Genomic DNA, 49,733 nt, shown 5'->3' with positions numbered 1-49,733 from the left:
GGGTTCCTGCAACTGGCAATGCGCATCTTGTACGCGAGGTACTGAAAGGTGACTGGAATTTTAACGGATTTGTCGTTTCGGATTGGAACTCGGTAGGAGAAATGGTTAATCATGGTTTGGTCCCAGATCTGAAGGGGGCTGCCTATAAAGGGGGCACGGCTGGTTGCGATATGGATATGGAGTCCAGAGCCTATACTTCTCACTTGGAGGAGTTGGTAAAAGAAGGAACAGTGGATGAAGCTTATATTGATGATGCTGTACGTCGTATTTTACTGAAAAAGTTTGAACTTGGCTTGTTTGATGATCCTTTCCGTTACTGTAATGAACAGCGACAACAGAAAACTGTACTTTCTCCGGAGTTAAGGCAAGTGGCACGCGAAGCAGGTGCTGAGTCTATCGTATTGTTGAAAAATGATAATGGAGTACTTCCTTTGAAGGAGCCGGAGCACATTGCTGTTGTCGGTGCATTGGCTGATTCGAAGGAAGATATGATGGGGAGTTGGGCTATAGAAGGAGTCAGAGAGGAAGCTATTACTGTGTTACAAGGAATTAAGAACAGATATCCGAATAGTGTAATCGCCTATGCCGATGGATACGATCTGGAAACAACTATTCTTTCTGAATACAACCCATTATCTTTTAATTAGTTACGATGCATTGTTTGGGCGATAGGTAATGGATTTGTAACGTGCTAACTTCTGTATTCTTCATCGCTTTGAAGTGGGATGATTAGCTGATGCAAATATAGGAATTTTTCTTTGAAAACTCAAACATCATGCACAAATTTGACAACCCTTTCGTATCGTCTTCTATCAATAATCACTCAATATATGTTTAGTAAAATATAAGATATGAAATTCTTATTTTAAATAACATATTTGTAATTTTGCTACGATATTCCGTATTATATTTTGTGGTATGATATTTTATTTGTATCTTTGCTCACAAATAAGATAAATACAACAAGTATGATAGCAAACTTCTCGGTTGAAAACTTTTTCTCCATTAAATCGGCTCAAAGAATCAGCTTTGAACCTACATCAGATACTTTTATGTCTGATGAATATTCGTATGAAGTTAAAGATGGTGTTAGATTGCTGAAAATAGGAATCATCTACGGAGCCAATGCTTCCGGTAAGACAAATATATTAAATGCCATCGAGTTTTTCAGAATGCTGGTATTAAGAATGCCTAAAGACCGAAATGAAAAAACTGGAGTTGTTCCTTTCATGTTGGACGACACTTCAAGGAATGAAACGACGAAGATGTCGATGGTATTCTATATCAATCAATCAAAGTATGTCCTTAGTTTTGAATTGGATACGAAGTATATTTATTCCGAGACATTAGTCGTTTATGATTCCATTCGTCCTACCAAACTATATAATCGCAGTTATGATGCCGCGACAGATTCCACATCCATTGAGTTTGGTTCAAACCTGAAAATGTTACGGAAAAGCCAAGAAGTAATTTCCGGGAATACAATCAATAATTGCAGTGTGCTTGCCGCGTTTGGCAAAAGCAATGTGGAACGGACAAAGTTGAATGATGTGTACGATTACTTTGCCAACCATGTAAAGGATGTATTAGCTCCTGGCATGTTGCTTTCTGGGTATGTCAAATCACGATTGGATAAAGACGAAACTGGGGATTTGAAGAAGTTCATTTTAAATTTCTTGAAAGCATCCGATTTCAACATAGAAGATGTGGTGTTGAACGAAGAAGAAGAGTTGATTACCCCTGAACTGGAACAGCTGATTCAGAATGCGCCTATTGATAAAGAGGCAAAAGCTGAAATGTTAAGAAGGGGTAAAATTACAAATGCGGAACTGACCTTCAAACATAAGGCTGGCGAAAAAGTATATGACTTGTCTGAAGAATATGAATCCAATGGTACAATGAGATTTTTGGGCATGGCCGTGATTCTGAATTTCTTGTTAAAGACTAACCGGTTCGTGCTTATTGATGAAGTAGAGACAAGCATCCATTACGAACTGTTGGCTTATTTCTTAAAAGTGTTTTTAGCGAATAGCAATAGACCATCTCAGATGCTCTTGACAACGCATGACATCAATCTTCTCAACGAGGATTTCATTCGCCGTGATACGATATGGTTCACCGACAAAGACGAACTTGGCGAAACTAAAATAGTACGCCTGTCTTCTTTGGGACTGCATAAGAATCTTTCCCCATACAATGCTTACAAGCAGGGGAAATTAGTAAAGTTGCCGTTTTTGGGTAGCCAGTATCTCAACCTGAATGACTAATGATATGGGACGGACAGTAACAAAAAGTATCGCCATCATAGGCGAAGGAGAAACGGAATGGTTTTATTTCGACTCTCTGAGGATTGCGTGTCGCTATCCATTCAAGGTTGCGCCTGACTTTCCTCAGCATAGCGACATCAATCACATTCTGAAACTTGTAGAGTCCTATTTGAATAAGCAATATGATTATATTGTATGCTTGTTTGATATGGACAGACTGTTGCAGTATCCCTCTGAAATGCAGTTATATCAGAAAGCAAAGAAGGAGTATAGTAAGAAAAAATATGCAGGGAAGGTGATGTTTGTAGAAACGAATCCATGCACGGAATTTTGGTTCCTGCTCCACTTCTTGCCGAATGTGGTTTGTCGGCAATATGAGAGTTACGAACAGCTGCTTCCCGAATTGCAAAAATATATGCCGGGATATGAAAAGACAAAGCGATATTTCATACGCACCAATCTCTATAAATATCTGACAGAGAATGGTGATTTGGAACGGGCGATGTCAAATTCTGAAAAGTTGTGCCAACTTTGCCAGAAATCACCAGAAGATTTGAAAGCATATTCAGAGATACATAAGGTAATAGAGTTGTTTGAAAATATGTAAACAAATACATTTAATATAAAAATTATGAGTAACGAACGAATTGATTTAATTGCAGAAGAACAAAATGAAGAATTTTCCAATGATGACTTGTTTAACATCACATCATGGGGAGCAGATCCATCTGTCAGGGAATTAATTTTACAATATAAAGAAGGTGATATAGAGAAACCAGAATTACAACGAAAATATGTTTGGAAGAAAAAAGAGGCAAGTAGATTTATAGAATCGTTATTACTTGGACTTCCAGTTCCAAGTATATTTCTTGCGAATATCGAACAGTCAGGCAAACGTTTAATTATTGATGGATACCAAAGGATACGCACTTTATATGATTTTATTGAAGAAGGAATATGGCATGGTGACAATTCAGAGTTTAAGTTGGTAAATACTGAACTTATCAATGAGCGTTGGAGAGGAAAATGCTTCAGAGAATTATCGGAAACTGATAAAAGAAGACTTAAGAATTACACTATTCATGCAATTGTTTTTGAGCAAAAGCATCCATCTGATGATTCTGGACTGTTTCAGGTGTTTGAAAGAATTAACACAAGTGGAACTACCCTGAATAATCAAGAGATTCGTAATTGCGTGTATCAAGGTGAACTGAATACTCTTTTATTTAAAGTAAACAAGAATCAGCAATGGCGTGTCTTGTATGGTGAGCAAGGAGAAGATTCCAGAATGCTGGATTTAGAATTAATTCTTAGGTATTACGCATTAAATTCACCTGAAATATATAATTCCGACAAAAAGAAGATAAGTCTAAAACAAGAGCTAAATAAATATATGCAATCAAAAATGAATGCATCGCCTGATTTTATCACAGAAAAGGAACTTGAGTTCAATTCTGTAATTGATTTTATTTTTACACATATGGGAGAAGAAGCTTTCTTCAATTTACAGAATGATTTGTCAAAAATTAGGCGTAGACTATATCCAACAGTTTTTGATTCAATTATGATAGCAACCTCAATAGCACAAAGAAGAGGATATATTAATCGAGGAGAAAATCTGTCAGACAAACGCCTTGAACTACTAAAGAACGCAACATATAGAGAAAGTATTTCACAAGGCACCATGAAAACAGAGAGCATTCGCACCCGTATTTCTTACGCTTTGCATTATTTATATGGCATGGAATTATGATTAATAATATTAATGCAAAAAATGCCATTGACGATTGTAATGCAGATTTAGTTCGTATTACTGGAATAATAAATGGCGTAGGAAGTACTAGTCCTCTATCGGGGTATTTAACAAAATACTCTTTAATTCGCATATGCGGAACTTTAGAAATTTGTTATAAAACAATAATTGCTGATTATTATGAAAATATTTCTCCACAATTGGGGCAATTTATAGGATTTCATTTAAGAGATGCATCCATGAATCCCACTTATGACAATATCTGTCAAGCAATAAAGCGCTTTGATGATAATAGACAACAAAATTTTAAGTCTGCGGTTGCTGCATTGCCTAATACTGAAAGTTTAAAAGAATCTTTTTCTGTATTAAATAGAGAAAGGAATAATGTTGCACATGGCATTAATTCCACATTATCATTTAATGATATGAAAAATCGTTTTTCTGAAGCAATTCGAGTTATAGAAATTTTAGATTCTGTTATGGTCTAATTAAAATTAGTACTATCCTACCAAGGGAAACAATTGTCCGAAACAAAAGCAGATTGTTGTCTGAAAACTAGTCATCTAAAAAAGAATGTGAGACGTTTTATAAGTGTCAAACAAGATGGCACGCCATTCAAAGGCGTAAGAAAGGAGAAATGATTAAAGATTAAGATTTGTTGTGAAGGTTGAGGTGAGTTGTCTCAACCTTCACTTTCCATTTCTACATTGGTTTTATCATCTGCTCAATACAAGCTATATCTACATCAGTCAAGTTATATTTATTATAAAGTAATCGGTCTATATCAGCTACACTCTTGGTCCAATCAATGTCACTGTGTGCTGTAAAATTCTGTACAGGAACGAATTGAAATTTGTCAACACTTAAATCTTGTGAAGTCATACTTAATACAATTAAGAAACGCACAAATCTTGTACTCAAATATTTCTTATAATTATGCGCTTCTACCTCAGTATCAAAAGTTCCACCAATAAGAAAGGTTTGGGTGCATATTTGTTTAGGTCGTAGAACTTGTAATGAAGTTAAAATTAGGTACATACCTTTAGAATCAGGTCTTCCACCTCCTGGAGTTGCTTTTGTAAAAATGACCTTGTATTTGTTTATTTTATCTCTATTCCTATTGACTTCGTCATCTTTTACATAAGTTATAGATTGATTACTCCCCAATAATTCTAATGCTCCTTGAAAAGGTTTAGATGCCCCTTTAAATGTAGAAATAAACCCAAATGGAGTTTGTGTACTGATATAATCCTCATTTATAATCTGTGATGTTTGCATTTTTATTTTCCGCAAAATACCTAATAGATTATTATAGCGAATAAAAATTGGATATTCGTTAAGTTTTCGATGTGTTTGAGTTGAATTTCCCTTATACGTACATGAAAATAGACATTCTCCAATATGTTTTTGGTCCCATAAAAAATATTGAATTCCACCTGCTATATCAACCCCTGGAAAACAATCGTTAGAATTAACAAAATCATGAATATATGCTATTCTTTCATCATTCAGCATCGTTTTGCGAAATTCATCAAGACCTCTTCCTCCTGTAAACCAGCGTGATGGCATTATCATTGATATAAATAAAGGAGAGATTTGTTTCGCAATTTCAACAAAATCGTTGAAAACCACTATTCCGTAATTATCCTTAGTCTTACCAACATTCACTTGATACGGTGGATTCCCCACTACTGCATTGATTTTCATATCTTTTCCTACTAAATCATGTACTTTCTTTATGAAAAGTTCCGGTTGATTCTTGATTTTATTGATAAGGTCATCCGGTGCCCACATATTCGTCTTAGCTTTTCGGAAGCCCACCAACGTCCGTTTGGTAATGCTTTTCGCCATCGAGGTCTTGCACACCACAAAGATGTTCTCTGCCACGACCTTGTCCCATACCGCCTGCTGCTCTTCAAGCGTATCGGCAGAAATGGTGCTGTCTTTCAACCGGGAGCGGTAAATGCTGTATGCCATATAAAGCGGATACAAGCCCGACTTGGAATTGATTTCAAGGATACGGCTGTCAGAGGTGAACACTTTTTTCGTGACCTGTCCGTGGTCAATGAAATGCGGCTCGTCAATGGTATGCTCATAATCCTTGTCAAAGAAGCAGTAGCCACCCAAACAGTCGCCCAAGTGCATGTTCACCACACGCCACGGGGTAAGCACCGTTTCCTTGTCGGGATTGCGGAACGTGCTGAAGATGTCCGTGATGCGCCCGATGCGCTCCTCCACACTCAGTTTGTCAGCCGCTTTCGCCATCGCACGGATGCGCTTGCCTGCGGCACGGAAGATATCCGGGTCGTAGTATTTCTTGAATGCGTTGAACTTCTGCTTGCTCACCCCTTTGGGCATGAACTCCTCCCAGGAACGCGGGTCTATCTTCTCGGCGAAGTTGTCTATGGTGATTTCCTCGTCCTCGTTATCCAGCTCCGCACCGTAGATGAGCAGGGGCATACGGATGGAGATGCCACGGAGGATGGAGATAGCCGCCTCGCGGTTCTTCGTCTTCTTTTTCAGTTCCTCTAATCTGCGCTTCTCCTCCTCGGTCAGTTCCTTCTTGGGCTTCTTCTCCAGCTTCTCCTTTTCCTCGTATTCCTCTCCCGTTAATCCTTGGTTGTTGATGTCCACCTGATTGGTCTTGGGCATAGCCTTGGTCTGACCGATGATTTTCTTCAGGTCATCGAACTCCTTCAATTCCAAGTCATCCAGTTTCAATAACTCATCATTGTAGAGGCTGTTGTCCTCGAATCCGTTGCGCACCACACGCTCCACATAGACCTTCTTCAACTGCTCCAACATACGCGGCACGTCGAACTTGTCCATGCGCGAGCCTTCGATGGAAATGACCGGGCAGAAGTTGAGGAAGTCGCCCATCGTCTTGCGGTCGTCCTGCGAGGTCTTGCCTGCCTTGGCAGAAATCTTGGCGGTCTCGGCAAGCACTTTCAGCGTGCGGTCGGGCGCGAAGTCAAACACGTAGCACTGCTCTTTCACCCGTCCGTTGATAGTGGCAGGTGTCTGCACGCGGAAGATGGTCTGCATATAGCTGGAAGCAGCCGTGTTATATGAACCTGAGAGCATGAACACGGCAGTCCACGCCGGAACGCTCACGCCCGTGGTCAGGCGTCCGCAGGACAGGGTGATGGTGCGCGTCTGGTCCGGGTCTTTCCCGATAGCCTCATTTACCATCTCAAGCGCACCACGGTTTTCCTCGTCCTCATCGCCGTTGCCTGCTACATTGACAACATGGAAATGCTGGAACACGGGATGCCGCTGCAACAAGGCACTCAACGCCTTTGCCTCCTTCACGCCCGGCACCATCCACAGCGTATGGCGGAACACATTGCGGTATTCCTTGCTGGCGAAAGGATAACAACTTTCCTTGTCCTCTTTGGTAAGCAGGTTGAGAAAAGCGGAAACGTCACGCTCATGGATAAAGCTACCGTCTTTGTCCACACGGAAGAACTCGCGGAAATTGAAAGCCACATCCTCATCGACAAACTCTTTCAGTAAACGTCCGAGGTCGTAAGTGTAGATGTTCATGGCAGGCAATGCCGCATACGGGTTCGGGTCACCGAAGTGGTTCTTATCCCAGTCGTGTTTGGCACGCTGCTCCATCACATAGTCCCATGTATAGATTTCGTTCTCCTTGAAATCGTCCAGCAGGTTGAACGGCGTTCCAGACAATCGTAGGACTTTCGTATCGTCCTTGACCAATTCAGCCATTACCGCCTTGCCGAGTTCGGTCTGCGTGCCCTCGTGCGCCTCGTCAACAATGATTAAGTCCCAAGGTGTAGCGAATACCTCATTGTTCTTGTCGAAGTTGCCGCCAACGAGTTCCGACCCGCGCAAATCCTGCATGGAGACGAAATAGATATAATGCAGTCCGTCTGACTTTGCCCTGCGTTCAAGGCTTTCATGGCTCTCCCCGTTGTTCTTGGAGCCGTAAGCGAAGTTGTTGCGGTCATAGAATATCTTGCCGAAATCCTCGAACCATCCGCTGTCCACCACGGGGCGGTGGGTAAGGATGAGTGTGCGTTTGAAATCCATGTCCTTGACCACCTGTAGGGCGGAAAGGGTCTTGCCGAAACGCATCTTGGCGTTCCATAGCATCTGGTTGCCTTTCCTGAACTGCTTTTCCGTTTTCTCAATAGCCTCGCACTGTTCGGGACGGAACACGATGGGGCTGCGCCCGTGAGCCACTTCTCCCGGCGACAGGGAATCCTTGCCCTCCTTGACGGCTGCAATGGCACGCTTTACGACATCAAGCGTGGTGATGAACCACTCGTTAGCCTTGTTCTCCTTGTCAAACACCTTCCTCTTCACGCCGGAACGCTCCAGCACGGCATGCACCTCCTTATCATTGAACGAGCGCAAGCCGCCACGGTTGTACAGTGTCAGTTCAGTATGCAACAGGTCGTAGCGTATGCCTGCGGTCTGTGTATATTGGTTAATGCGCTTCCTTGCCGCCTCGTTCAGCGGCTTGCTGTTCGGTGCCAGCCCGATGACATTCTCATCGTCACAGGTAGCCTCGCCTATCTTCAGGCAACCTTCGTGTGCAGCATCGTTGATGCGGAACACGTATATCAGCTTCAGTTTAAGGGAAGAAAAGTATTTCATGGGCATTCACTTTAGGAGGTCGATGTATCGGATTCGCTTGCCTTTACGCCCGGTCTGCGGGTCTTTGCCGCGCCAGTCCTTTATAAGGCAGTAAGTGCCGTTATGCCTGAAAATGTTGTCCGTGCGGCATCCCTCGCAAGCGGTCACAGTCCGCGTGGTTTCTCCGAAAAGGTCGGTAGACATTTCCACCCTGTCGTGGCAACTATTTGGCACGACACCTTTCAGCCCGTCCATCTGCCACACGTTCCACGAAATGATGTAGGCAATGTAGTTGACGGATTTTGCCAACGGATCTTTCCCGAACTTGGCACGGTAGTATTCCACAAAAGAGGCGAGCATGGATTCACGGGCGATAAGCAGGCTGTCGCCCTGCCATTCGTAGGCATAGAGGCTTTTGTAGGCTTCCTGTGCGGCTTCCAGCCATTCGCCGGAAGTTTCGGTATTCTCGCTGATGACACGCAGCTTACGGTCGAGTAGTCCGATACGGTCGGCAAGCGGAACAACTGAGCCTGTGGTGGCGTCATAGCGGCTGACGATATAGGGTGCTTCGCCGCAGGTGATTTCAAGACGTGTGTCACGGACATAATCCTTCCATGTCTTTCCTTCGGGGAAAGAGATTCTTTCAGGATTCGTTTTCCAGCCGTGCGTGCCGTCCTCTGACGTGTATTCCGTATTGAACACGTCTTTCCTGCCGAACCACGCCTCGTCAATGAGGTTGTTCTGCGCGTTGCATACCCATGCAGGGGTGAATACCTCCGCCATGTCACGGACACGCGCAGACTGGGTGTCCTTGTGTTTCAGGACACGGGGCATGATGACCTGACCGTTGTCACCCGTAATGAGTTCGGGCAATATCGGGTCATGGTAGCCATACCCTTTGCCAAGGTGTTCATAGTCGGAAGTCGCCCAGAATATGTTGCACACGGCATCGCCCCTGCTCGTCGTATGGTCTTTGAGCAGGGTGGACAGCAATCCGGGGGAATCCTGCAAGATGCTGTTCTCCAATATGTCGGCTGTTTCAGGCATGTTGATACACTCATGTTAAAGTGTATCTCCTGACGGGAGATACACTATCGGATGCAAAATTACACATTTTTGTGAAAAACGGGCAATTTGCACTCCATAAAAATGCGTCAAACAAGCATTAAAGCAGCATTGAAACGGCTGTTGTTTTACAAATGAGAAATAAACGGTTTGATTATCAGGCATTATGCTCTCCCGTCAGAAGCACCCCTATTATTCCCAAACAACTTCCGATTACAAGTCTTTCAGGATAAGGGCGTTCGCCTTGTCTATCACCGAACCGTCCAATGATGCAAGGTAGATACGTGTGGTTTCCTCCGAATCGTGCCCCATGCCCTCGCTGATGATTGAAATGGGAATGTTCTTGCTCTTGGCGATGCTTGCCCAAGAGTGCCTGCTCACGTACATGGTAAGCGGCGCGGCAATACCGCACAGGCGGGCAATCTCTTTCAGGTACTTGTTGATGCGGAACAGCGTGCTTTTGTATTGGCTGCGCAGTTTTTTGGAAGGCAGTTTCAGGATAGGGAGCAGGTAATTACCGGAACATCCTGCGGCATATTTCGCCACGGTTTCCTCCATGCAGCTTTCCCACCTGATATGGAGTTGTTGTCCGGTCTTGTGCCTCCGGTAACTCAATATGCCGTTCTTCAAGTCCGACTTCTTCAAATAAGCCATGTCAATGAACGACATTCCACGGGTGTAAAACGAAAAGAGGAACATATCCCTTGCCAGTTCCCAATGCGGCTTTCCCGTCAGGTCAAGTTCCTTGATGCGCCGGATGTCCTTCAGGGATATGGCGCGTTTCACGGTCTTGTCCATTCCCGTATAGACATGCCTGAAGGGATGTTTCTGTACGGTCAACCCCTTTTCCACGGCACGGTTGTAGGTGGCACGCAGGATACGCATATAGAAAGATATGGTATTCAAGGATGTGTCATTTGTTTTCAGCCATGCCTCGTATTCCATTATCAAGTCCTCATCCACATCGTCCAACTGTATATCCTTGTTCCGCCTGAAACGCATGAAACTGGACAAAGCAGACGCATAGGTTTCCGATGTGCGTTCCCTGCTCAGGCGTTTCAGTTGTCCGATGACGGAATCCATGAAATTGAAGAACGATTGCAGGCTTGTCTGTTTTCGATAACCGTCCACAATGGCATCTGCCGAACAAACACCTTTGAGCGTCAGGTCGCGGATAATGTTTTCCAACCGCAATACGTCACGGCTGATGTGTTTTTGGATAATATGAAGATGGTGCTTCCTGTCCGCATCAGCCCAAGAGGGAATCGTTACGGACGATGTTCCGGCGTTCCACTCGCTTTCATGTACATGCAAGTCTGCCGTAATCTGGCGGACCGCGCGGTTGTGTATCACCTGATAATATATGCTGCCCTCCCTGCCGTCTGTGGCGGAAGGACGGAATTTCACTTTTACTGATGCCATTCACCTTACTTTTTGTTGCTGTTTACATGTTTAACTTTCAATCTCTCCTGCATCAGACTGTCGGACAAAGTCTTTAACCCTCTGTCATAGTCGGCAGCCTCCTGTCGTATCCATTCAATGGCTTCCTCGTTGCGGTGGATGTCGAACACGTCATTCAACCAAAGGATATGATTGGCGTTGCAACCTCCCCATGAACGGATGACGCGGAACTTCAACGCATCGTCCGCATACTGACGCTTGGATTTCCATAGTTCAATGTTGCCCCAGATGGAAAGGGTACAAACGATACCCATGCCGACCAAAAGAGAAAACACCTTGTTGGACTTGATGTCGAATTGGTGACGGTGGATATGCTCCTGCGGCTCGTTCTTCCGTTCATTTGAACTTTGGGCAAACGATTCCTTCAAATTCCGTAACAAACTCAGAATCCTGTTCGATGCGTAAACCTCCGCCTCTCCGAACTTAGTCAGTATGGCTTTGGTCTGCTGTTGATGTTCCTTTGCGGAATTGTCAAACACCTCCTTTATGGATGTCAAGTCCATCGCTGGAGGCTGTCCGCTTGCTTGGTCATTTGCTACTTTTGAAGCGTTCTCCAACTTCCCGTTGATACCCTTGAGGTCATTCTTGATGCCCTCGAAGAGTGCATATACTTCGTTATTATCCATTTTTAGAATCTTATTTTACGTTGTCTCTTTTTTTTGCTCCTACGTTTTAATTCTTCCTCGAAACGGTTTTCCTCAGCCTGTCCGTCCGTGTTGTCTGGTATGAAAAGACCAATCGAGCTGTTGTACAAATCATCGTTGCCCCTTGATTTAGGTTGAAACGTGGGCAGTTCTTCATGGTGTGAAGACCATTGCATTTCCATTCGCTCAGTACGTCTGTTCCGTTCCAATGCAGCATCTATTTTGGAATAGCTGAACCGCCTGTCAATCTTGGAACCGCTGAACGAATAGCCGTTCATTATGAAAACTAAGCCCTGTGCCTCGTCCGAATTGCCCTTGTTCTTGAACCGCATATCCACGCCCTGTTTCTTCAGATTAGTGGCAAGCATGTTCCAGTTACCACACCTTGAAACTTCCGATTTAAGGATAGTATAAAGCCCGTACTTGGTCTTGTCCGGCTCTTTCAGACGGTGTTGCTTCACCCGTTCCTTGCCGCTGGCGAAATAAAGGTTGTACTTCCGTGTCAGTTCCTTGCAGATGCGTGCGCTGCGTATCCGCTCGTTGCGGTCACTGATAGTCCTGCCATTATTGGCGATTCGGTTGAACGCTATATGCACATGCGGATGCTCCTTGTCGAAGTGGCGCACGATGAGAACCTGCGTGTCGGTTATCCCCATTTCCTTCAGGTATTCCAACGCTATCCCTGCCATTGCGCGGTCGGTCAGACGGTGTTCATCTTCCTTATGGAAAGCCAAAGAGATGTGTCCGACGGGCTTCGTAACCTTCGGATTCATCTTTGATTGTGCCTCGAAGCTCATGGCTATCGTGTCCTTGTTCTCGGCAAACAGACCGTCACAGACAAGGATTTTAGCGTCCTTTCCTTTGTCAAGAATGTAGTTTACCACGCCCCTGAAACTGCTTCCTTTTACGATTTTAGCTATCATATCCGGCTGTCATAAGAGGATTAAATTCAGCAATTCTTCAATCCGTGCCACGAGTATGCGGCATTCCATTTTTACCGTGACGAAGCCAGCAGCGTTCGCCTTGTGCGCAAGCTGGTTCAGGTTGTTTGCCATGCCGCAGAGCTTGCGGACGTAATCCGTATGCTCCGGTGTAAGCCGTTCCTTCACCTGCCCGTCCCTCATGCAACGGCGCAGGAACTCTCCGGCGGATATGCCCGCGCTCCGTGCCTTGCCTTTCAGCGTGTAGTAGTCCGATGTCGCCATCTTCACCGTGAAGCGGTATTTCAGCTTATCTGCCGCTCCCTTCTTGGGGCGACCTCCCTTGTTTCTTCTTACTGTTTTTTGCTTATGCTCCATACGTTTGTTACTGTTTATAATACAGATACCCATTAGACCAACGGGATGCAGCTCTCCACGGAGTTCATGAGTGGGAGCAAGCGGTTTCGGTATGCCCGAAACACAAACTTGCTCCCCTCAAAACTCCGTTGGACAGGTTCAGGGTAACTCTGAATTGCACCCCGTCAATCCACTTCTTAACTCTCAGAGTTTACGCCATGCTTCGATGTCCTCCCCGTAGGTGTCAAGGTGCTGCCGGGCGATGTTCTCCACCAGTCCCGACACGCTCATCCGTCGCTCGCCGAACATGCGGACAATGCGGTCGAGTGCATCGCGCGTGCGGCGGCTGAGGAATACGGGCTTGCGGTCTTCAATGGACGGAACAGGGAGGAAGGCTTCCTTGTACTCCTCCAACGATGCCCGTCGCTGCTTGCCGCTGATGCGGCGTACCACCTGTGGAGTTCCATCCGCTTGTTCCGGCACGGCTTCACTTAACTTTTCCTGTACAACCTCGCTTGCCTTTTCCGGCTGTTCCTTTGTGTCGGCAGGCTGTGTGTCGGGCTTAGGGATTTCCATATTCGGCTTGCTACCTAAAAAATCCTGCAATGCTGCATCCATACTTTGGCTGCTTAAATTTTTCTTCATACTTGTTTGAATTTAGTGTTTAACAATGTTAGTCGTTGTGCGCACATTTGACCGATTATCAGTTGCAAAGGAAATGGCTGTATTGCAGGCTGTCAAACGAATGGGCGGACTGTGGCAACAATGTTTGGTTTTGCACTTTACGCATTGTCGGAACGGTGCGTGCTGCATCGTTTTGCCATTGTGCGAGAAATGGCATTAGGATTTTTAAGGGCTTAATTGGAATGGTTGGAACAGATTTAAGGGCATGGCTTGGCGTGAAACAGATGAAGCTCCTTTCAAGAAGTATAGGAATCCGAAGAACGCCACAGGCTACCACACCGACGCCAAATGCTGCCACGCAGGTGCAAAGCGGTTGGATTATGCCGGACTTCGCTTTTCTTTGCACCACGGACGCTTGAAACAGTCGTCACGGGTTCGACGGATAACGCCACTCCCGACCACTTGCTGCCACAAGCTGCCACCTCATTGCAAATCCATTGTTTCAAGCGGACAACGGCTTTACTTTGCAGGCAAAAAGAAGAACAATTAGTAAATATAATGAGTATGGAAGTAGTAATCATTTCAAAAAGCAAGTATGAAGAAATGGTCGGCAAGCTCAACCACCTGTCCGACCGGGTAAATGAAATCCTCCGCAAGAGGGAAGGGAAACGGCTCAGCCGTTGGATGGACAACCAAGAAGTTTGCCAACAGTTGCGCATCAGTCCACGCACCTTGCAGACGCTCCGCGACAACGGAACACTGGCTTACTCGCAAATCGGGCATAAGATTTTCTACAAGCCGGAGGATGTGCAGCGCATCGTCCGGCTTGTGGAGGACAGACGTAAGGATGCAGCCTATCGTGGCTGTAGCATCTAATCAGACAACACAATGTACAACCACTAAATCCACTGTAAATTATGAACGACTTGATTCTTGCCGACCGTGAACTGGAGGTCGGCTTCATCGGAAAACTGGATGCCCTGCTTGAAGGCATCGAAAGAATGGACGCGGGGCACAAGGCTTCGCCAAGTAACGAACAGTTCCTGACGGACAAGGAGGTGTCGGCATGGCTCAAGGTGAGCCGACGCACCTTGCAGGACTACCGCAGCAACGGGATGATTGCCTATTACCAGTTGGGCGGAAAAATTCTGTACAAGGAGTCCGACATCGAAAAGATGGTGATGAGCGGGTATCGGAATGCATACCGCTTGGAAACGTAAATCTGAATGTGCAAAAACAAAGAAAGCCGATGGCGGACAATTCACTTGTCGCCATCGGCTTTCTTTGTGTAATGTTATATCCTTTACAGCTAACACGAACACCGTGGGCTGGCTACGGACAGCGAAAAGAACAAATTTACAGACTTTTCACGGCTTGCTGTGTACAGCCTTTCCACGATAAACTTTCGGAAAGCCATTGCCTCGCGGCTTCGCAACCTGAACGCCACGGCTATCACCATTTCAAGGCTGTAAACATCGTAGCGAATCCTGCCGTCCTGCCTGACGTGCCGCACCGTTTCCTCTTCCGACAATTCATTGTTTTTGTAAATGGCAGCAATAGCCTTACGAATATAGCAGCCGAACACGTTGAAGGTATCGCACATTTCTTGCTGCGTCATCCAAACGGGAGCGGTCGGCATCGTGAACGCCCCGTTTTCAGTAATTGTGATTATTCCCCTGTCCATAATGTATGTTTTTGATATTTTCTTTATCCTTGTTCCATTCCGGCATACGGAACTTGTTGCCTATGCGCTGTGTCAGTTTCTTCATGTCCTCGTCCACTTTCTGATGGGTCAGTCGGGCGTAGATTTGCGTGGTGCTCATGCTCTTGTGTCCCATCATTTGGCATACGGTTTCCAGCGGAACTCCCTGAGAGAGAGTAATCAGGGTGCCGAAATTATGCCTTGCCATATGGTAGGTAAGCCGATGTTCTATACCGCATACTTTGGCAAGTTTAGGCATGTTGTTTGTCAGGGCTGAACGGCAGGGCATATTGAAAAGTTTGTCACTTTTCCGTTCGCACTCGTATTTTTCCATGATATTCCGTGGAACATCAAGGAGAAGTATGCTGCACTCGCTTTTTGTCTTTTGGCGTTTGAATTTTATCCAAAGATTTCCTTGGTCATCCCTACTTAGGTTGGAAACATCCAGATTGCACATATCCGCATATGCGATGCCAGTGAACGTGCTAAAGACAAACAGGTCGCGGACAAAACACAGGAACTTTTCCCGGATAGGCGTATTCATCAGCCTCTGCAACTCGTCCATTGTCAGATGGCGGTGCTTCCTCAACGCCTTTTCAGGCGAGAATGATGCGAACGGATTGTATTGGATTGTACCTTGTGCCATTGCCGTCCTTGTCATTGTTTTCAACATGATGATGTGGTTTTCTATGGTCATGCCTGAAAATCCTTTTTCCACACGCAAGTAATTGTCATACTTTTCGATGAACGCATAATCCAATTGTTTGAAAGGGATGTCCTCAATGCCATAATATTCACGGATAAAATTCTGAAGATTGCAATATGATGTCTTATGACTTCTTAGAGTGCTTGGCGCACGGTTGATACCCACACGTTTGGCAAAGTCTTCCATATACTCACGATACAGCTCCAACAACTTCCGCTTGTGTTGCCCGATGCCGTTCACGGCGTTCTTGACAAGTCCTGCTGTGATATACCCCTGTTCGTCAAGAATTTCTTTGTAATAACGGCGTATGTCCTCTTCAATCTTGTCTATCTTGGCATTGGTTTCTTTGGCGGTGCGGCTTTTACCTGTCAGACGGTATGCCTTGGCATCCCACAAATCAGGTCGTACATCCATTTTCGTGGAGAACTGTGCGACCTCGGTGTTGATGGAAATCCTGCCCATGAGCGGACACAAGCCGTTTTTCTTCACCTTTTGTCGGTTGATATAAAACAATACGGCGAAAGTATTGTAAGTGGTCTTTCTCTCCTGTCTCATGGTTTCATCCTTTTGGTACGTTTGATTTGGGGTGTTGGAATAACAACTTCCGCCCTTTTATTGTCTGTCAATTCGAACTTGTTACCGATACGTTCTTGCAACCTGCCCATATCCTCGCTTACCTTGTCATTGGTAAGATGCGCATAAATTTGTGTAGCCCTCCAGTCGCGATGCCCCATCAATTCGCGTACCGTGTCAAGCGGAACTCCCTGAGAAAGAGTGATTACCGAGGCATAGGTATGTCTTGCCTGATGAAAGGTCACCCGGCGTTCGATTCCGCATATTGACGCTATTTTTTTCAGATTGATGTTCGTCTTGCTGCAACTGAGCATCGGGAAAAGTCTGCCATTAGGAGCTATGCCACGGTACTTGTCAATAAGTTCCAATGGCAAATCCAGCAATGGAATATGGAAAGGCGTTCCTGTCTTTCTACGCGCACTATGAATCCACCATATCCCGTCCTCCGCTTTCAAAAGGTTCTTTTGGGTGAGATTGCGTATGTCGCTGAAGGCGATGCCTGTGAACGCGGAAAAGAGAAACACGTCACGCACAAGATTGAGGTTCGGTTTCGGCAATGGAGTGTTCATCATCTGTTCCAGTTCCTTTTCTGAAAGGAACTTCGGAACAATCTGCGGATAATCAAACGTATAACCGTTAAAAGGGTCTTTACGCAAAAGTCCGTCATTGAGTGCCGACTTGATGACGCTGCGCAAACGTCCGATAATGTTGTTCACTGTTCCCAATGCCATTTTCAGGTCTGCACGGAGATAGAGGTCAAAAGAGGAAACGAAGGACGGAGTGAGAGCTTGAAATGGCATATCCTTAACATGATATTTCTGCCTAAGAAAATTTTTCAAGTGGTTCAATGCCACACAATACCGCTTATAAGTTTCCACTTTACGGTTTGTGCCGACTTTCTCGTAAAACCGTTCATTACATTTGCCATAAAACGATACAAGGGTTTCCTGCTCGGATGAGATGCCCTGAAAGGCATTTTTCACTTCCAACGCTGATACGGTTTCCTTTTTCGCCAGCAAGTCCTTGTAAGCGGAATGGATGTCCAGTGAAATCCTGTCAAGCTCCTTATTGGTGGCTGCGGCTTGTTTGCTTTTGCCCACTGCTCTTCCTGGCTTAACATTCCACAGGGCGGGAATGACATATACTTTGGTGCTGAACTGCACCATTGACTTGCCGATACGGATTCGTCCCAAGACAGGTACCGTCCCATCGGCTCTTTCCTCGTTCTTTTTGAGGTAAAACGTTACTTTTAATTCTTCCATAAACAGCTCTATTTTTTGTTCGCAAAATTACAGCCAATAGAGCTAATCATCTGTTTGCAGAATGGTGCGGACGAGTGCAAGAAAATCCATTGAGAAACTATTTTAACCCATTATGGAAAGGAAAGCCTCACAAGCAGGCTAAACCGTTGTCCTACAGCTCTGCTAAAAGGATTTTGGAAAGGCTTCTTTCACCATAAACAGGTAATGCATTCGTAACGGAAAGCTTGCATATATCCGCTGCATCTTGCTTTTTTGCCACTTGGCAGCGATAAGAAGAAAATGGAAGTTTACACGTGTGATTCAGTGAGTTACGTTATTTGTCGCAATCTTGCTTTTTTGATGCTCGATTTGGAAACCAATCAATTGGATTTGGCTGGGGCTAAGAGGGTGGCTGCGATGTCTGATATAGTAATTGTAGGAGTAGGAGAAAGGGCATATCAGAGTGGTGAAGCACGTTCTATGGCTCATATTGATGTTCCGGATTCACAACAGCAATTGGTTAAACACTTGAAGGAGATGGGAAAAAAGGTGATTGTATTGGTAATGGGCGGGCGTCCGCTGATATTTAATGAATTGGAACCTTATGCTGATGCAATTCTTATGACATGGTGGTTGGGAACGGAAGCCGGGAATTCGATAGCCGATGTGCTGTCTGGTGATTATAATCCGTCCGGAAAATTGCCGATGACTTTTCCGGCTGCCATAGGCCAGGTTCCAATATATTATAATTATAAGAATACGGGAAGACCTAGTCAGCCAGGCTTTATGACGTATACTTGCGGATATCTTGATCAGGATTTTCGTCCGGCATATCCTTTCGGTTATGGATTGAGTTATACACAGTTTGAAATATCAGATCCGATTCCTTCCAAAAAAGAATATAAAAAGGGAGAGACGGTAGAGTGTAGAGTGACAGTAAAGAATACTGGTAAATGTGAAGGTAAGGAGACTGTGCAATTGTATATTCGTGATTTGGTATCGTCTGTGACTCGCCCCGTAAAGGAATTGAGAGGTTTTGAGCAGGTGACATTGAAACCTGGTGAGGAAAAGGAAGTTGTTTTTCAGCTTCATGAAAAAGAACTGGGCTTTTATAATGGAAACTTGGAATATGTAGTGGAACCGGGTGAGTTTGAATTGATGGTGGGTAACAGTTCTGACCATTTGAAGAAAACCGTCATATTATATAATTAAAATTGGATGAATACTGCAACTTGAATTATTCAAGAAGATAGAAATATAAAAATTAGTAACTAAAAAATATATGAAGACAATGATTACTACCTTGGCTTTAATACTCCTCGCAGCTGCTTGTTCGAATGATAACGGAGTAGATGAACCTATAGAACTGGATGATAATATTAATGAAAGTAAAGAATATGAATTGGTTTGGTCTGATGAATTTGATAAAGATGGAATGGTAAATGAATATTATTGGGGATATGATGAAGGGTATTGTCGTAATAATGAATTGCAGGATTACAAGAAAGCTGATCCTAAATATGCCCGTGTAGAAAATGGGAAATTGATAATAGAAGCACATAAGGATCCGCATGAAGGAGTCAATCAATGGACAGGTGAACCATACCAATTTGAATATTCTTCGGCTGAACTCCGGTCGTTAAAAACTATTCCGATAAAATACGGAAGGTTGGATGTATCTGCCAAAATTCCTGTAGGACGTGGAATATGGCCCGCCATTTGGATGATGCCATTGGATAATAAATATGGAGGATGGCCTCGTAGTGGAGAGATTGATATAATGGAATATGTATGGGGAGATAATGTACATAATCAGATATTTGCGACTGTACATACCACGGATACTGATGTAAATAATAATCGTATTGCTTCGGGAACAATTATATCGGAGACACTGAATACAGAGTTTCATTTATATTCTCTGATTTGGAATGAAGAATCTCTGGAAGTTCTGTTTGATAACAAAGTGATTTTTACCTATAATCGTGGAAAGAATTCCTCGTTTGTGAAATGGCCGTTTGATCAGCCTTTTTATTTGATTCTGAATATCGCAGTTGGAGGAGGCTGGGGAGGAATGTGGGGAATTGACGAAACGATTTTTCCGGCAAGAATGGAAATAGATTATGTGAGGTATTATCAGGAAAAATAACAATAATGTAATAAAAAACAGAGGTGTATCAGGCAACGAATGCTCTCCTGATACACCTCTTTCTTTTTTGTACTATCTATCTTTTAGAATTTGAAGAAATTTTTAGCGTTGTAGTAGCTGATATCTTCAACCATCTGTCTGACGCGTACCATTTCGGAAACAGGTATTTCGCCGTTTTCCACGTCGCGACCTATCAGGTTGCAGAGAGTACGGCGGAAGTATTCGTGGCGAGGATAAGACAGGAAGGAACGTGAATCGGTAAGCATTCCTACAAATCGGCTCAGCAGACCGAGTACCGACAGGGCATTCATCTGTTTTTCCATTCCATCCTTCTGATCGAGGAACCACCATCCTGAACCGAATTGTATTTTGCCGGGGACGCTTCCGTCCTGGAAATTGCCGAGCATGGTGGCTATCATTTCATTGGCACAAGGATTCAAGTTGTACAGAATGGTCTTGGTGAGTTTGCCTTCCGAGTTCAACCGATCGAGGAACTTAGCCAGTGCCTTTGCGGTAGAAAATTCGCCGATAGAGTCGAAACCGGTATCAGGACCCAGCAGCTTGAACATTTTGCTGTTGTTGTTGCGGATGGCTCCGTAGTGGAACTGTTGTGTCCATCCTGTTTCACTGTCCATTTCGCCAAATATAACAAGCATGGCCGACTTGAATTTGAGGATCTCTTCGTGTGTCAGTTCTTGTCCTCCGTATACTTTGTTGAATATGGCTTTGATTTCAGCGTCGGTGTAGTCTTCGGCGTAGAATTCTTCGATACCGTGGTCGGACAGTTTACAGCCCTGTTCGGCAAAGAACTCATGGCGTTTGCGCAAGGCGTCTATCATATCGTCGAACCCGGAAATGGTGACACCGCTGACCTGTGAAAGTTTCTCAACGTAATTGCGGAAGTCAGCAGGTACTTCTACAGCCATGGCTTTGTCCGGACGCCAGGTAGGAAGCATTTTTATTTCGAAACCGCTTTCGCGTGTCTGGATGTGATATTCCAAAGAATCTACGGGATCATCAGTAGTACATACTGTTTCTACATGATAACGGCGCATCATGCCTCTTGCCGAATATTCTGGGAGTTTAAGTTTCTCGTTGCATTCGTCGAAGATTTCACGTGCAGTCTGGGGATTCAGAATCTTTTCGATGCCAAAGGCTGTCTTTAGTTCCAGATGTGTCCAGTGGTATAGCGGATTGCGCAAGGTGTAGGGTACAGTCTCGGCCCATTTCTCGAATTTCTCCCAGTCGCTCGTATCGCTGCCTGTACAGAAACGCTCGTCGATGCCATTGGTGCGCATAGCACGCCATTTGTAGTGGTCTCCGCCCAACCAGATTTCTGTGATGGATTTGAACTGGTAATCGTCTGCTACCATTTTCGGAATGAGGTGGCAATGATAGTCGATGATGGGCAGCTTGGCTGCGTGTTCATGATACAGTTCCTGTGCGGTTTCGGTCTGCAGCAGGAAATCTTTTCCCATAAATTCTTTCATTTTTCAATCGATTTAAGTGTATATAATTATTATTTCTTCTATACTAATATCTATTGTATTGATTATTAGTAAAATATTTCATTTTTAGCTTTTGCTTTTATTAACTGTTATCGAACACAAAAGTAGAAATTTTACTTGTAGAAACAAAATAATTCGTATCTTTGGGGCAATTATTTATAATATTTAAGATTGCATAGCTGGCAGTAGGTTGTGGATATGAAAGACGAAAATTATACGATTAAGGACATTGCGCGTATGGCAGGTGTTTCCGCCGGTACGGTGGATCGTGTGTTGCACAATCGGGGAAATGTATCTGCGTCGAGCCGGGAGAAGGTACAAAGTGTGCTTGATAAGATAAACTATTTGCCCAATATGTTTGCTATCGGTCTGGCTGCCAAAAAACGTTATCGTATTGTTTGCCTTATACCTTATTATATAATGTTTGACTATTGGTATTCGGTAGCGCAAGGTATTGAAAAAGCAGCGCACGAATTGCAGCCTTTCAATGTAGAGACAGTCTTTTTATATTATAAGCATGCAGACAGGGCATCTTATCGGGAGGTATGCGAGCAGTTGCTGGCGGATAAGCCGGATGCGGTTCTGATAGCTCCGAACTTTGAAGAAGAAACGTTGGAGCTGACTACCGGTTTGGATGCCGATGCTGTTCCTTATGCTTTTATTGACTTCAATATGGAGCAGATGCATGCTTCGTGCTATATCGGGCAAGACTCCAGAATGAGCGGATATGTTGCTGCCAAAATCCTGATGCAACGTTATGAACCGGGGCAGGAGCTGGTGGTTTTTTTAAGTGACCAGAAGAACAGCCCGGCTGAAATACAGATGCGTCGGCGTATGGAAGGCTTTATGGAATACGTAAATGAGCGATTTGGTCATCTGACAGTCTACGATGTAGTATTCCGGAAAGAAGATACCGACGGGAACAAATTGATATTGGATGATTTTTTTTCTGCGCATCCTCATGCAATGTTAGGAGCGGTGTTTAACTCGCGGGTATATCAGGTAGCAGGGTATTTGCACGAAGCAGGTCGCAGGCTGAAAGGCTTACTGGGATATGACCTGTTGCAGAAGAATGTGGATTATTTAAGATCGGGTGAGGTTAGTTGTCTTATCGGGCAACGCCCTGGCCTGCAGGGGTATCTGGGTGTGAAGGCCTTGTGTGATATGGTTGTCTTTAAAAAGCAGGTAGAGCCTGTGAAGTACATGCCTATTGATATTCTGATTAGGGAAACGATTGACTATTATTTTGAGTTCGAATAAGTATAACCAATAAAATTTTAAAAAATGAAAGCACTGAACAAACTTACAGCCCCCAAAGCGGTGGCACCGGAAAGAATTATCCAGTTTGGCGAAGGAAACTTCCTCCGTGCCTTTGTGGATTGGATTGTTTATAATATGAATCAGAAGACTGACTTTAACAGTAGTGTAGTTGTAGTTCAGCCGATAGAGAAAGGTATGGTAGAATGGCTGAACGGGCAAGACTGTCTGTATCATGTTAATCTGCAAGGACGTCTGAACGGTAATGCTGTGAATACGCTGACCCGTATCGATTGTATCAGTCGTGCTTTGAATCCCTATACACAGAATGCTGCATTCATGGCATTGGCCGACCAGCCGGATATTCGTTTCGTTATTTCCAATACTACAGAGGCTGGTATTGCTTTCGATCCGAGCTGTAAGTTGAGTGACGCGCCCGCATCTTCCTATCCGGGAAAGCTGACCCAGTTGCTGTACCGTCGTTTCAAGACATTTAAAGGAGATAAGGATAAAGGCTTGATTATCATGCCGTGCGAGCTGATATTCCTGAACGGGCATCATCTGAAAGAGTGTATCTACCAGTATATTGATTTGTGGAAAGAAGATTTGGGTGCCGATTATGAGAAGTTTAAGACTTGGTTTACTAAATACTGCTATGTATGTGCTACTTTGGTAGACCGTATTGTGCCGGGATTCCCTCGCAAAGAGATTGCACAGATTCAGAAGAAGATCTGCTATGAGGATAATCTGGTGGTGCAGGCCGAAATTTTCCATTTGTGGGTAATTGAAGCTGCCGAGAACTTGTCTTTGCGTCAGTTGGCTAATGAATTCCCGGTAGACAAAGCTGGTCTGAACGTATTGTTTGTGAAGTCGGAAGCTCCGTATCATGAAAGAAAGGTGACTTTGCTGAACGGACCTCATACAGTGCTTTCGCCGGTGGCTTATCTTAGTGGAGTAGACATTGTCCGTGATGCATGCAATCATCCGGTTATCGGTAAGTATATTCATAAGGTACAATTTGATGAATTGATGCAAACGCTGAACCTGCCGATGAATGAGTTGAAACAGTTTGCAGCTGATGTGTTGGAACGCTTCAACAATCCTTATGTTGACCACCAGGTAACCAGCATTATGCTGAATTCTTTCCCGAAATATCAGACACGCGACCTGCCGGGATTGAAAGTCTACCTGGAACGTAAGGGCGAATTGCCTAAGGGACTGGTATTGGGATTGGCTGCCATCACTACTTATTATAAAGGTGGTGTTCGTGCAGACGGTAAGGAGATTGTTCCTAACGATGCTCCTGAAATCATGCAACTGCTGAAAGATCTGTGGGCTACCGGTGATACAAGAAAAGTGGCTGAAGGAGTCTTGGCTGCCAAGGATTTGATCTGGAAAGAACATGGCGACCTGAATACTATTCCGGGACTGACAGACATGCTGACCGACTTCTTGAATTCAATTCAGGAAAAAGGCATGTTGGAAACTGTAAAGGGAATCCTTTAAGATTGGAATTTGTATCTGGGAAGGATGAAGTCCTGACAGAGAAAACGATAAAAAAGAAACGGCCGAATGTTTATTCGGCCGTTTCTTTTGCTGTATGAAGAATGAAGGTCGTTGCTCCAATGGTGACTATGGCGCCGTCTTCGATGCGGATGCGGTCTTTGTCGCCCAATATCTCATTGTTCAGAAAAGTCCCTGTCAGACTGGGGGCATCGCGTAGGGTATAGATGAGTTGTCCCTGCTTGTTGCGTTTTACATTAATGATGCAGTGGATACGGTCCATGCTCATGTCCGAAGTTTCGATGGGAGTATTGATATTGGTGCCTACACAGCGGCGTCCTATTGTGTTGTCGCCTTCTTGCAAAGGAAGTACCTGCTTGAATCCGAATACGTTTTCAATGACGGTAATGTTGCCAAAGGATTCAACAAAATCGTTTTCGCTCATTTTCTCTTCTTTACGGGGGAGCTTGGTAGGTGTTTTACCTAAGCGGATGCTGAATTGCTTTTTGCATTGGTCGCAGATAAAAACAAGCGACTGGCCTTCGCTGTATTTGGTTTCATCGAAGGTCAGATAGTTTTCGCATTTCGGGCAACGAACTCGTTTCATTTCTTTATTTCTGTATGTATATAAAAAGACTTTCTCTAAAAGAATTATTTCTTTAATACCCATGCGCTTTGATAAGCTTCGTTTTTACGGATATTATTCAATTCCTTATAAGCTTCCTCTTCGCTGGGATGTGAGGAGATGCTGACTCTCATCTTTCCATCACCGATGATAGCTTGGGCGTCGCTGAATCCTTTTTGTTTCAGCTCTTGTGCCATGGCATGAGCATCGCTTTCTGTACCCACACTGGCTATAATGATATGATATCTCCGAGTGTTTGTCGAAGAAACAGCTTTGGGAGCCTCCTTGGTCTTGGGCTGAATAGCGGCCGGTTGGGTAGCGGGTTGCTCTTTCTTTATCTCCTTTACCTTTACTTCTTTTACAGCCACAGGTTTTACTGTCTTGTGGACATTACTGGAGACTTGTGCATCTCTGTTACTCTTTTTGTTGTTTTGTCCGATGATGACAGGAGTGCTGACTACAGACTGCTTTTCTATTCTTTCGAACAGCTCCTCGGGCAGAAAACGGGCATAGCTTTCTTCTACGATTTCGGTATTTTCTACAGGTGCCGAGAGTGAGAATAATATAATAGCCATAACGATGGCGATAACGTTAGAGATGTGCGACCGTTTCAGTCTGATCTTCCACCGGGGCATGTTTCTGCGCGTAACGGCTGTATGCGGAAGTGGAATCGTCTTTTTCTCAGTTTCGCTGTTCTTTAACTTGGAGAGCTCCTGCATTTCGAAGCTTCCTAATCCATACAGATGAGGTGTCGTAATCTTGCTGTCGTAAGGAATGAAATCGTAAGTTCCGTGAATGGAGCAACGCAATTCTCCGATATTGGAGAGTTCGGCCTTTCCTTCTTCATGTAATGTTTCCTTCAGCATTTTTACATCGCGCTCTACCATTTTGGTTGCATCCGGAAAAGTTGTATCGTAGACAGAGGCATAAGATTGTGCCAATAATCCGTCGTTCATTGTCAGAGACGGATTGAAGCCAATGATACGGGTGGGAGGAAGGAAAAGATTCTCCTCGGCTATCCTTGTAGCAGGTATATAATGAGTCACAAAACCACCAAAACCGGGGACTATGACACAGTCATTATCTAGTAATAATACTTCTATGTGTTTTGCTAATTCAATCATGTTACAAAAATAGTGGATTTATCGGATATAAGCCACTTCCGAGGATTTTTTCTTATCAACAAATTATAAACAAGATGGCTTTTATTGACTACTGTTGGAAAAAAATGTCTACTTTTGCATTATGTTATAAAATTATTCGGAACAAGATGAATTATATTCAGACAGAAATCGACGGTGTATGGGTAATTGAGCCTAAAGTGTTCAACGATGCCCGTGGCTATTTTATGGAAGCTTTCAAGGAAGAAGAATTTAAAGCCAATGTTGGTGATGTGCATTTCATCCAGGATAACGAATCGAAATCTTCGTTCGGCGTATTGCGTGGACTTCATTATCAGAAGGGCGAGTATAGCCAGGCGAAGCTGGTGCGTGTTATCAAGGGAAGAGTGCTGGATGTTGCAGTAGATTTGCGTCAGTCATCTCCCACGTTTGGCAAGTATGTCAGCATAGAATTGAGCGAAGATAACAAACGTCAGTTCTTCATTCCTCGTGGTTTTGCCCATGGTTTTCTGGTATTGAGCGAAGAGGCTATTTTTACTTATAAGGTGGACAATGTTTATGCACCTCAGGCTGAAGCTTCTATCCGTTATGACGATGAGACTATCGGCATTGACTGGCCAATAGCAGCAGAGCAATTGCTTCTGTCGGAAAAAGACGGTCGTGCGGTTGCTTTTAAAGATGCCGAATATTACCTGTAATAGAGAAGAGCAGACGAGTATATTGTTTTGTAAATAGCTTGCGAAAAAAGAGAGAGCGAGTCATGGATAGAAAGGTGATCATAGGAATGTGTGTTTCTGCCGTTCTGTTTGCTTGTTGCACCGGTAAGCCGAAAAAAGCCGCTGTGGAAGAACAGGAAGATTTAAAGGCGAAAGAAATGTTCCAGGGAATATGGCTGAGTGATGATACGGAAATTCCGTTGATGAGAGTCGATGGAGATACTGTTTATTATGCAGATCCGCAAAATGTTCCGGTGGCTTTTAAGATCGTTCATGACACGCTCTATTTATGTGGAAACAAGGTGACTGCATATAAAATCAATATGCAGACAGAAAACAGTTTCTCGTTTTATTCCCTGTCCGACGTACTTGTTAAATTGCATAAGTCGGAAAATCCGGATGATGTTCTTGTCTTTGCTGAGCACAAGGTAGAAGTTATTCCGACAATCAGTGAGGTGATAAAAAAAGATAGCGTAGTGATGCACAAAGGCAATCGCTATCATGGCTATGTCTATATCAATCCTTCCAAGATGAAAGTTATCCGGACTTCATACTCGGAAGATGGCATCGGAGTGGATAATGTATACTATGATAATGTGATTCACATTTGTGTATACAAAGGGAAAGAGATGCTTTATGGCGAAGATATAACTAAAAAGATGTTTGCCAGTGTACTTGCGCCTGAGATTCTGGATCAGTCCATCCTCTCGGATATGGATTTTCTCGGGGTAAGCGAGGCTGGATACTTGTATAGAGCTGCATTGCGCATTCCCGAAAGTTCGGTATACAATGTAGTAAACCTGACAATCGGGTTTGACAACGTAGTAAAACTCTCTTTATAGGCTTTTCTTTTATTGAAAAGCCCTAAATAGGATTAAAAGGGCTTTTTAGCTTCTTTTTTGCCGTTTCGTCTGTTGCTCTTTTTTCCTCCGCCTTTTTTGCCGTTGCCATTACGCTTGTGGTTCTCGTTGGTACGCGGCTTGTATTCGGGGGCTTCTCCTAATGTTGCGGGGACGGGGATTTTGTAAATGTCTCTTTCTAAGAAGTTCTCAATGACTTTGAAGTTTGATTGTTCCTTCTCGCTGACGAACGTGATAGCGACTCCATCGTTGTTGGCACGTGCGGTACGGCCGATCCGGTGTACATAGTCTTCGCAGTCGTGGGGAACATCGTAGTTGATGACCAGACGGATGTCATCAATGTCGATTCCGCGTGCTACAATGTCCGTAGCGACCAGAATGTTTATTTTTCCGGCCTTGAAGGCATACATTACTTCTTCACGCTGTGCCTGTTCCAAGTCAGAGTGCATTTCGCCAACATTCAGTTTCATGTGTTTTAATGCTTTTGTTACCTCTTTGACTTTCAGCTTGGATGAGGCGAAGATGATGACACGTTCCGGAGTCTGTTCGGCAAACAGATCGCGTATGATGCCTAATTTCTGGTTCTCATAGCAGATGTAGGCTGCCTGAATGATTTTATCTGCGGGCTTCGAAACTGATAATTTGACTTCTACCGGATTGTTGAGGATTGACTGGGCCAATTGCTGTATCTTGGCAGGCATTGTTGCCGAAAACATGATGGTTTGCCGTTCTTTAGGCAGATATTTTGCTATTTGCATAATATCATCGTAAAATCCCATGTCGAGCATGCGGTCGGCTTCGTCCAAAATGAAATAGGAAACCCGAGAAAGATCTACATATCCCAGACTCAGGTGGGCTATCAATCGCCCGGGAGTGGCAATAACAACATCTGCGCCTAATGTGAGGCCTTTTTTCTGCTGTTCAAAAAGAATTCCGTCATTACCTCCGTAAACGGCTACACTTGATATCGGCATAAAATACGAAAAACCTTCCATCTGCTGGTCTATTTGCTGGGCCAGTTCGCGTGTAGGAGCCATAATGATACAGTTGATGGCGTCTTCGGGATGTTCTTCCTCGGAGAGTTTGTTCAGGATGGGCAATAAATATGCAGCCGTTTTTCCTGTGCCGGTTTGAGCTACGGCTATCAGGTCCTTACCGTCGAGTATGACGGGTATTGATTTCTCTTGTATCGGAGTACATTCTTCGAAGCGCATGGCTTCCAGTGCATCGAGTACTTGGTCGTTAAGTGGTAGTTCGGAAAACTTCATGTTTTTGTTTTATATGGCGCAAAGATAGCAATTTCTATATTTAAGGCAAAAATAAACGGTTCGCTTATTGGGGTGTGTTATTTGGGCAGATCGATATAAGAATCTTTAAAACCGAGAAAATAGAGTACGCCATCCAGGCCAATCGTGTTGATGGACTGCTTGGCGTTGGCCACTACTTTGGGTTTGGCATGAAAGGCAATACCAAGACCGGCAATGCCCAGCATGGGAAGGTCGTTGGCTCCGTCGCCCACGGCAATTGTCTGTGCGATGTCTACTTTTTCCACCTGTGCGATGAGGCGTAAAAGCTCGGCTTTACGTTTGCCGTCTACTACATCGCCCAGATACCGTCCGGTCAGCTTTCCGTCTACGATTTCCAACTCGTTGGCATATACGTAATCTATTCCATATTTCTTTTGCAGATACTGGCCGAAATAAGTAAAACCTCCCGAGAGGATGGCTATCTTGTATCCGTATTTCTTCAGCACAAACATCAGGCGGTCTACCCCCTCTGTGATAGGCAGGTTTTCTGCTATTTCTTGCATAACAGATTCGTCAAGTCCTTTTAGCAGAGCTACCCGTTCACGGAAACTCTCGATGAAGTCTATTTCTCCGCGCATGGCCCGTTCGGTGATGGCTTTCACTTTGTCGCCGACACCGGCGCGTATAGCCAGTTCGTCTATAACTTCTGTTTCTATCAGTGTGGAGTCCATATCAAAGCAAATGAGCCGGCGCATGCGGCGGTACATGTTGTCTAGCTGGAATGAAAAATCCATTTCCAATTCACTGGCCAGTCGCATCAGCTGTTCTTGCATGATGGTTCTGTCTTTAGGGGTACCTCGTACAGAAAACTCTATGCAGGCCCTTGTACGTGCTTCGCATTCGTTCAGGGGGATTCGTCCTGTCAGACGCTTGATGGCATCAATGTTCATTCCTTGCTCTGCCAGAATGCGGGTGACGGCTGAAATCTGTCGGGCTGATAATTTACGGCCCAGCAAAGTCAGAATATATCTGTTTTTGCCTTGCATGCTTACCCAGTCTTCGTATTCCTTTGTGGTGATGGGGTAGAACCGGATGGTGACGCCTAATGAAGATGCTTTGAACAGCAGTTCTTTCATAATAAAGCCGGAATGTTGCTCTTCGGTCATACACAAGATGCCCAGCGATAGTGTATTGTGTATGTCGGCCTGGCCGATATCCAGAATGGTTGCATCGTATTTGGCAAGAACTTCAGTGACAGAAGCCGTCAATCCGGGGCGGTCTTCACCGGTAATCCGTATCAGAATGAGTTCGGTATTCGAGGACTGTTGCATAAGATATCTCTGTTTTTCGGTTATTATTCGGCAAAAGTAAAGAAAAAACTTCCTATTTATGCTAAATAACATAAAAATATGACGTTAAAAAGTGAGTTTTTTTCTTGTTTATTTGGATTTTATTTCAATAAATACCTACCTTTGCCGCCGATTTCATAATAAAAGGTTTTGAGTATCAACTATTTTTAGTGTTTTCAGGGCCTTATAAGACAATGTTCCGAGAAGAAATCACTGCCTCGGGGGCAGGCTCGGATAGTATTAACTAAAATCATATTACATGAAGTATGTAAAATGGGTTTTTGTTGTATTACTAATAAGTTCCTTGACTTCTTTTGTAGAAAAAGACAAACCTACGGGAGGTTTGAACGTGGGTGACATAGCCCCGGATTTTGAAATCCAAACTATGTCGGCTAATCAATCCGTACATGAGCTTTCTGACTTGAAAGGCCGTTATGTGTTGCTTAGCTTCTGGGCCAGTTATGATGCGCAGTCCCGTATGCAGAACGCAAGTTTGAATAATGCGCTTCGTGCTTCGGCCAACAACAATGTAGAATTGGTTTCTGTTTCGTTTGACGAGTATAAGTCAGTTTTCGAGGAAACCGTTCGTAAGGATCAAATAGTTACGCCGACCTGTTTCGTGGAAACTGAGGGCGAGTCTTCCGGCTTGTTTAAGAAATATCGTTTGAGCCGTGGATTTTCTAACTATTTACTGGATGATAATGGTGTAATAATTGCCAAAAACATCTCTGCTGCTGAGCTTTCGTCTTACTTGAATTAAACCTTATCCCATTGGGACGGAAGCGTTTAAAGAACCTGTATGAAGAAAGTAGGGGAGTCCTCATTCTGACACGGCTTTGGTGATTGGAAATAAGGACTGGACAAAAGAGGAAATGTATACAACAAAAAAGCCCCTCTTGCTACTGTGCAATGCAGAAGCAAGAGGGGCTTATTTTTATCCCAGTTAGGAAAATCTTTTTTCCTAACTGGGAAAAAATTTTTCTCTAACTGTCTTTTATTTGGGCGCTTTTGTATACAGGTAGAAGGCTATGAAGGTATACAGCACGTTCGGAATCCATACGGCAATCATTGGCGGAACATTGCCGTTGACTGCAAATGTTGAAGCAATGGTCTGGAACAGGATGTATGAGAAACTGAGAGCCAGTCCGATACCCAAGTGTAATCCCATTCCGCCTTTAGTCTTTTTAGACGATAGTGATACGCCGATCAAGGTCAAAATGAACGAAGCAAACGACATGGCGATTCGTTTATGGTATTCTATCTCGAATTCCTTGATATTGGCAAAGCCCCGTTGTTTCTGGCGGTCAATGTATTCACTTAACTGAGGGCTTGTCAGCATTTCCTGCTGGTTCTTCATGATAAGAAAGTCGGCAGGTTCCATAAACAGGGTAGTGTCTATGCGACTCCCTTTGATGATGCTTTCTTTCATTCCGTCCATTTCGCGGATCATATAGTCTTTGATGGTCCACTTATGCAGGGCTGTAGTGTCGTAGGTAATGGCTCTGGCGGTAAGGTGCGATACCAATTGCTTTCCTTTGAACTTGTCCAAAGAGAAGCGGTAGCCAGTTTTGCTATAGTCTTCGTAGCGGTCGATGTAGGCAATGACACCGGTATCTACTTCCAATTGGATGTTACGTGCCGTATTGCTTTTACGCGGCTTGTAGTATTTGTCCTCGAAGTTGATACGGGTAACGCTGCCTTTGGGAATGACGTATGACCCAAGGTAAAAAGTGACTACTGCAATGATGGCTGCTGAAACCATGTAAGGCCGGAGCATTCGCTTGAAACTCATGCCGGTAGAGAACATGGCTATGATTTCAGAATTCTCGGCCAGCTTCGACGTGAAGAAAATAACGGCGATGAAGACAAACAACGGACTGAACAGATTCGCAAAGTACGGAATAAAGTTCATGTAGTAATCGAAAATAATAGCTCGCCACGGAGCTTCGTGCGACATGAACCGGTCCATCTTCTCGTTAAAGTCGAATACCACCGCGATGGAGATGATCAGTGCTATGGCAAACACATACGTCCCCAGGAACTTTTTGATGATATAATAATCCAACCGCTTCAGGTATTTTCCTTTAGGCAGCTCGATGTTTTTTAAAATCTTCCAGTCTATTTTTCTCATAATCTCGTCGATAAGCGTTTTACCATCATCGGCTTCCATGTAGAAAAGTCTCCGGCAATGATATGTTTACGGGCTTCGCCTGCCAACCATAAGTAGAAAGCCAGATTATGTACGGATGCTATTTGCATGGCCAATAGTTCCTGTGCGTGGAATAAGTGGCGCAGGTAGGCCTTTGTATATAATGTATCTACGTAGGATGCTCCGTTGGCTTCGATAGGCGAGAAGTCTGTTTCCCACTTTTTGTTGCGCATATTTATGATGCCGTCTTTGGTGAAGAGCATACCGTTGCGTCCGTTACGGGTAGGCATTACGCAGTCGAACATGTCTACACCACGTTCGATGCCTTCCAGTATATTTATCGGCGTGCCTACTCCCATCAGGTATCTGGGCTTGTCCTTGGGCAGAATCTCGTTGACCAGCTCTATCATTTCGTACATTTTCTCCGTGGGCTCGCCTACAGCCAGTCCGCCGATGGCATTGCCTTCAGCCTCTTTTGAGGCGATGAATTCGGCCGATTGCTTCCGCAGGTCGGGATAGACACAGCCTTGCACGATGGGGAAAAGCGCCTGATGATAACCATACTTCGGCTCGGTCTCGTTGAAACGCTTGATACAACGGTCCAGCCAGCGATGAGTCAGCTCCATCGATTTTTTTGCATAAGCGTATTCGGCATCTCCCGGAGTACATTCGTCGAAGGCCATCATGATGTCGGCACCTATGGTACGCTCAATGTCCATCACCTTTTCGGGGGTGAATATGTGCTTACTTCCGTCGATGTGCGAGCGGAATTCAGCTCCCTCCTCGCGCAACTTGCGGATACTCGAGAGAGAAAATACCTGGAAACCGCCGCTGTCTGTCAGCATCGGGCGGTCGAACCCGTTGAACTTATGCAGTCCGCCGGCTTTTTCGATGACATCCAGTCCCGGACGCAGATACAGGTGATAGGTGTTACCTAAGATGATCTGCGCCTTGATGTCTTCTTTCAGTTCGGTCAGGTGTACTCCTTTTACGGTTCCCAATGTGCCTACCGGCATGAAAATGGGAGTCTCTATCTGGCCGTGGTCGGTCGTTATCAGACCGGCACGTGCATTGCTTTTACTGTCTGTATATTGTAACTCGAATGTCATTCCTTCTCTTTTTCTGTTTTATCATTTTTTACGGAAAGGTCGATGGCATCGGCTACCTTTTCATTGGTCAGCGCAATGGCAAATACCTCTTTAATATCTTTTACATAGTGGAAAGTGAGTCCCTTCAGGTATATTTCCTGTATCTCCTCTATATTCTTCCGGTTTTCTTCGCTTAAAATGATTTCTTTGATTCCGGCACGTTTGGCAGCCAGAATCTTTTCCTTGATTCCGCCTACAGGTAATACTTTCCCGCGCAGGGTGATTTCGCCCGTCATGGCCAGATTGGCTTTGACTTTTCGTTGTGTCAAGGCCGACGCCAGCGAGGTGGCCATCGTAATGCCAGCCGAAGGTCCGTCTTTGGGGATGGCGCCTTCGGGAACATGGATGTGTATGTTCCAGTTATCGAAAATGGCATCATCTATATTCAATAGCGAATTGTGGGCTTTGATGTATTCCAGTGCCAGCATGGCCGACTCTTTCATTACATCTCCCAGGTTGCCGGTCAGGGTCAGTCTGCCGCCTTTGCCTCGGCTCAAACTTGTTTCAACAAAAAGAATTTCTCCTCCGACGGCTGTCCAGGCCAATCCTGTTACTACACCGGCATATTCGTTGCCCTGATATTTGTCGCGCGTATACTCCGGTGCGCCCAGAAAGTCGTGCAGGTCGCCCGGCTTGATTTCTGTCTTGGCAAAGTAGCCGTCTGTAGCATATTGGCGTGCCGATTTACGGAGTATTTTGCTGATTTTCTTTTCCAGTTCGCGTACGCCACTTTCTCTTGTATACGACTCAATGATAATCTCCAGTGTACTCTTGGGGATTTTGATATCGTTTTTCTTCATACCGTTGGCTTCCAGCTCCTTGGGTACCAGATGCCGGCGGGCAATTTCTATTTTTTCTTCAGTGATGTATCCGCTGACCTCGATCAGTTCCATACGGTCGAGCAGAGGCCCCGGAATTGTATTGAGGTTATTGGCCGTAGCTATGAACATGACTTTCGACAAGTCGTAATCTACATCCAGATAGTTGTCATGGAAAGCCATATTCTGTTCCGGGTCAAGAACTTCGAGCAAGGCTGACGAAGGGTCGCCCTGACGGTCTGAATTTATTTTATCAATTTCATCGAGGATGAAGACGGGGTTTGACGAGCCTGCTTTTATCAGGTTCTTGATGATACGTCCCGGCATAGCACCGATATAAGTCTTCCGGTGTCCGCGTATTTCTGCCTCATCGTGTACTCCTCCCAACGACATACGTACATATTTTCGTTTCAGGGCAGCTGCGATGGAACGTCCTAACGACGTTTTACCTACACCCGGAGGACCATAGAGGCAGATGATAGGTGACTTCATGTCACCTTTCAACTTCAGTACGGCCAGATGCTCCAGAATACGCTCTTTGACTTTCTCCAGTCCGTAGTGGTCCTTGTTCAGGGTCTTCTCTGCGTTGGTCAGACTGAGATTATCGGTCGTATAAATGCCCCATGGCAGGCTGAGCATGGTCTGCAAGTAGTTCAGCTGAACGCTGTAGTCGGGCGATTGCGCATGCATCCGCTCCAGCTTGTCGACTTCTTTCAGGAAGGTGGCTTTTACTTCGGCACTCCATTTCATGGTTCCGGCCTTTTTGCGCATTTCCTCTATTTCCTGCTCTTGTCCGTTTCCTCCCAGTTCGTCCTGAATGGTTTTGATCTGTTGCTGCAGGAAGTACTCGCGTTGTTGCTGATCAATGTCTTCGCGTGCACGCATCTGGATGGATTCCTTGATTTCAGCCAGTTGCACTTCACGGTTCAGGATGGCCAGTAACCGGTAGGTACGGGTGCGCAATTCGTTGATTTGCAATAACTCGATTTTCTCATCTTTCTTCAGAGGCAGATTGGTGCAGATGAAGTCGATGAGAAACATGTGGTTACTGATATTCTTGATGGCAAAAGCAGAGTCTTGCGGGAACATATCAAGCGTACGGATGTAGCGGATAGTCAAATCTTTGACAGCCTCTACCAATGCCTGAAATTCCTTGTCGCCTTTTTCGGGCAGTTCTTCGTTCATGGGGACAATGCGTCCTTTCAGATACGGAGTTGTCTCGACAATTTCTTTTAGCTCCATGCGTTTCGAGCCCTGCAGGATAACCGTTGTTGTCTGGTCGGGCATTTCGAGCACACGGATTATCTTGGCAATAGTGCCTATGTTATGCAAGTCTTCAAACAGGGGAGACTCCGTTTCTGCAATTTTCTGGCATACTACTCCTATATAGCTTCCTTTCTTTTCGGCTTCACGTATCAGTCTCAGGGAAGTGCTTCTTCCTACGGATACAGGCATGAATACGCCGGGAAATAAAACCATGTTCCGAAGTGGCAATATCGGCAGGGTATCATCTACTTCAATATTCATCAGTTGTTCTTCATTTCCTTCAAAATCAGCAATTACGGAGAAACCGTTTCCGTGCCTGTCTTCGATATCGCTTAGGTAATGTCTTTTCTTCATTTTTTTGCTTTTTAATTTAAGTCATATTGGCTGGCCAATAAAGCGCCGCAAATTTAGCTATTTCTTCAATTATAACAGCTTACTTTCTCTTTAAAAACACAAAAACGATGCCAAAATGCATCAATCTTTTTATTCTTTGCTTATTTTTGGGCGTCAATAACAAAGATTTCTATGTCGAACAACTTTTTTCAGTTTAAACATTTTACCGTATGGCATGACAAATGTGCCATGAAGGTTGGTACGGATGGCGTATTGTTGGGAGCGTGGGCGCCGGTTGAGGGATGCACGAATGTGTTGGATGTCGGAACCGGTACAGGTTTGATAGCCTTGCAGTTGGCTCAGCGTGCGCCTCAGGCAAGGATTGTTGGAGTTGAGATAGACAAAGCTGCAGCAGAACAGGCAGAAGAAAATATAGGGCGTTCGGCGTGGAAGGACAGGATGACGGTTTTGTGTTGTGATTTCCGGAATTACAGTTCCGAGGTAGGTTTCGATCTTATCGTATCCAATCCTCCGTATTTTCTTGATGCATTGAAGTCGCCTGACAAGCAACGTTCTGTAGCGCGCCATACTGACAGTCTGAACTATGATTTGCTGTTCCGCCATTCGTCTCATCTGCTACAACCTCATGGAGTGATAGCCATTATAATACCTTTCGAAGTGGAGCAGACCGTTGAAGATGTAGCTTGGATGCATCAGTTGTATCCGGTACGTCGTATGCGTGTTTTTACCAAACCCGGAAAACCATGTCGTCGGGTAATGTTAGCTTTCTCTTTCGAGAAAAGAGAGTGTATCAATGAAGAATTGTGCATTGAGCAAGCGGCAGGAGGGTATAGCAAAGAGTATGTAGATTTAACTCGTGAATTTTATCTGAAGATGTAGTCTGAGTGTGAGGCAGTATATTGTATGAGCAGAATGTTTATTTTGTCTTGAATATTTTATCATTTCCTTTGTGTTTTGAAAAGTGGGAATACGCTTCCTTTTATAACACAGGGTATGGGATATGATTTTATTTTGCCTGTATATAGTGTGATGATGCGCTTGTGGCTTTTTATGTTGTGAGATAACATGATTATATATGTGATTTTTGATTTGGTATGTAGTGAGGAAAGTGGGACATCGCCTTTGTTGGGAATGTAAATTTTGTTTTGAATGAGATTGAAGTTGTCAAGAGGATAGGCAGAGAAGCTGAGAATGATATTGAGATGTAAAAAAGCTTTCAACCTTAAAAGGGGTAGGTGTTGGCAGAAACATTACGGAATTTATATTAAATCGAACGATTTAAAATCTTAGATATGGAATATCTGAATAGCGGTATCTTTATGGTATTGCTATTTTTTGTATAAAAGACTTTGTCTTTAGTACCATATTTAGTACTTTTGCGTAAAACGAAAATGCAATGGGGGCAAAGGAAAAATTGATAGAACGATTTAAGAAACTGCCAAAGGACTTTACCTTTGAAGAAAGCCTGTCTTTATTTGGTTACTTCGGTTACATCAGGCACAACAAAGGGGCTACTCCCGGTTCTCGTATTCGTTTCAAGAACGAAGAAACGGGGCAGTACATAGATATACATCGTCCACACCTAGGAAGCATTATGAAAGCGTGGATGATGAAAGTAATTTATCAACATTTGAAGAATAACGGTTTAATATAAAGAGTTATGGATTATTTGGAATATAAAGGTTATAAGGGTTCTGTAGAATACAGCAAAGAAGATAATTGCCTTTGTGGTAAAGTGCAAGGAATGGGCAATAAAATTTTGATTCTTTATGAAGGGACTACCATCGACGAACTCCAAAAGGATTTTGAAGAAGGAATCGATAGTTATCTCGAAGGGTGCAAAGCGGATGGCGTTGAGCCGCTAAAACCGTTCAGCGGGAAACTTAATCTGCGTATGACTTCTGAACTTCATGCTCGTGTGGCTGCATTTGCTGCAAGTACAGGTATGACTATCAATGATTTTATCAATAAGGCCATAGCCAATGAGCTGGAGCATGAGTGTGCGATGTAAAACGATTCAAGATTAATATTCTTTCAGCGTGATTATCTCAGTAGTCACGCTTTCTTTTTGCCTAAAAACGAACTTCTTTTAATTGTTTTGTCCGACTAGCCTTGTAATTTTCTCTATAAGTAGATTTCTCATATGAAATTATTAATCAAAGTTATACGATATGACAATATTTGAATTAATTTTGGCAGGATTGTAACAGAAGTTTCTTAGAGTGGGACACTGCTACATACGCTTACCCGTACTGTCATTAAGAAGGCTGAGGGTGTGACGTGACGGACGAAACGAAGTCGGAAAATTTAAGGATACGCAAAAGGATACGCATATAATCTCAAAAGTGAGATGTTTTTCCTTTTTTTTAATCTACAAGATGAAAATAGCCTACCATCTTAATTGCTAATTATCAAGATGATAGGCTTTTATTTCTTTGTCGGGGTAGCGGGAACTTAATTCCATCTCTATATATCCTGATAATAAAAGTTAGCAGTCTCTTATTATTTGTCGATTTGTTTGTTTCTGTCTGTTAGTGTCTGAACTAAGCTAATATCTGATAATCAGTCCTATATATTACTTCTTGCTGATATTTGAATATTAACAGTTAATTTCACAGCGATACAGTATTTCAAATAATTCATATATGTCTTCGGGCATCCTTCCTCTGTATAACGTTTTACCCACATTATTCTCTATAACCATCCCTGTAGGATGGCCTTCATCATCAAAATTTTCTCCATCATATACAGCACAGTATATAGAATAGTTCTTATTAGTAAATAGGCATTCTTGAGATTTGTTTTGACTTTCAAATCCTAATGTATTAAGTTCATTTTCTAAATTAAACTTTGAAATTAATTTATATTCTCTACCTAAGACAGATTCCTCATATTGGTTTATAAATCCCTTTGATGGAAACAAATGAGAAAATAGTATCTGAAAAACAAACTTTGATTCAGGCTTTAAGCCATAATATATAACCTGCCCTGATTTCTTATTTCCTTTATATATAGAGATGTATTTAGAATAGATGCCATTAAACGAAACCTCTTCCTGTTCTACATAAACTGAAACGACGCTATCTGATTCATAATCATACAAAAATCCTCCATAGAAAACAGGATCGTCTTTAAATGGGTCGTCCAAACGCTTAAATCTCATCTTTTCCAATTCAGTGTAGAATGAAAAATCTGTTTCCACAGGAAATGTATGCAATATATTAAAACTATAATCCATAACTATTTATTGGCTATTTCTACATCATGATCACCGAATATGAAACGGAATACCTGATCTTTTTTTTCTTTCCCCATTTCAATAGTCAATGTAGCCTTTACCTCTGTTTTATTATTTGAACCTATTGTATCTAATTCGACATACTTCTTTGGATAGGTTATTAAATCAATTAGTGTCATACCAAAAGCGTCAGCGACAGCACGAACTGTTTTTAAGTCAGTTTTTATAGCTCCTCGTTCGAATCTCGCATAAGCAGGTTGAGTCAGTTTTAGCATTTCTGCGAACGACTCTTGAGAATATCCTTTTGATTCTCTGATACTTCTAATGTTTTCTAATATCTTATCCATAATATTTAAAGATAATTATTTGACAGACAGTACATAAGTCATTAATTAGCATTTTATAAATTAAAAAACGACTTAATTATTTTGTGTTAGTCAAATAATGACTTATATTTGCACCGTGATAATATAATTTGCGTTACTAAATTGATATTATCTTTCTGAGAAAACAAATAATTAATCAATAAATGATTCAATATGGTATTTAGAGACTACATTAAGAGCCTGCCAAACCAGCAGTTTGACACAATTAAGAAGATTGCTGAATTGACATCATCGTCTGTGCAATCTGTTTATCGCTGGATGAATGGAGATATAATACCACATCCGTTAAAACAGAAGGCAATTGCCGAATACCTCGGCATGAGTGTAGAAGAACTGTTCCCGACAAAGCAATGAAAGACCTGACAAACATCGAATTCTACAACACTCCCGAAGGCGAAGTTATGGTTAAGCCAGTTGGCCAACCGGCCTACTTACTGACGGAGAACTGTCGCGACGTGATATGCGAGATGCTGGCCGCCATCCGTGAGCGCTACCCCAAGGCACACACAGCTCTGATGAAACTATACTCATCCAGCTCAATGAATCGTACCTGGTATGAATACAAGGTGGTTCACCGATTCATTAGGTGCAACTTCGGCGACTATAACCAAGGTGCCATTGATATCAACCATCACGGGGTGTTCCAGTTTGAAGAAGTTGGTTGTCCGCTTCGAGGCGAGTGTCCGTTGGAGGGAGTGGTATGCAAGCCTGAACTGAATACTCATCTAACAGACAGAGAACTGGATGTATTCCGTCTATATGCCAATAATCTACAGACGGAACAGATAGCCGATGAACTGCACATCTCGCCATGTACCGTGAACCGTCATCGAGAGAATATCAAAGCCAAGATCCGAGTCGGTAGCGTAGCTGAAATGGTTGCTTACTGGTATGCAAACCATCTGAAATAAACTCATGATAATTTGTTTTGGCAAAAGCCCGAGCCATCTGTGAAGGCCGCAAGGGCAACACCCCGCAACTACGTCCGAATGGCGGACGGATGGTAAACTACATCTTCACCGGCGGTTCGAATCCGCCTTGTGGGACATGACGATTTATGAACCAATAAAACAGTATTGAAATGGAAAACAATAATCAAAAAGGTTTTGCCTCCGTATCGACTCCGGACGGTAGGTACAGAATCTGGATGCCGCGGCCTACCTCCAGCGGTCGTCTGGTATGCTCATGCAGCTTTGCGCTGAAGAAAAGGCTACCGCTGGTTGATGCCATCGATGCCTTGCCCTACATTCAGGTGGAGGAAATCAGAGATATAGATGAAGATTACAGTACGTTCATCATTACGTGCAAGGAGACGCCATATCATGCCTGTATGGAAAGGCTGATAGAAGACCTGCCGAAGCTGATGGAGGAACATTTGACCGAGCTGAAATGAAAACATGTGCTTTTGAAATAAACTCTGTACTGGCCGATGCGCTGATGGAGCGCATACGAACGGAAAAGTGGCCGGTGCAGATACAGCGAGATTTGCCTTTCGATACTGATAGCGAAGACAATCTGGTTAGAATTACTGTAGAGCATGAAGATGATTTCCCATTCGGAGAAAAACTGTCCGAAACCATCAATCGAGTGTTCAATTTAATCCCTGAAGAACCATGACCGTGCAAGAACTGATAGAAAGACTCGAAGAGTGCGACCCTGAAGCTGACGTAGTAATGGACGCAGGATTTATTAACCTTGTATTTGTCAACAAGGTAGAAGAGAATTACGAATATAATGCTGTCGTTATAAGTTGAATGTCTATGAAACGCAAACCTTTTACAGTGGATGAGATTGAGCAAATCCGCCTTCTCTATCCAGATCATAGCACACGTGAAATTGCGCAGCTGTTGGGACGATCAGAATGTAGTGTATATGGCAAAGCATTTTTAATAGGATTGCGAAAGTCCCCACAATATATTGAGCGCATAACCCGTGAGAGCGCCGACAAATTATCCAAGCTGGGTAGTGCCAACCGTTTCAAAAAAGGACATACGCCCGCCAATAAAGGACGTAAAATGTCTCCGGAAATGTATGAACGATGCAGCAGTACCATGTTTCGTAAAGGCCATAAACCTCATAACACACGTCACGACGGTGCTGAAAGTGTCAGAACAGACCTGAACGGACACAAATACCTCTACGTCCGCATTGCCGAGGGTCAATGGATTCAAAAGCATATTCTAATTTGGACACAGGCAAACGGACCAGTGCCCAATGGCCACAATATCGTCTTCCGAGACGGCGACACGCAAAACTGCGTGCTTGAGAACCTGGAGTGCATCAGCGATGCCGAACTGATGCGTCGCAATACGATGCACAACCTGCCGGAAGACGTGCAGGAACTGATATACCTGAAAGCCAGGCTGACACGAGCCATCAACGAAACCAACAAAAATAAGAACCATGAACGCACTTGACAGACTGAAGGACATGGTGAACAAGCCATTCCTCTATAAGAACGAAGAAGTTGTCATTCTGAACTACTGTGATGGTACAGGCGATGATGGCGATGAAGTGGAAATCTACCTGAACAACGGGCAGACGCTCGTGTTCAATTACATCAACCTTCCGGCCAAGCTGGAGAAGTTCAAGCCCGTATCGGCACAGGTCATCGTGCTGGCCAACAAACGGCTCGACAGTGTGTCGACCGTTAATCCTACCATCATTCAGCAACTTCGAGACACCGTGATGCAGCAGATTGAGGCTGTGAAGAAAGACCCGTCTGCAGTGTCACAAGCCAAGCAAGTATTTCAGGGTGTGAACACACTCGTAAACCTTGCTAAAACCGAACTTGAATATCGGAAGTATATGAATGAATTTGATAAACAACAAATTAACCAATGATATTATGGCAGCATACTTTATAGATTATATCACCAACTACTCTGCTTTTAATAAAAAGGGGAAAGAACTGCAGGACTACATCAGACAATTCAATCAACGCTTCGTACCAGACGATTTATCGATGGACGCATTCAAGGCTGATGTCGAGAATGAGATAGCCAGTCTAAATGAAAAATATCCTCACACGATACCGATGGAACTCGACCACTACAATAATGGTGTGTATGGAGCTTGGATGGTGAGAGTGAAAGGCTACAACGACAAGGTTGTTTTCATCCTATCCTGGAAAAAAGTGCTTGGAACATGCCAATTTAATGAAAAATCTTTATCGAATGAAAAAGAATCTGAGAATAGCTGCCCAGCTACCCATCTAAGCCGTACTTAGGTATCATCTAAGTCCGGCTTAGGCAGCGGCAAGTTAACACATACTGATAATCAAACAATTACAAAACCTCAGCAAGTTATGAACAAACTTTACAACAATAGTATAAAGAAAGGCGCGCGCATCCGCGTACTGGCAACCGGTGAAATCGGAACCGTGGCCGAAAAACAACTTATTCGAAAGGGTGGGGAAACAAAAATCTATTGCAGGGTGAAACTTGATAAGAAACCCGAGCAAGACACCTGGTATTTCTCCGACCAGCTGGGCGATACGAAAGAAAGTGCTTTCATCACTTTCTGTGATAATACAGACTAAAAAATCATAGTAGGCGTGGAAATAGACCACGAAAAGGATTGTGTCAGCAATTTGAAGGTAGCCGGCATGCCGGACAAACCTGAGAAACACCAAGGACTGTACCGCTATCTGGCGACTACGTTCATTCAAGTGTTCAAGGATTCCCGTCCTTGCACTTCACGCCAGCAATAATCACCTTTGCTACATCCCTCAAAAACAATGAACCATGATCAAAGTCACTGACATCTATGCTGCCACTCGCCACGGACTGGATATCATTTTATATTACTATCCGCAAGCGGAAGGATGCATAGATAACAAAAAGAAATTCAAGCGCCGCCCCGACGAGGACGATGCTTCCGCCTGCCTCAAGAAGTACGACGACTGCTACAAGGTCACCGATTTTGGCGACAGCGGTACGGCCATGAGCCCTATTGACATCTGTATGCAGGAAGAAAACGTGCGATTTCCGGAAGCCATATCCATACTGGCCTCACGCTACAACGTGACAGACGAATTGAAGCGATCCGTGAACAAGCCAGACATTCGCAAACGACCGGCAACCGCTGATGAGAAAGAAGGAAGCCGGTTCTTCGAGCTGGAAGAGAAGTTCACCGCCGAGCAACTGGCTATCCTCGGCCCGCGGGTGAAGCAGGAGCATGTGGATGCCCTGCACTGGTTTGTGGCCAAATCTATCTCCTACGTCCGGAACCGGGAAGTGACTACCAAGTACACGACAGCTACTTACCCAATCTTTATGCGCGAATGTACAGTGCGTAAGAAGGATGGTTCGACGGATAAGTTTTATAAGATCTACGAGCCCTTGAATCCAGACAAGCAATGGCGATTCAGTTACACACCGGACGGAGTTAAGCCCAAGCTCTACATCAACGGCCTGGCTGAACTGCAAAAGGCTTACCGTGACTTCAATGCCCAGGAGGAAAAGTTGTTCTATAATGATCCCAAGAACCAGGACCAGCCTTACAAAGAGAAGAAACTGGACGAATGTTTCATTTGCAGTGGTGAGCGTGACTCACTATGCTTGCGCGCCCTGGGCTACCATCCGTTATGGTTCAACTCGGAAACCTACAGAGTGTCTCCGGAAGAAATCAAAGAGATTTATAAATACGTAGAACGTATCTATAACATCCCAGATATCGACGGAACTGGTGTTCGCAAGGGACGTGAATTGGCTTTACGCTTTCTGGACATACATACTATCTGGTTGCCGTCGTGGCTCGCCCAGCATCGCGACCGCAGGGGCAAACCACGGAAAGATTTTCGTGACTTTGTGGAATTGCGCCCGACAAATGAAGATTTTCGCAATCTGATGACGCTGGCCATGCCTGCCCGCTTTTGGGAAGAAAGCTGGAGTGAACGCAGCAAGAAGAAGACATACAGTATCAACACAGCCTACCTGCACTACTTCCTTACATTGAATGGATTCTACGCCCTGCACGATGACAACATCGACAACGTGCGCTACATCCACATTGATGGCTGCACCGTCAGCCAGATTAAAGCCAAAGACATATCAGCCTTCCTGAAAAAGTTCACAAGGGAGAGATTCCTACCCGTTGAGATACGTAACCTGATACTTGACTCACCACGAACCAGTGAGGCCTCACTGTCGCAACTGGATGAGATTGACCTGGACTTCACCAACTACACAGCTACCAGTCAATACTTGTTCTTCAAAGATTGTAGTTGGGAGGTCACCAAAGACGGTATCACACCCCATGAAGGAATGTTGCCAGACAACCGTAGCGTGTGGGATAACAATGTGATACCGCATAAAGTAAAGGTGTTGCCACCTATGTTTACCATTATACAATCGAATGATGTAGAAGGTAACCATGTCTTTGATATCACAGTCAACCAACATAATAGCTTTTTTTTCAATTACTTGATTAATACCAGTCGCCTGTATTGGCGCAAGGAACTGGAATATGCTTGGGCAGACAAGGGTGTAGAAGAAGCTGAGCACTACCGTAACGAGCACAAGTTTGATATTGCCGGACCTCTGCTCTCTACCGAAGAGATAGCAGAACAGAAATTGAACCTCATCAATAAGATTTATGCTATCGGATATAATCTGCACCGATACAAATCACCCTCACGTGCATGGGCTTTATATGCCATGGATAACAAAATTGGCGACGAAGACGAATGCAATGGACGTAGCGGAAAATCATTCCTATTCAAAGCATTCCGATTCTTCATGCGAACCGTCAGCCTATCCGGCCGTAATCCTAAATTATTGGACAACCCACACGTATTTGACCAAGTTGACCAACATACAGACTTTGTTTTGGTAGACGATTGCGACCGTTATCTGCCGATTTCACAGTTTTACGATTGTATTACCAGTGGTATGACTGTTAATCCCAAGAATAACAAGTCTTTTTTTATCGAGTTCGAGGACAGTCCTAAATTTGGTTTTACAACGAACTATGTACCCCGTGATTTTGATCCGTCAACCAATGCTCGGCTACTCTATTTGGTATTTTCGGATTACTATCATGAGAAAACACAAGAGAATGACTATCTGGAAAGCCGTAGTATTCGTGATGATTTTGGTCGTAATCTGATGACAACAACTGACTATACGGAAGATAATTGGAACCAGGATTGCAATTTCTTTGCACAGTGTCTTCAGTTCTACTTGTCTATGGCATGCCGTGGCATTAAGATTCAGCCTCCTATGGACAACATTGTTAAACGAAAATACAAAGCAGACATGGGTGCTAGCTTCGAAGATTGGGTATATGGGTATTTCGCAGAGGAGGGTGAGAATGTAAATACATTCGTTCAACGTACTAAAGCATATGATGATTTCATAGCATTCGCTAAGGTTAGCAAAGGGTTCTGGAGTATGCAACGATTTACAAAAGCTTTGCGTGGCTTTGTGGAACTATGTCCATATATCGATGAAATGAACCCCAAAGAATTTCTTAATAAAGACGGACGCTTACTTAAGAAAGTGGATGGTGAGACGAAGGAAATGATTTATTTGCGAACTAAGGCAAAAGATGGAGTATTCAACCCTAAAGTAGAAGAAGATGGAAATCTCCCGTTCTGAATATATACGCAACTATGACAAATATTTGTCTGATATGTTGCGGAATAATACTGCAGCTGAATATATACACCAGGTTTATGATTATCTGGAACTAATGAAACCTAACACTCGTATTAACCTGCAGGCAACTTCGGATAAACTACCATGGTTGCTTGTTGCAGTGGGGGCATTTCTGACAGCATCTGATCATTGGGTGGATTTCGAATTGAACGATGATTACACCAAACTTAAACGAAAACACGTGCCGCCAGATATTTGGGCAGCAACAATCCGTGGTACATAGATAACATAAGCAGAAGCCGCTGGCACAAATGTCAGCGGCTTTTACTTTTCTTATTAGCGTAGTCGGGGAATGCCCTTAGTTGGTTTTCCGCACCTTTTCCTTTTTTACTACTAAATTTTTGTAACTCTGTAACCTTTGTTTGCAAAAGAGAGTTATCATTTGAAAAAGAAAAGATTAAGGGAGTTACAAAAGAGGTTACAAACTTAGGTTACAAAAAATCAAAGTTTGTAACTTTAGTCGATACACAACGATTAAAGATGTAAGGTTACAAAGTGTATCTGGAGTTACAAAGTCTAATTTGTTTTTTGTGTAAAATTTAACGATTTGTTATTCAGTTGTTTATGGGTTCGTTGGATACAGGTTACAAAGTATCGAAAAAATCCTGCAAAATTATTATCTATCAGGATAATTAAAACTATTATCCTGCAAAATCAAGATCAATTCAGTTGAAAATGTAAATATTTATAATTTTCAATATTAATATTGTAGAAATTCAATATTATTCGTATTTTTGTATATAAACCAATTAATTATGAGTAAGAAAAGAGACCGATTTGTGTGCTGGCTCCCTTGCAAGCCATATGTCAAACAATTCCTACTTGCTAACTTCAATGATCCTGATGAAGTCTGGGACGAGATTGTAGATCTGTCTTCTGACAGAGAACTTCAGGCTGATTTTTTGGGTAGGTTAGGCAAACAGGGGCGCTGGGAAAATAAATACCGGAATAACATCCGTTATACAGCCAGTGTACCCATCGAAATCAGGAAAGATGATTTCTACCGATACGGTTGGAGCATCAGCAATTCGGATGTTGTGGGATTTGGTCTCAAAGTTGAAAGACGTATCAAGCAGATGTTATTCTTATATTTGGATACCAATGTTTGTATGGGTCTTCCATTATCGGCCGCCATTCGTAACTTCCAAAGTAAGTTTGGCTTCGACGAAGACAGTTGGTCGTACGATACTATTCGGCGGGAATACAATCGCCATAACGGGAAGAAAACAGCCAATAACCAGACCATTTTTGAATATATTGATAAAATAATCATGGGGAAGTTGTCCGATTATGGGACAATTTCCCAGCAAGGCAGAATCGTTTATGAAAACCATTAACCTTAACACCGACAATTTGGGTGGATTGTTGCATTTGTATGCCATTCCTCCTACCTCTTTCCATCGGATTCGGAAGGATTATGTGAACAACTTAAATTTCCTCGAACTGGTGCGGCGTGATGACGTGATTGACATCCCAGTCTTATCCAATGATACATATATTTATAATGAAGAGAAAAATACTGGAGATGTAGGTGATTATTGGAATATCACGATAGAAGGTGTTATACCACGACTTTCATTGGATAACCATTCGGTCATTGAAGAATTGGAGCGTGGCTTATGGTATGTAGTTGCACAGGATTCGAATGGAGAAGTACATTTTTGTGGGCAAGAAGACGCATTGTTGATTTTTACTAACAGCAAGACATCCGGCCAGTCAGCTTCCTCTAGAAACGGTACATCTTTCTCGTTTGCTTGTATACAGGATGAACCCTCCATTTTTCTCTCGGATTTTGAAGAAAAAACATTGTAAATAACGTATTATATAGCTTTTCACAGTGCCCAATGTCCTTGAGCACTGTTTTTTTTGCGTTTTTCTTTGCGTAAAAAATAAGGTATGAATGAAGTTTTAATCACTCTTTTCGGTTCCATCAGCCAATACTGGTATGATAAGAACTACATGAAGTATTTTCTGGATAAGGCAAAGGGTAAACCTGTCCGCCTGAAGGTGACAAGTTACGGCGGAGATGTCGCCGAAGCTGTGGCCATCAGTAATCTCCTGGCTGAGCATGGAGACGTGACCGTTGAATTCATCGGATTCAATGCATCGGCTGCCACTTGGATGGCATTCGGTGCCAAGCGTATCGAAATGCACGCCGACGGCATGTGGCTGGCACACAAATGTAGCGTGGGAGTTGATATCTACGGTTCACTCAATGCCGACCAGCTGGATGACAAAATCAAAGAATTGCAGAGCAGTAAGCAGAGTGCTGAAGCCATTGACTTGATGATTGCAAAAAAATATGCCGACAGATCCGGCAAGACGGTAAAAGATGTGCTGTCACTGATGAAAGAATCCAAGTGGATTGCCGCTGACGAAGTGAAGGAATGGGGCTTTGTTGACGAAATCATTCCAGGCATCAACAAGCGGGCCAAGGTGACCGACGAACTGACGAACTGTTTCAACGCGATGGGCCTTCCGCTTCCTGTCATCGAAGAGGCGAAGCCGGACAGCACACCATCCATGGTTGACCAGATAGTTGCCGGCATCAAGGACTTTTTCAAGCCCAAAGAGAATCCTATTACTAACAAAATTGTAACGACCATGCGAAAAGAATTTATTTCTGTTAACCAGGTTCTCAATGTTGAGGGCTTGGAAGAGAACGAGGGCAAGATAACCCTTACTGTCGACCAGTTGAAGGCCATCAACGACGCCATCCGGTCGGCCAAAGACGGACAGACTACTGCCGAGAACTCACTGAAAGCGGTTGTGGACGACCTCGATAGCCTGAGTGACCAGGTGAAAGCTGCCGCCGACAACAAGGCGAAAGTTCAGGTGATCCGGAACGTTATCAACAAGGTACCTGGTACCCAGACATCCACCAAACAGGAGTCCACTGAGGTCAACAAGTACGCTGATATCGCTACCGACCCTATCAACCATTATGAAAATGAATAACTAACTTAAACCTTAACTTTATGGACTTTAAAACACCTATTGACATTACCGCGGTACTGACTGCGGTAAAGAAGCACAAAGACATCCTGAAAGCCGTCGATAAGCTTGACGCCAGCGAGGTTTTGAAGCACTTCACACCGATTCCGGGCATTACGGACTCTATCGAATTGGGTAAGGTAGAGGGAGGTACGGTTTCCAGCAAGTACACCGGTACCTTTGAGGCCGGCAAGAGCCAAGGAAAGATTGTTCCCCGCCGTCTGATTGTCCGTCCGGTAGTAATGGAGATGGCTGACGAACCGGAACGTTATCGTCGTACCTACATTGCAGAAGTTCCAGGTTCAATCCGCAAGGATCATCCTTTCGAACTCTGGCTTATCAATCATGGCCACGAACTGGCCTCCAACGATCTGTTGTTCGCTATTTTCACTGCCCGATACAGTGCAAAAGAAGAAGATAAGGACATCAACGATGCCTTCGACGGTATGGGAACCGTCATCGAAGATG

General features: G+C 43.8%; 55 protein-coding genes (1 of these 55 cut by a window edge). 35 read left to right on the top strand and 20 right to left on the bottom strand.

Features of this window, described 5'->3' with window-relative positions; all coding sequences use genetic code 11:
• The 5 genes from Q3C19_RS06230 to Q3C19_RS06210 form a co-directional block, all read left to right on the top strand.
• Positions 1 to 647, top strand: a 647-nt coding sequence (locus Q3C19_RS06230) for a glycoside hydrolase family 3 N-terminal domain-containing protein (protein ID WP_302727978.1), incomplete at its 5' end; no start/stop codon positions are given.
• A 321-nt stretch (positions 648 to 968) separates the two neighbouring features.
• Positions 969 to 2,267: an ATP/GTP-binding protein gene (locus Q3C19_RS06225; protein ID WP_302727976.1), complete on the top strand. Its 1,299-nt coding sequence runs from the start codon at positions 969 to 971 to the stop codon at positions 2,265 to 2,267.
• A 4-nt stretch (positions 2,268 to 2,271) separates the two neighbouring features.
• Positions 2,272 to 2,874, top strand: coding sequence for an RloB family protein (locus Q3C19_RS06220; protein ID WP_302727974.1), 603 nt, complete (start codon positions 2,272 to 2,274; stop codon positions 2,872 to 2,874).
• A gap of 24 nt (positions 2,875 to 2,898) precedes the next feature.
• Positions 2,899 to 4,020 (top strand): DUF262 domain-containing protein, encoded by a 1,122-nt coding sequence (locus Q3C19_RS06215; RefSeq protein ID WP_302727972.1) that lies wholly within the window; start codon positions 2,899 to 2,901, stop codon positions 4,018 to 4,020.
• A complete protein-coding gene (locus tag Q3C19_RS06210) occupies positions 4,017 to 4,508 on the top strand; it encodes a HEPN domain-containing protein (RefSeq protein WP_302727970.1) in 492 nt (163 codons plus the stop codon). The genes Q3C19_RS06215 and Q3C19_RS06210 overlap by 4 nt, the downstream gene beginning before the upstream one ends.
• Positions 4,509 to 4,722: 214 nt before the next feature.
• Here Q3C19_RS06210 and Q3C19_RS06205 read toward each other — a convergent pair whose 3' ends face one another.
• The 7 genes from Q3C19_RS06205 to Q3C19_RS06175 all read right to left on the bottom strand — a co-directional run bounded on the left by Q3C19_RS06205 (position 4,723) and on the right by Q3C19_RS06175 (position 13,714).
• Positions 4,723 to 8,643 carry an Eco57I restriction-modification methylase domain-containing protein gene (locus Q3C19_RS06205; protein ID WP_302727968.1) on the bottom strand — a complete coding sequence of 1,307 codons (3,921 nt, stop codon included), beginning with the start codon at positions 8,641 to 8,643 and terminating at the stop codon, positions 4,723 to 4,725.
• A 6-nt stretch (positions 8,644 to 8,649) separates the two neighbouring features.
• Positions 8,650 to 9,669 (bottom strand): restriction endonuclease subunit M, encoded by a 1,020-nt coding sequence (locus Q3C19_RS06200; protein WP_302727966.1) that lies wholly within the window; start codon positions 9,667 to 9,669, stop codon positions 8,650 to 8,652.
• A gap of 231 nt (positions 9,670 to 9,900) precedes the next feature.
• Complete coding sequence (locus Q3C19_RS06195) at positions 9,901 to 11,109, bottom strand: site-specific integrase (protein ID WP_302727964.1); 1,209 nt, start codon at positions 11,107 to 11,109, stop codon at positions 9,901 to 9,903.
• Positions 11,110 to 11,114: 5 nt separating this feature from the next.
• Positions 11,115 to 11,774, bottom strand: coding sequence for a hypothetical protein (locus Q3C19_RS06190; protein ID WP_302727962.1), 660 nt, complete (start codon positions 11,772 to 11,774; stop codon positions 11,115 to 11,117).
• 2 nt (positions 11,775 to 11,776) lie between these two features.
• Entirely contained in the window at positions 11,777 to 12,715 is a 939-nt protein-coding gene (locus Q3C19_RS06185) for a relaxase/mobilization nuclease domain-containing protein (protein ID WP_302727960.1), read from the bottom strand.
• Positions 12,716 to 12,724: 9 nt separating this feature from the next.
• Positions 12,725 to 13,090, bottom strand: coding sequence for a plasmid mobilization relaxosome protein MobC (gene mobC / locus Q3C19_RS06180; protein ID WP_302727958.1), 366 nt, complete (start codon positions 13,088 to 13,090; stop codon positions 12,725 to 12,727).
• 183 nt (positions 13,091 to 13,273) lie between these two features.
• Entirely contained in the window at positions 13,274 to 13,714 is a 441-nt protein-coding gene (locus tag Q3C19_RS06175; RefSeq protein WP_302727956.1) for a DUF3408 domain-containing protein, read from the bottom strand.
• 244 nt (positions 13,715 to 13,958) lie between these two features.
• On the opposite strand from Q3C19_RS06175, the gene Q3C19_RS06170 reads away from it, so the two are divergent.
• Genes Q3C19_RS06170 through Q3C19_RS06160 form a run of 3 tightly spaced genes read left to right on the top strand, consistent with a single transcriptional unit; the run spans position 13,959 to position 14,913 of the window.
• Entirely contained in the window at positions 13,959 to 14,243 is a 285-nt protein-coding gene (locus Q3C19_RS06170) for a hypothetical protein (protein WP_302727954.1), read from the top strand.
• Between the two features lie 14 nt (positions 14,244 to 14,257).
• On the top strand, positions 14,258 to 14,569 hold the full coding sequence (locus Q3C19_RS06165; protein ID WP_302727952.1) for a helix-turn-helix domain-containing protein: 312 nt from the start codon (positions 14,258 to 14,260) through the stop codon (positions 14,567 to 14,569).
• Between the two features lie 41 nt (positions 14,570 to 14,610).
• The gene (locus Q3C19_RS06160) at positions 14,611 to 14,913 is read left to right on the top strand and encodes a helix-turn-helix domain-containing protein (protein WP_118154412.1); all 303 of its coding nucleotides are present in this window, start codon (positions 14,611 to 14,613) and stop codon (positions 14,911 to 14,913) included.
• A gap of 89 nt (positions 14,914 to 15,002) precedes the next feature.
• On the opposite strand, the gene Q3C19_RS06155 is transcribed toward Q3C19_RS06160, so the two are convergent.
• The 3 genes from Q3C19_RS06155 to Q3C19_RS06145 are packed head-to-tail and all read right to left on the bottom strand — an operon-like array spanning position 15,003 to position 17,936.
• Entirely contained in the window at positions 15,003 to 15,377 is a 375-nt protein-coding gene (locus tag Q3C19_RS06155; RefSeq protein ID WP_302727948.1) for a transporter, read from the bottom strand.
• Positions 15,349 to 16,656 (bottom strand): site-specific integrase, encoded by a 1,308-nt coding sequence (locus Q3C19_RS06150; RefSeq protein ID WP_302727946.1) that lies wholly within the window; start codon positions 16,654 to 16,656, stop codon positions 15,349 to 15,351. Before Q3C19_RS06150 ends, Q3C19_RS06155 begins: the two co-directional genes overlap by 29 nt.
• Positions 16,653 to 17,936, bottom strand: coding sequence for a site-specific integrase (locus Q3C19_RS06145; RefSeq protein WP_302727944.1), 1,284 nt, complete (start codon positions 17,934 to 17,936; stop codon positions 16,653 to 16,655). The genes Q3C19_RS06150 and Q3C19_RS06145 overlap by 4 nt, the downstream gene beginning before the upstream one ends.
• Before the next feature lie 279 nt (positions 17,937 to 18,215).
• On the opposite strand from Q3C19_RS06145, the gene Q3C19_RS06140 reads away from it, so the two are divergent.
• Together Q3C19_RS06140 and Q3C19_RS06135 are read left to right on the top strand one after the other, a co-directional pair.
• Complete coding sequence (locus tag Q3C19_RS06140; protein WP_302727942.1) at positions 18,216 to 19,127, top strand: glycoside hydrolase family 3 C-terminal domain-containing protein; 912 nt, start codon at positions 18,216 to 18,218, stop codon at positions 19,125 to 19,127.
• A 70-nt stretch (positions 19,128 to 19,197) separates the two neighbouring features.
• Complete coding sequence (locus Q3C19_RS06135; protein WP_302727940.1) at positions 19,198 to 20,064, top strand: glycoside hydrolase family 16 protein; 867 nt, start codon at positions 19,198 to 19,200, stop codon at positions 20,062 to 20,064.
• Positions 20,065 to 20,147: 83 nt separating this feature from the next.
• On the opposite strand, the gene uxaC is transcribed toward Q3C19_RS06135, so the two are convergent.
• Complete coding sequence (gene uxaC, locus Q3C19_RS06130) at positions 20,148 to 21,554, bottom strand: glucuronate isomerase (RefSeq protein WP_277121806.1); 1,407 nt, start codon at positions 21,552 to 21,554, stop codon at positions 20,148 to 20,150.
• Positions 21,555 to 21,770: 216 nt separating this feature from the next.
• Here uxaC and Q3C19_RS06125 point away from each other — a divergent pair, with 216 nt between their 5' ends.
• Together Q3C19_RS06125 and Q3C19_RS06120 are read left to right on the top strand one after the other, a co-directional pair.
• Positions 21,771 to 22,832, top strand: coding sequence for a substrate-binding domain-containing protein (locus tag Q3C19_RS06125; protein ID WP_302727938.1), 1,062 nt, complete (start codon positions 21,771 to 21,773; stop codon positions 22,830 to 22,832).
• Positions 22,833 to 22,856: 24 nt separating this feature from the next.
• Positions 22,857 to 24,335 (top strand): tagaturonate reductase, encoded by a 1,479-nt coding sequence (locus Q3C19_RS06120; RefSeq protein ID WP_302727936.1) that lies wholly within the window; start codon positions 22,857 to 22,859, stop codon positions 24,333 to 24,335.
• Positions 24,336 to 24,405: 70 nt separating this feature from the next.
• On the opposite strand, the gene Q3C19_RS06115 is transcribed toward Q3C19_RS06120, so the two are convergent.
• Positions 24,406 to 24,939 carry an FHA domain-containing protein gene (locus Q3C19_RS06115; protein WP_022161641.1) on the bottom strand — a complete coding sequence of 178 codons (534 nt, stop codon included), beginning with the start codon at positions 24,937 to 24,939 and terminating at the stop codon, positions 24,406 to 24,408.
• A 44-nt stretch (positions 24,940 to 24,983) separates the two neighbouring features.
• Positions 24,984 to 26,081, bottom strand: a complete 1,098-nt coding sequence (locus Q3C19_RS06110) for an SPOR domain-containing protein (RefSeq protein ID WP_071149589.1) — start codon at positions 26,079 to 26,081, stop codon at positions 24,984 to 24,986.
• A 146-nt stretch (positions 26,082 to 26,227) separates the two neighbouring features.
• Between Q3C19_RS06110 and rfbC the strand changes: the two genes are divergently transcribed.
• Entirely contained in the window at positions 26,228 to 26,776 is a 549-nt protein-coding gene (rfbC, locus tag Q3C19_RS06105) for a dTDP-4-dehydrorhamnose 3,5-epimerase (protein WP_022161643.1), read from the top strand.
• A 62-nt stretch (positions 26,777 to 26,838) separates the two neighbouring features.
• On the top strand, positions 26,839 to 27,636 hold the full coding sequence (locus Q3C19_RS06100; protein WP_071149590.1) for a DUF4738 domain-containing protein: 798 nt from the start codon (positions 26,839 to 26,841) through the stop codon (positions 27,634 to 27,636).
• 32 nt (positions 27,637 to 27,668) lie between these two features.
• On the opposite strand, the gene Q3C19_RS06095 is transcribed toward Q3C19_RS06100, so the two are convergent.
• Both Q3C19_RS06095 and serB read right to left on the bottom strand, forming a co-directional pair.
• The gene (locus Q3C19_RS06095) at positions 27,669 to 28,922 is read right to left on the bottom strand and encodes a DEAD/DEAH box helicase (protein WP_302727931.1); all 1,254 of its coding nucleotides are present in this window, start codon (positions 28,920 to 28,922) and stop codon (positions 27,669 to 27,671) included.
• A gap of 77 nt (positions 28,923 to 28,999) precedes the next feature.
• Positions 29,000 to 30,232, bottom strand: a complete 1,233-nt coding sequence (serB, locus tag Q3C19_RS06090) for a phosphoserine phosphatase SerB (protein ID WP_022162473.1) — start codon at positions 30,230 to 30,232, stop codon at positions 29,000 to 29,002.
• 277 nt (positions 30,233 to 30,509) lie between these two features.
• Between serB and Q3C19_RS06085 the strand changes: the two genes are divergently transcribed.
• Entirely contained in the window at positions 30,510 to 31,010 is a 501-nt protein-coding gene (locus tag Q3C19_RS06085; RefSeq protein WP_022162474.1) for a thioredoxin family protein, read from the top strand.
• Between the two features lie 234 nt (positions 31,011 to 31,244).
• Here the strand turns inward: Q3C19_RS06085 and Q3C19_RS06080 are convergent, their stop codons facing one another.
• Genes Q3C19_RS06080 through lon form a run of 3 tightly spaced genes read right to left on the bottom strand, consistent with a single transcriptional unit; the run spans position 31,245 to position 35,985 of the window.
• Complete coding sequence (locus Q3C19_RS06080) at positions 31,245 to 32,381, bottom strand: LptF/LptG family permease (protein ID WP_302727928.1); 1,137 nt, start codon at positions 32,379 to 32,381, stop codon at positions 31,245 to 31,247.
• Positions 32,378 to 33,508, bottom strand: coding sequence for a tRNA guanosine(34) transglycosylase Tgt (gene tgt, locus Q3C19_RS06075; RefSeq protein WP_071149593.1), 1,131 nt, complete (start codon positions 33,506 to 33,508; stop codon positions 32,378 to 32,380). Before tgt ends, Q3C19_RS06080 begins: the two co-directional genes overlap by 4 nt.
• Positions 33,505 to 35,985: an endopeptidase La gene (lon, locus tag Q3C19_RS06070; RefSeq protein ID WP_071149594.1), complete on the bottom strand. Its 2,481-nt coding sequence runs from the start codon at positions 35,983 to 35,985 to the stop codon at positions 33,505 to 33,507. Before lon ends, tgt begins: the two co-directional genes overlap by 4 nt.
• Positions 35,986 to 36,156: 171 nt before the next feature.
• Between lon and Q3C19_RS06065 the strand changes: the two genes are divergently transcribed.
• The 3 genes from Q3C19_RS06065 to Q3C19_RS06055 all read left to right on the top strand — a co-directional run bounded on the left by Q3C19_RS06065 (position 36,157) and on the right by Q3C19_RS06055 (position 37,996).
• Positions 36,157 to 36,864, top strand: a complete 708-nt coding sequence (locus tag Q3C19_RS06065) for a tRNA1(Val) (adenine(37)-N6)-methyltransferase (RefSeq protein WP_302727925.1) — start codon at positions 36,157 to 36,159, stop codon at positions 36,862 to 36,864.
• A gap of 517 nt (positions 36,865 to 37,381) precedes the next feature.
• A complete protein-coding gene (locus tag Q3C19_RS06060; RefSeq protein WP_277121796.1) occupies positions 37,382 to 37,639 on the top strand; it encodes a type II toxin-antitoxin system HicA family toxin in 258 nt (85 codons plus the stop codon).
• A 6-nt stretch (positions 37,640 to 37,645) separates the two neighbouring features.
• Positions 37,646 to 37,996 carry a type II toxin-antitoxin system HicB family antitoxin gene (locus Q3C19_RS06055; RefSeq protein WP_277121793.1) on the top strand — a complete coding sequence of 117 codons (351 nt, stop codon included), beginning with the start codon at positions 37,646 to 37,648 and terminating at the stop codon, positions 37,994 to 37,996.
• 588 nt (positions 37,997 to 38,584) lie between these two features.
• Here the strand turns inward: Q3C19_RS06055 and Q3C19_RS06050 are convergent.
• Together Q3C19_RS06050 and Q3C19_RS06045 are read right to left on the bottom strand one after the other, a co-directional pair.
• Complete coding sequence (locus tag Q3C19_RS06050) at positions 38,585 to 39,223, bottom strand: hypothetical protein (RefSeq protein WP_302727922.1); 639 nt, start codon at positions 39,221 to 39,223, stop codon at positions 38,585 to 38,587.
• A 2-nt stretch (positions 39,224 to 39,225) separates the two neighbouring features.
• Positions 39,226 to 39,570 (bottom strand): helix-turn-helix domain-containing protein, encoded by a 345-nt coding sequence (locus tag Q3C19_RS06045; protein WP_302727920.1) that lies wholly within the window; start codon positions 39,568 to 39,570, stop codon positions 39,226 to 39,228.
• Between the two features lie 192 nt (positions 39,571 to 39,762).
• On the opposite strand from Q3C19_RS06045, the gene Q3C19_RS06040 reads away from it, so the two are divergent.
• The 17 genes from Q3C19_RS06040 to Q3C19_RS05960 form a co-directional block, all read left to right on the top strand.
• Positions 39,763 to 39,963, top strand: coding sequence for a helix-turn-helix transcriptional regulator (locus Q3C19_RS06040; RefSeq protein WP_302727918.1), 201 nt, complete (start codon positions 39,763 to 39,765; stop codon positions 39,961 to 39,963).
• A complete protein-coding gene (locus Q3C19_RS06035) occupies positions 39,960 to 40,520 on the top strand; it encodes a response regulator transcription factor (RefSeq protein WP_302727916.1) in 561 nt (186 codons plus the stop codon). The genes Q3C19_RS06040 and Q3C19_RS06035 overlap by 4 nt, the downstream gene beginning before the upstream one ends.
• Before the next feature lie 17 nt (positions 40,521 to 40,537).
• On the top strand, positions 40,538 to 40,660 hold the full coding sequence (locus Q3C19_RS06030; protein WP_302727914.1) for a hypothetical protein: 123 nt from the start codon (positions 40,538 to 40,540) through the stop codon (positions 40,658 to 40,660).
• 30 nt (positions 40,661 to 40,690) lie between these two features.
• Positions 40,691 to 41,002 (top strand): hypothetical protein, encoded by a 312-nt coding sequence (locus Q3C19_RS06025; protein ID WP_302727912.1) that lies wholly within the window; start codon positions 40,691 to 40,693, stop codon positions 41,000 to 41,002.
• Positions 40,999 to 41,226: a hypothetical protein gene (locus tag Q3C19_RS06020; RefSeq protein ID WP_302727910.1), complete on the top strand. Its 228-nt coding sequence runs from the start codon at positions 40,999 to 41,001 to the stop codon at positions 41,224 to 41,226. Before Q3C19_RS06025 ends, Q3C19_RS06020 begins: the two co-directional genes overlap by 4 nt.
• Positions 41,223 to 41,363 (top strand): hypothetical protein, encoded by a 141-nt coding sequence (locus Q3C19_RS06015; RefSeq protein WP_302727908.1) that lies wholly within the window; start codon positions 41,223 to 41,225, stop codon positions 41,361 to 41,363. The genes Q3C19_RS06020 and Q3C19_RS06015 overlap by 4 nt, the downstream gene beginning before the upstream one ends.
• Before the next feature lie 6 nt (positions 41,364 to 41,369).
• Entirely contained in the window at positions 41,370 to 42,026 is a 657-nt protein-coding gene (locus Q3C19_RS06010; RefSeq protein WP_302727906.1) for an HNH endonuclease signature motif containing protein, read from the top strand.
• Positions 42,013 to 42,453 (top strand): hypothetical protein, encoded by a 441-nt coding sequence (locus tag Q3C19_RS06005; protein WP_302727904.1) that lies wholly within the window; start codon positions 42,013 to 42,015, stop codon positions 42,451 to 42,453. Before Q3C19_RS06010 ends, Q3C19_RS06005 begins: the two co-directional genes overlap by 14 nt.
• 4 nt (positions 42,454 to 42,457) lie before the next feature.
• Positions 42,458 to 42,838 carry a hypothetical protein gene (locus Q3C19_RS06000; RefSeq protein ID WP_302727902.1) on the top strand — a complete coding sequence of 127 codons (381 nt, stop codon included), beginning with the start codon at positions 42,458 to 42,460 and terminating at the stop codon, positions 42,836 to 42,838.
• 78 nt (positions 42,839 to 42,916) lie between these two features.
• Positions 42,917 to 43,150 carry a hypothetical protein gene (locus Q3C19_RS05995; protein WP_302727900.1) on the top strand — a complete coding sequence of 78 codons (234 nt, stop codon included), beginning with the start codon at positions 42,917 to 42,919 and terminating at the stop codon, positions 43,148 to 43,150.
• Positions 43,151 to 43,165: 15 nt separating this feature from the next.
• Positions 43,166 to 43,321 carry a hypothetical protein gene (locus Q3C19_RS05990; protein ID WP_302727898.1) on the top strand — a complete coding sequence of 52 codons (156 nt, stop codon included), beginning with the start codon at positions 43,166 to 43,168 and terminating at the stop codon, positions 43,319 to 43,321.
• 34 nt (positions 43,322 to 43,355) lie between these two features.
• A complete protein-coding gene (locus Q3C19_RS05985; RefSeq protein WP_302727896.1) occupies positions 43,356 to 46,211 on the top strand; it encodes a hypothetical protein in 2,856 nt (951 codons plus the stop codon).
• The gene (locus Q3C19_RS05980; protein WP_302727894.1) at positions 46,192 to 46,494 is read left to right on the top strand and encodes a hypothetical protein; all 303 of its coding nucleotides are present in this window, start codon (positions 46,192 to 46,194) and stop codon (positions 46,492 to 46,494) included. Before Q3C19_RS05985 ends, Q3C19_RS05980 begins: the two co-directional genes overlap by 20 nt.
• Positions 46,495 to 47,026: 532 nt before the next feature.
• On the top strand, positions 47,027 to 47,608 hold the full coding sequence (locus Q3C19_RS05975) for a hypothetical protein (protein ID WP_302727892.1): 582 nt from the start codon (positions 47,027 to 47,029) through the stop codon (positions 47,606 to 47,608).
• Positions 47,595 to 48,083, top strand: a complete 489-nt coding sequence (locus Q3C19_RS05970) for a hypothetical protein (RefSeq protein WP_302727890.1) — start codon at positions 47,595 to 47,597, stop codon at positions 48,081 to 48,083. The genes Q3C19_RS05975 and Q3C19_RS05970 overlap by 14 nt, the downstream gene beginning before the upstream one ends.
• 84 nt (positions 48,084 to 48,167) lie before the next feature.
• Complete coding sequence (locus Q3C19_RS05965) at positions 48,168 to 49,229, top strand: ATP-dependent Clp protease proteolytic subunit (RefSeq protein ID WP_302727888.1); 1,062 nt, start codon at positions 48,168 to 48,170, stop codon at positions 49,227 to 49,229.
• Between the two features lie 20 nt (positions 49,230 to 49,249).
• A protein-coding gene (locus Q3C19_RS05960) for a hypothetical protein (RefSeq protein WP_302727886.1) crosses the window boundary here: on the top strand, positions 49,250 to 49,733 show its start. It continues 749 nt past the right edge of the window; only the first 484 of its 1,233 coding nucleotides appear in the window; its start codon is at positions 49,250 to 49,252; its stop codon lies beyond the right edge, outside the window.

It is taken from the genome of Bacteroides sp. ET489 (assembly GCF_030518095.1).
In the GTDB taxonomy this organism is placed as follows: domain Bacteria; phylum Bacteroidota; class Bacteroidia; order Bacteroidales; family Bacteroidaceae; genus Bacteroides; species Bacteroides ndongoniae.
The sequence above is the reverse complement of the archived record's forward strand: the minus strand, read 5'-3'. Positions and strand labels throughout refer to the sequence as shown.

Bases quoted from the DNA above. Each gene is read 5' to 3' on its own strand.
- Q3C19_RS06225 (WP_302727976.1), top strand. From the start codon at position 969: ATGATAGCAAACTTCTCGGTTGAAAACTTTTTCTCCATTAAATCGGCT.
- Q3C19_RS06220 (WP_302727974.1), top strand. From the start codon at position 2,272: ATGGGACGGACAGTAACAAAAAGTATCGCCATCATAGGCGAAGGAGAA.
- Q3C19_RS06215 (WP_302727972.1), top strand. From the start codon at position 2,899: ATGAGTAACGAACGAATTGATTTAATTGCAGAAGAACAAAATGAAGAA.
- Q3C19_RS06210 (WP_302727970.1), top strand. From the start codon at position 4,017: ATGATTAATAATATTAATGCAAAAAATGCCATTGACGATTGTAATGCA.
- Q3C19_RS06205 (WP_302727968.1), bottom strand. From the start codon at position 8,643: ATGAAATACTTTTCTTCCCTTAAACTGAAGCTGATATACGTGTTCCGC.
- Q3C19_RS06200 (WP_302727966.1), bottom strand. From the start codon at position 9,669: ATGCCTGAAACAGCCGACATATTGGAGAACAGCATCTTGCAGGATTCC.
- Q3C19_RS06195 (WP_302727964.1), bottom strand. From the start codon at position 11,109: ATGGCATCAGTAAAAGTGAAATTCCGTCCTTCCGCCACAGACGGCAGG.
- Q3C19_RS06190 (WP_302727962.1), bottom strand. From the start codon at position 11,774: ATGGATAATAACGAAGTATATGCACTCTTCGAGGGCATCAAGAATGAC.
- Q3C19_RS06185 (WP_302727960.1), bottom strand. From the start codon at position 12,715: ATGATAGCTAAAATCGTAAAAGGAAGCAGTTTCAGGGGCGTGGTAAAC.
- mobC (WP_302727958.1), bottom strand. From the start codon at position 13,090: ATGGAGCATAAGCAAAAAACAGTAAGAAGAAACAAGGGAGGTCGCCCC.
- Q3C19_RS06175 (WP_302727956.1), bottom strand. From the start codon at position 13,714: ATGAAGAAAAATTTAAGCAGCCAAAGTATGGATGCAGCATTGCAGGAT.
- Q3C19_RS06170 (WP_302727954.1), top strand. From the start codon at position 13,959: ATGGCTTGGCGTGAAACAGATGAAGCTCCTTTCAAGAAGTATAGGAAT.
- Q3C19_RS06165 (WP_302727952.1), top strand. From the start codon at position 14,258: ATGGAAGTAGTAATCATTTCAAAAAGCAAGTATGAAGAAATGGTCGGC.
- Q3C19_RS06160 (WP_118154412.1), top strand. From the start codon at position 14,611: ATGAACGACTTGATTCTTGCCGACCGTGAACTGGAGGTCGGCTTCATC.
- Q3C19_RS06155 (WP_302727948.1), bottom strand. From the start codon at position 15,377: ATGGACAGGGGAATAATCACAATTACTGAAAACGGGGCGTTCACGATG.
- Q3C19_RS06150 (WP_302727946.1), bottom strand. From the start codon at position 16,656: ATGAGACAGGAGAGAAAGACCACTTACAATACTTTCGCCGTATTGTTT.
- Q3C19_RS06145 (WP_302727944.1), bottom strand. From the start codon at position 17,936: ATGGAAGAATTAAAAGTAACGTTTTACCTCAAAAAGAACGAGGAAAGA.
- Q3C19_RS06140 (WP_302727942.1), top strand. From the start codon at position 18,216: ATGGAAGTTTACACGTGTGATTCAGTGAGTTACGTTATTTGTCGCAAT.
- Q3C19_RS06135 (WP_302727940.1), top strand. From the start codon at position 19,198: ATGAAGACAATGATTACTACCTTGGCTTTAATACTCCTCGCAGCTGCT.
- uxaC (WP_277121806.1), bottom strand. From the start codon at position 21,554: ATGAAAGAATTTATGGGAAAAGATTTCCTGCTGCAGACCGAAACCGCA.
- Q3C19_RS06125 (WP_302727938.1), top strand. From the start codon at position 21,771: ATGAAAGACGAAAATTATACGATTAAGGACATTGCGCGTATGGCAGGT.
- Q3C19_RS06120 (WP_302727936.1), top strand. From the start codon at position 22,857: ATGAAAGCACTGAACAAACTTACAGCCCCCAAAGCGGTGGCACCGGAA.
- Q3C19_RS06115 (WP_022161641.1), bottom strand. From the start codon at position 24,939: ATGAAACGAGTTCGTTGCCCGAAATGCGAAAACTATCTGACCTTCGAT.
- Q3C19_RS06110 (WP_071149589.1), bottom strand. From the start codon at position 26,081: ATGATTGAATTAGCAAAACACATAGAAGTATTATTACTAGATAATGAC.
- rfbC (WP_022161643.1), top strand. From the start codon at position 26,228: ATGAATTATATTCAGACAGAAATCGACGGTGTATGGGTAATTGAGCCT.
- Q3C19_RS06100 (WP_071149590.1), top strand. From the start codon at position 26,839: ATGGATAGAAAGGTGATCATAGGAATGTGTGTTTCTGCCGTTCTGTTT.
- Q3C19_RS06095 (WP_302727931.1), bottom strand. From the start codon at position 28,922: ATGAAGTTTTCCGAACTACCACTTAACGACCAAGTACTCGATGCACTG.
- serB (WP_022162473.1), bottom strand. From the start codon at position 30,232: ATGCAACAGTCCTCGAATACCGAACTCATTCTGATACGGATTACCGGT.
- Q3C19_RS06085 (WP_022162474.1), top strand. From the start codon at position 30,510: ATGAAGTATGTAAAATGGGTTTTTGTTGTATTACTAATAAGTTCCTTG.
- Q3C19_RS06080 (WP_302727928.1), bottom strand. From the start codon at position 32,381: ATGAGAAAAATAGACTGGAAGATTTTAAAAAACATCGAGCTGCCTAAA.
- tgt (WP_071149593.1), bottom strand. From the start codon at position 33,508: ATGACATTCGAGTTACAATATACAGACAGTAAAAGCAATGCACGTGCC.
- lon (WP_071149594.1), bottom strand. From the start codon at position 35,985: ATGAAGAAAAGACATTACCTAAGCGATATCGAAGACAGGCACGGAAAC.
- Q3C19_RS06065 (WP_302727925.1), top strand. From the start codon at position 36,157: ATGTCGAACAACTTTTTTCAGTTTAAACATTTTACCGTATGGCATGAC.
- Q3C19_RS06060 (WP_277121796.1), top strand. From the start codon at position 37,382: ATGGGGGCAAAGGAAAAATTGATAGAACGATTTAAGAAACTGCCAAAG.
- Q3C19_RS06055 (WP_277121793.1), top strand. From the start codon at position 37,646: ATGGATTATTTGGAATATAAAGGTTATAAGGGTTCTGTAGAATACAGC.
- Q3C19_RS06050 (WP_302727922.1), bottom strand. From the start codon at position 39,223: ATGGATTATAGTTTTAATATATTGCATACATTTCCTGTGGAAACAGAT.
- Q3C19_RS06045 (WP_302727920.1), bottom strand. From the start codon at position 39,570: ATGGATAAGATATTAGAAAACATTAGAAGTATCAGAGAATCAAAAGGA.
- Q3C19_RS06040 (WP_302727918.1), top strand. From the start codon at position 39,763: ATGGTATTTAGAGACTACATTAAGAGCCTGCCAAACCAGCAGTTTGAC.
- Q3C19_RS06035 (WP_302727916.1), top strand. From the start codon at position 39,960: ATGAAAGACCTGACAAACATCGAATTCTACAACACTCCCGAAGGCGAA.
- Q3C19_RS06025 (WP_302727912.1), top strand. From the start codon at position 40,691: ATGGAAAACAATAATCAAAAAGGTTTTGCCTCCGTATCGACTCCGGAC.
- Q3C19_RS06020 (WP_302727910.1), top strand. From the start codon at position 40,999: ATGAAAACATGTGCTTTTGAAATAAACTCTGTACTGGCCGATGCGCTG.
- Q3C19_RS06015 (WP_302727908.1), top strand. From the start codon at position 41,223: ATGACCGTGCAAGAACTGATAGAAAGACTCGAAGAGTGCGACCCTGAA.
- Q3C19_RS06010 (WP_302727906.1), top strand. From the start codon at position 41,370: ATGAAACGCAAACCTTTTACAGTGGATGAGATTGAGCAAATCCGCCTT.
- Q3C19_RS06005 (WP_302727904.1), top strand. From the start codon at position 42,013: ATGAACGCACTTGACAGACTGAAGGACATGGTGAACAAGCCATTCCTC.
- Q3C19_RS06000 (WP_302727902.1), top strand. From the start codon at position 42,458: ATGGCAGCATACTTTATAGATTATATCACCAACTACTCTGCTTTTAAT.
- Q3C19_RS05995 (WP_302727900.1), top strand. From the start codon at position 42,917: ATGAACAAACTTTACAACAATAGTATAAAGAAAGGCGCGCGCATCCGC.
- Q3C19_RS05985 (WP_302727896.1), top strand. From the start codon at position 43,356: ATGATCAAAGTCACTGACATCTATGCTGCCACTCGCCACGGACTGGAT.
- Q3C19_RS05980 (WP_302727894.1), top strand. From the start codon at position 46,192: ATGGAAATCTCCCGTTCTGAATATATACGCAACTATGACAAATATTTG.
- Q3C19_RS05975 (WP_302727892.1), top strand. From the start codon at position 47,027: ATGAGTAAGAAAAGAGACCGATTTGTGTGCTGGCTCCCTTGCAAGCCA.
- Q3C19_RS05970 (WP_302727890.1), top strand. From the start codon at position 47,595: ATGAAAACCATTAACCTTAACACCGACAATTTGGGTGGATTGTTGCAT.
- Q3C19_RS05965 (WP_302727888.1), top strand. From the start codon at position 48,168: ATGAATGAAGTTTTAATCACTCTTTTCGGTTCCATCAGCCAATACTGG.